General features: G+C 66.1%; 53 protein-coding genes and 1 pseudogene (1 of these 54 cut by a window edge). 23 read left to right on the top strand and 31 right to left on the bottom strand.

From position 1 onward, the window contains the following. The 3 genes in view from AR323_RS12255 to AR323_RS12265 are tightly spaced (at most 59 nt apart) and all read left to right on the top strand, a layout consistent with a single transcriptional unit that may run on beyond the window. Positions 1 to 1,156: the 3' portion of a lipopolysaccharide biosynthesis protein gene (locus AR323_RS12255; RefSeq protein ID WP_057884268.1), read on the top strand. The gene continues 338 nt to the left of window position 1, outside the view; only the last 1,156 of its 1,494 coding nucleotides appear in the window; its start codon lies off the left edge, out of view; the stop codon is at positions 1,154 to 1,156. A 59-nt stretch (positions 1,157 to 1,215) separates the two neighbouring features. Continuing rightward, positions 1,216 to 2,226: a retropepsin-like aspartic protease gene (locus AR323_RS12260; protein WP_235510617.1), complete on the top strand. Its 1,011-nt coding sequence runs from the start codon at positions 1,216 to 1,218 to the stop codon at positions 2,224 to 2,226. 50 nt (positions 2,227 to 2,276) lie between these two features. After that, positions 2,277 to 4,106, top strand: a complete 1,830-nt coding sequence (locus tag AR323_RS12265) for an ABCB family ABC transporter ATP-binding protein/permease (protein ID WP_057884326.1) — start codon at positions 2,277 to 2,279, stop codon at positions 4,104 to 4,106. A 9-nt stretch (positions 4,107 to 4,115) separates the two neighbouring features. Here the strand turns inward: AR323_RS12265 and AR323_RS12270 are convergent, their stop codons facing one another. The 5 genes from AR323_RS12270 to AR323_RS12290 form a co-directional block, all read right to left on the bottom strand. Next, positions 4,116 to 4,514, bottom strand: coding sequence for a GFA family protein (locus AR323_RS12270; protein WP_057884270.1), 399 nt, complete (start codon positions 4,512 to 4,514; stop codon positions 4,116 to 4,118). A gap of 70 nt (positions 4,515 to 4,584) precedes the next feature. Continuing rightward, positions 4,585 to 7,419 carry a M16 family metallopeptidase gene (locus tag AR323_RS12275; RefSeq protein ID WP_057884271.1) on the bottom strand — a complete coding sequence of 945 codons (2,835 nt, stop codon included), beginning with the start codon at positions 7,417 to 7,419 and terminating at the stop codon, positions 4,585 to 4,587. A gap of 113 nt (positions 7,420 to 7,532) precedes the next feature. Further along, complete coding sequence (hslU, locus tag AR323_RS12280; protein WP_057884272.1) at positions 7,533 to 8,834, bottom strand: ATP-dependent protease ATPase subunit HslU; 1,302 nt, start codon at positions 8,832 to 8,834, stop codon at positions 7,533 to 7,535. 2 nt (positions 8,835 to 8,836) lie between these two features. Then, the gene (hslV, locus tag AR323_RS12285; RefSeq protein ID WP_057884273.1) at positions 8,837 to 9,397 is read right to left on the bottom strand and encodes an ATP-dependent protease subunit HslV; all 561 of its coding nucleotides are present in this window, start codon (positions 9,395 to 9,397) and stop codon (positions 8,837 to 8,839) included. A 57-nt stretch (positions 9,398 to 9,454) separates the two neighbouring features. Continuing rightward, positions 9,455 to 9,940 carry an outer membrane protein assembly factor BamE gene (locus AR323_RS12290; protein ID WP_057884274.1) on the bottom strand — a complete coding sequence of 162 codons (486 nt, stop codon included), beginning with the start codon at positions 9,938 to 9,940 and terminating at the stop codon, positions 9,455 to 9,457. A gap of 127 nt (positions 9,941 to 10,067) precedes the next feature. On the opposite strand from AR323_RS12290, the gene AR323_RS12295 reads away from it, so the two are divergent. Both AR323_RS12295 and AR323_RS12300 read left to right on the top strand, forming a co-directional pair. After that, positions 10,068 to 10,583: a ubiquinol-cytochrome C chaperone family protein gene (locus AR323_RS12295; RefSeq protein ID WP_057884275.1), complete on the top strand. Its 516-nt coding sequence runs from the start codon at positions 10,068 to 10,070 to the stop codon at positions 10,581 to 10,583. After that, complete coding sequence (locus AR323_RS12300; RefSeq protein WP_057884276.1) at positions 10,580 to 11,101, top strand: YceD family protein; 522 nt, start codon at positions 10,580 to 10,582, stop codon at positions 11,099 to 11,101. The genes AR323_RS12295 and AR323_RS12300 overlap by 4 nt, the downstream gene beginning before the upstream one ends. Here the strand turns inward: AR323_RS12300 and AR323_RS12305 are convergent. The 6 genes from AR323_RS12305 to AR323_RS12330 form a co-directional block, all read right to left on the bottom strand. Beyond that, positions 11,098 to 11,541, bottom strand: coding sequence for a hypothetical protein (locus AR323_RS12305; RefSeq protein WP_152980355.1), 444 nt, complete (start codon positions 11,539 to 11,541; stop codon positions 11,098 to 11,100). The genes AR323_RS12300 and AR323_RS12305 overlap by 4 nt on opposite strands. A 47-nt stretch (positions 11,542 to 11,588) precedes the next feature. After that, positions 11,589 to 12,113 carry a single-stranded DNA-binding protein gene (gene ssb / locus AR323_RS12310; protein ID WP_057884278.1) on the bottom strand — a complete coding sequence of 175 codons (525 nt, stop codon included), beginning with the start codon at positions 12,111 to 12,113 and terminating at the stop codon, positions 11,589 to 11,591. A 91-nt stretch (positions 12,114 to 12,204) separates the two neighbouring features. Further along, positions 12,205 to 14,055, bottom strand: coding sequence for a ferrous iron transporter B (gene feoB, locus AR323_RS12315; protein WP_057884279.1), 1,851 nt, complete (start codon positions 14,053 to 14,055; stop codon positions 12,205 to 12,207). A 10-nt stretch (positions 14,056 to 14,065) separates the two neighbouring features. Beyond that, positions 14,066 to 14,305 carry a FeoA family protein gene (locus AR323_RS12320; protein WP_057884280.1) on the bottom strand — a complete coding sequence of 80 codons (240 nt, stop codon included), beginning with the start codon at positions 14,303 to 14,305 and terminating at the stop codon, positions 14,066 to 14,068. 54 nt (positions 14,306 to 14,359) lie between these two features. Then, a complete protein-coding gene (locus tag AR323_RS12325; protein WP_057884281.1) occupies positions 14,360 to 15,001 on the bottom strand; it encodes a COQ9 family protein in 642 nt (213 codons plus the stop codon). A 23-nt stretch (positions 15,002 to 15,024) separates the two neighbouring features. Then, complete coding sequence (locus AR323_RS12330; protein WP_057884282.1) at positions 15,025 to 15,645, bottom strand: ankyrin repeat domain-containing protein; 621 nt, start codon at positions 15,643 to 15,645, stop codon at positions 15,025 to 15,027. A gap of 70 nt (positions 15,646 to 15,715) precedes the next feature. On the opposite strand from AR323_RS12330, the gene AR323_RS12335 reads away from it, so the two are divergent. The 6 genes from AR323_RS12335 to AR323_RS12360 are packed head-to-tail and all read left to right on the top strand — an operon-like array spanning position 15,716 to position 19,672. Next, positions 15,716 to 16,306, top strand: a complete 591-nt coding sequence (locus AR323_RS12335) for an SCO family protein (protein ID WP_057884283.1) — start codon at positions 15,716 to 15,718, stop codon at positions 16,304 to 16,306. Then, the gene (locus AR323_RS12340) at positions 16,294 to 16,752 is read left to right on the top strand and encodes a YcgN family cysteine cluster protein (protein WP_057884284.1); all 459 of its coding nucleotides are present in this window, start codon (positions 16,294 to 16,296) and stop codon (positions 16,750 to 16,752) included. Before AR323_RS12335 ends, AR323_RS12340 begins: the two co-directional genes overlap by 13 nt. After that, entirely contained in the window at positions 16,749 to 17,471 is a 723-nt protein-coding gene (locus tag AR323_RS12345) for a M48 family metallopeptidase (protein WP_057884285.1), read from the top strand. The genes AR323_RS12340 and AR323_RS12345 overlap by 4 nt, the downstream gene beginning before the upstream one ends. Positions 17,472 to 17,504: 33 nt before the next feature. After that, entirely contained in the window at positions 17,505 to 18,083 is a 579-nt protein-coding gene (locus tag AR323_RS12350; protein ID WP_057884286.1) for a hypothetical protein, read from the top strand. Between the two features lie 10 nt (positions 18,084 to 18,093). Then, positions 18,094 to 19,050, top strand: coding sequence for a bifunctional diaminohydroxyphosphoribosylaminopyrimidine deaminase/5-amino-6-(5-phosphoribosylamino)uracil reductase RibD (gene ribD, locus AR323_RS12355; protein ID WP_235510624.1), 957 nt, complete (start codon positions 18,094 to 18,096; stop codon positions 19,048 to 19,050). Between the two features lie 4 nt (positions 19,051 to 19,054). After that, positions 19,055 to 19,672, top strand: a complete 618-nt coding sequence (locus AR323_RS12360; RefSeq protein ID WP_057884288.1) for a riboflavin synthase — start codon at positions 19,055 to 19,057, stop codon at positions 19,670 to 19,672. On the opposite strand, the gene dut is transcribed toward AR323_RS12360, so the two are convergent. Next, on the bottom strand, positions 19,669 to 20,130 hold the full coding sequence (gene dut, locus AR323_RS12365; protein ID WP_057884289.1) for a dUTP diphosphatase: 462 nt from the start codon (positions 20,128 to 20,130) through the stop codon (positions 19,669 to 19,671). The two genes, AR323_RS12360 and dut, sit on opposite strands and share 4 nt — an antisense overlap. Next, complete coding sequence (locus AR323_RS12370) at positions 20,123 to 21,799, bottom strand: bifunctional phosphopantothenoylcysteine decarboxylase/phosphopantothenate synthase (protein WP_057884290.1); 1,677 nt, start codon at positions 21,797 to 21,799, stop codon at positions 20,123 to 20,125. The genes dut and AR323_RS12370 overlap by 8 nt, the downstream gene beginning before the upstream one ends. Positions 21,800 to 21,948: 149 nt before the next feature. On the opposite strand from AR323_RS12370, the gene AR323_RS12375 reads away from it, so the two are divergent. After that, on the top strand, positions 21,949 to 22,332 hold the full coding sequence (locus tag AR323_RS12375; RefSeq protein ID WP_057884291.1) for a DUF4345 family protein: 384 nt from the start codon (positions 21,949 to 21,951) through the stop codon (positions 22,330 to 22,332). Here the strand turns inward: AR323_RS12375 and ubiB are convergent. Continuing rightward, positions 22,329 to 23,879, bottom strand: a complete 1,551-nt coding sequence (gene ubiB / locus AR323_RS12380; protein WP_057884292.1) for a 2-polyprenylphenol 6-hydroxylase — start codon at positions 23,877 to 23,879, stop codon at positions 22,329 to 22,331. The genes AR323_RS12375 and ubiB overlap by 4 nt on opposite strands. 3 nt (positions 23,880 to 23,882) lie before the next feature. Beyond that, positions 23,883 to 24,626 (bottom strand): class I SAM-dependent methyltransferase, encoded by a 744-nt coding sequence (locus AR323_RS12385; RefSeq protein ID WP_057884293.1) that lies wholly within the window; start codon positions 24,624 to 24,626, stop codon positions 23,883 to 23,885. A 58-nt stretch (positions 24,627 to 24,684) separates the two neighbouring features. Between AR323_RS12385 and mutM the strand changes: the two genes are divergently transcribed. The 4 genes from mutM to AR323_RS12405 all read left to right on the top strand — a co-directional run bounded on the left by mutM (position 24,685) and on the right by AR323_RS12405 (position 28,669). Beyond that, on the top strand, positions 24,685 to 25,500 hold the full coding sequence (gene mutM / locus AR323_RS12390) for a bifunctional DNA-formamidopyrimidine glycosylase/DNA-(apurinic or apyrimidinic site) lyase (protein WP_057884294.1): 816 nt from the start codon (positions 24,685 to 24,687) through the stop codon (positions 25,498 to 25,500). Positions 25,501 to 25,656: 156 nt separating this feature from the next. Beyond that, positions 25,657 to 25,917 carry a 30S ribosomal protein S20 gene (rpsT, locus tag AR323_RS12395; RefSeq protein WP_057884295.1) on the top strand — a complete coding sequence of 87 codons (261 nt, stop codon included), beginning with the start codon at positions 25,657 to 25,659 and terminating at the stop codon, positions 25,915 to 25,917. Positions 25,918 to 26,393: 476 nt separating this feature from the next. Then, entirely contained in the window at positions 26,394 to 27,803 is a 1,410-nt protein-coding gene (dnaA, locus tag AR323_RS12400; RefSeq protein ID WP_235510619.1) for a chromosomal replication initiator protein DnaA, read from the top strand. 86 nt (positions 27,804 to 27,889) lie between these two features. Further along, positions 27,890 to 28,669: a HesA/MoeB/ThiF family protein gene (locus AR323_RS12405; RefSeq protein ID WP_057884296.1), complete on the top strand. Its 780-nt coding sequence runs from the start codon at positions 27,890 to 27,892 to the stop codon at positions 28,667 to 28,669. Here the strand turns inward: AR323_RS12405 and AR323_RS12410 are convergent. Continuing rightward, the gene (locus AR323_RS12410) at positions 28,666 to 29,373 is read right to left on the bottom strand and encodes an NAD-dependent deacylase (RefSeq protein ID WP_057884297.1); all 708 of its coding nucleotides are present in this window, start codon (positions 29,371 to 29,373) and stop codon (positions 28,666 to 28,668) included. The two genes, AR323_RS12405 and AR323_RS12410, sit on opposite strands and share 4 nt — an antisense overlap. 76 nt (positions 29,374 to 29,449) lie before the next feature. Here AR323_RS12410 and dapB point away from each other — a divergent pair, with 76 nt between their 5' ends. Both dapB and nth read left to right on the top strand, forming a co-directional pair. Further along, positions 29,450 to 30,178, top strand: a complete 729-nt coding sequence (gene dapB, locus AR323_RS12415; RefSeq protein WP_057884298.1) for a 4-hydroxy-tetrahydrodipicolinate reductase — start codon at positions 29,450 to 29,452, stop codon at positions 30,176 to 30,178. Further along, on the top strand, positions 30,175 to 30,831 hold the full coding sequence (nth, locus tag AR323_RS12420) for an endonuclease III (protein ID WP_057884299.1): 657 nt from the start codon (positions 30,175 to 30,177) through the stop codon (positions 30,829 to 30,831). Before dapB ends, nth begins: the two co-directional genes overlap by 4 nt. Here the strand turns inward: nth and AR323_RS12425 are convergent. The 4 genes from AR323_RS12425 to AR323_RS12440 all read right to left on the bottom strand — a co-directional run bounded on the left by AR323_RS12425 (position 30,788) and on the right by AR323_RS12440 (position 34,965). After that, on the bottom strand, positions 30,788 to 32,143 hold the full coding sequence (locus AR323_RS12425; protein ID WP_057884300.1) for a dicarboxylate/amino acid:cation symporter: 1,356 nt from the start codon (positions 32,141 to 32,143) through the stop codon (positions 30,788 to 30,790). The genes nth and AR323_RS12425 overlap by 44 nt on opposite strands. Before the next feature lie 127 nt (positions 32,144 to 32,270). Continuing rightward, complete coding sequence (gene dapE, locus AR323_RS12430) at positions 32,271 to 33,422, bottom strand: succinyl-diaminopimelate desuccinylase (protein ID WP_057884301.1); 1,152 nt, start codon at positions 33,420 to 33,422, stop codon at positions 32,271 to 32,273. Then, on the bottom strand, positions 33,419 to 34,321 hold the full coding sequence (locus tag AR323_RS12435; RefSeq protein ID WP_057884302.1) for a S1/P1 nuclease: 903 nt from the start codon (positions 34,319 to 34,321) through the stop codon (positions 33,419 to 33,421). Before AR323_RS12435 ends, dapE begins: the two co-directional genes overlap by 4 nt. Then, the gene (locus tag AR323_RS12440; protein ID WP_057884303.1) at positions 34,294 to 34,965 is read right to left on the bottom strand and encodes a glutathione S-transferase family protein; all 672 of its coding nucleotides are present in this window, start codon (positions 34,963 to 34,965) and stop codon (positions 34,294 to 34,296) included. The genes AR323_RS12435 and AR323_RS12440 overlap by 28 nt, the downstream gene beginning before the upstream one ends. 103 nt (positions 34,966 to 35,068) lie before the next feature. Between AR323_RS12440 and AR323_RS12445 the strand changes: the two genes are divergently transcribed. After that, positions 35,069 to 35,488, top strand: coding sequence for a VOC family protein (locus AR323_RS12445; protein ID WP_057884304.1), 420 nt, complete (start codon positions 35,069 to 35,071; stop codon positions 35,486 to 35,488). A gap of 99 nt (positions 35,489 to 35,587) precedes the next feature. Beyond that, on the top strand, positions 35,588 to 35,995 hold the full coding sequence (locus AR323_RS12450) for a PilZ domain-containing protein (RefSeq protein WP_057884305.1): 408 nt from the start codon (positions 35,588 to 35,590) through the stop codon (positions 35,993 to 35,995). Between the two features lie 269 nt (positions 35,996 to 36,264). Here the strand turns inward: AR323_RS12450 and yihA are convergent, their stop codons facing one another. The 5 genes from yihA to rpmH form a co-directional block, all read right to left on the bottom strand. Further along, the gene (gene yihA / locus AR323_RS12455; RefSeq protein ID WP_057884306.1) at positions 36,265 to 36,918 is read right to left on the bottom strand and encodes a ribosome biogenesis GTP-binding protein YihA/YsxC; all 654 of its coding nucleotides are present in this window, start codon (positions 36,916 to 36,918) and stop codon (positions 36,265 to 36,267) included. A gap of 7 nt (positions 36,919 to 36,925) precedes the next feature. Beyond that, positions 36,926 to 38,698 (bottom strand): membrane protein insertase YidC, encoded by a 1,773-nt coding sequence (gene yidC / locus AR323_RS12460; protein ID WP_057884307.1) that lies wholly within the window; start codon positions 38,696 to 38,698, stop codon positions 36,926 to 36,928. A gap of 44 nt (positions 38,699 to 38,742) precedes the next feature. Further along, positions 38,743 to 38,952 carry a membrane protein insertion efficiency factor YidD gene (gene yidD / locus AR323_RS14540; RefSeq protein ID WP_083495417.1) on the bottom strand — a complete coding sequence of 70 codons (210 nt, stop codon included), beginning with the start codon at positions 38,950 to 38,952 and terminating at the stop codon, positions 38,743 to 38,745. Then, positions 38,949 to 39,323: a ribonuclease P protein component gene (rnpA, locus tag AR323_RS12465; RefSeq protein ID WP_057884308.1), complete on the bottom strand. Its 375-nt coding sequence runs from the start codon at positions 39,321 to 39,323 to the stop codon at positions 38,949 to 38,951. The genes yidD and rnpA overlap by 4 nt, the downstream gene beginning before the upstream one ends. A 155-nt stretch (positions 39,324 to 39,478) precedes the next feature. After that, positions 39,479 to 39,613 carry a 50S ribosomal protein L34 gene (gene rpmH, locus AR323_RS12470; protein ID WP_057884309.1) on the bottom strand — a complete coding sequence of 45 codons (135 nt, stop codon included), beginning with the start codon at positions 39,611 to 39,613 and terminating at the stop codon, positions 39,479 to 39,481. A 192-nt stretch (positions 39,614 to 39,805) separates the two neighbouring features. Between rpmH and AR323_RS12475 the strand changes: the two are divergent. Together AR323_RS12475 and AR323_RS12480 are read left to right on the top strand one after the other, a co-directional pair. Beyond that, positions 39,806 to 41,314: pseudogene (locus tag AR323_RS12475) on the top strand (YifB family Mg chelatase-like AAA ATPase). 46 nt (positions 41,315 to 41,360) lie between these two features. Beyond that, on the top strand, positions 41,361 to 42,182 hold the full coding sequence (locus AR323_RS12480) for a hypothetical protein (RefSeq protein WP_235510620.1): 822 nt from the start codon (positions 41,361 to 41,363) through the stop codon (positions 42,180 to 42,182). Here AR323_RS12480 and AR323_RS14545 read toward each other — a convergent pair. Next, entirely contained in the window at positions 42,169 to 42,369 is a 201-nt protein-coding gene (locus AR323_RS14545) for a hypothetical protein (protein ID WP_057884328.1), read from the bottom strand. The two genes, AR323_RS12480 and AR323_RS14545, sit on opposite strands and share 14 nt — an antisense overlap. 125 nt (positions 42,370 to 42,494) lie before the next feature. Beyond that, positions 42,495 to 43,046: a winged helix-turn-helix transcriptional regulator gene (locus AR323_RS12490; protein ID WP_057884329.1), complete on the bottom strand. Its 552-nt coding sequence runs from the start codon at positions 43,044 to 43,046 to the stop codon at positions 42,495 to 42,497. 170 nt (positions 43,047 to 43,216) lie between these two features. On the opposite strand from AR323_RS12490, the gene AR323_RS12495 reads away from it, so the two are divergent. Next, positions 43,217 to 43,561: a CC_3452 family protein gene (locus tag AR323_RS12495; protein ID WP_057884311.1), complete on the top strand. Its 345-nt coding sequence runs from the start codon at positions 43,217 to 43,219 to the stop codon at positions 43,559 to 43,561. 82 nt (positions 43,562 to 43,643) lie between these two features. On the opposite strand, the gene AR323_RS12500 is transcribed toward AR323_RS12495, so the two are convergent. The 4 genes from AR323_RS12500 to galE form a co-directional block, all read right to left on the bottom strand. Continuing rightward, positions 43,644 to 45,374, bottom strand: coding sequence for an alpha/beta hydrolase (locus tag AR323_RS12500; RefSeq protein WP_083495425.1), 1,731 nt, complete (start codon positions 45,372 to 45,374; stop codon positions 43,644 to 43,646). A 177-nt stretch (positions 45,375 to 45,551) separates the two neighbouring features. Further along, a complete protein-coding gene (locus AR323_RS12510; protein ID WP_057884313.1) occupies positions 45,552 to 46,160 on the bottom strand; it encodes an HAD family hydrolase in 609 nt (202 codons plus the stop codon). An 87-nt stretch (positions 46,161 to 46,247) separates the two neighbouring features. Further along, positions 46,248 to 46,373 carry a type B 50S ribosomal protein L36 gene (ykgO, locus tag AR323_RS12515; RefSeq protein ID WP_029941846.1) on the bottom strand — a complete coding sequence of 42 codons (126 nt, stop codon included), beginning with the start codon at positions 46,371 to 46,373 and terminating at the stop codon, positions 46,248 to 46,250. A 107-nt stretch (positions 46,374 to 46,480) separates the two neighbouring features. Beyond that, positions 46,481 to 47,479, bottom strand: a 999-nt coding sequence (gene galE / locus AR323_RS12520) for a UDP-glucose 4-epimerase GalE (RefSeq protein ID WP_083495426.1), incomplete at its 5' end; no start/stop codon positions are given.

A 47,479-nucleotide genomic window follows, 5' to 3' on the forward strand; every position in this document is an offset into this window, starting at 1 on the left:
CGCACCTTTTGCCGCTCGTTATTTCGGAGAGCCGCTGATTGCCGACATGTTGCGAGTGCAGGCGGCGATCTTTCTGACCATCCCGTTCGCCGCATTGCCGCAGGAACTACTCGCCCGCCGGATCGAATTCCGCCTGCAGGGGATCGTCAACCTCGTCTGCGCCTTGGTCGGAGCATCGACTGCGCTGATATTGGCATGGCGGGGTTTCGGGGTTTGGGCGCTCGTCTATGCCCCAGTCGTCATGTTCGCCACGCGCGCCATCGGGATGACGATCGCGGCACGGGTGCTTGTCCGCCCGGTGTTCGACTTTCGAGGCGCGGGCGATCTCGTCACGTTTGGCGGGGCGCTGACGATCTGCCAGTTTCTGTGGATCGTTCAGAGCCAGAGCGACATCGTGATCGCGGGCCGCTCGTTCGAACCGCATGACTTGGGCCTCTATTCCGAAGCACTGTTCCTGACCCTCATCATCACCGGGCGCTTCCTGCCTCCGATCAACGACGTCGCGTTCCCCACCTACGCAGAGTTGCACAAGGCTGGCCGGCCGCTGGGTCCATTCTTCTTGCGTATCCAGCGCATGGTGGCGCTGGTAGTCGTTCCCGCATATCTCGGGCTTGCACTGGTAGCGGAACCGGCAGTGCTGACTCTTTTCGGCGACAAGTGGGCCGAGATGGCGCCGATCGCAGCAGGTCTGGCGCTCGCAATGCCGGCCTTCGCTCTCCAGATCGTGTGCAGCCCGGCGACCAACGGAATGGGCCGACCCAAGACTTACATGAGCACCAACGCGATCGGCGCCCTGCTCTTCCCGCTGCTGTTCTACGTCGGCGTCGAGGCGGGACCCGCAGGCTTGGTCACAGCGTGGTGGATCGGCGCGCCGGCCCTGCTCGCTTTCACTTATATGCTTACGCTGCCGCAGATCGGCGTGCGCTGGAGCGAGTTGGCCCACGCCCTGACACCCGCATTGCTGTGTGGCGCGGTGATGGTCGCGGCCGTGCTTGGTGTGCGCAGCGCACTGCCGGTCATGCCCGCTCCGCTGACATTGGCCGTACTCGTCGGCGTGGGAGCTGCGGCGTACTTCGCGGCGCTACTCGTTCTCGCCCGCGAAACCGTCAGCGAGATCGTCGCGCTAGTCACCAGACGCGAAATCGCCCCAGCTTGATCGCGCTTGGTGCATGCCGGGCGAGCGTGGTATTCTCTGCGCCCCGAGAGGAAACAGTCATGGCCCAAGGGTCGGCCGCCCCTGCATTCATTCGAGCCGCCTTGGTGGCATCGATCTGGTCGCCGCTGGCGGCCGTATCCGGGCCCGACGATCAGGACATTCCGTACACTGTTGCCGAGGGGGCTGCATCCATCGATCCCACCGGAGACGTCATCGCGGGGAGCGCGGACCGTTTCAGCCGCATGACCGTGCCGGTCACGATTGAGGGCAAAGGCCCTTTCCGTTTCATGATCGACACCGGATCTCAGGCGACAGCGATCAGCCGCCGATTGAGCGAGCAGTTGGGGTTGCCGTCACTGGGTCATGCCACCGTCGTCGGGATGGCTTCGCGCAAACGGGTGCAACTTGTTCGGCTCGACGGGTTGGAACTGGCGTCACGCATGTTCGACAACCTGCACGCTCCGCTGCTCGAAGCCGAGCACATGGGGGCCGACGGAATCATCGGCCTCGACAGTCTCCAAGGCTTGCGGGTGATGATCGACTTTCGGGCGGACAGCATCTCGGTCGATGACGCGCGCGCTTTAGGCGGTAATCGCGGATACGAGATCGTCGTTCGCGCGCGGAAACGGCTTGGCCGCCTGATTATCGCCGATGCGCAAATCGACGGCGTGCGGACGGCGCTGGTGATCGACACCGGGTCGCAAGGTTCGATCGGCAACCTCGCACTACAACGCAAGCTAAGAGCGGCCAAAGGTGTCGAGGTCACATCTACCGACGTCACCGGAAGCGAGATCGTCGGCAGACTGGATGTGCCGCGAACGCTGCAGATCGGCAGGACATCCGGCCGGAACCTCATGCTGAAGGGCTTGGCGATCAGCTACGCCGATGCCCCTGCGTTTGCCGCATTGAGCCTCAACGATACCCCGGCGATGGTGCTGGGCGTCGAAGATCTGCGATTGTTCGATAGGGTCGCGATAGATTTCGCCAAACGCACCGTGCTTTTCGACCTGCCAAAGGACGCACGAACCGGCTTCGCGGATGTGAGCGCCCGGGTATCAAGGCGACTCTGAACCCGGGCGATCAGCTTGCGTAAGTTCGCGGCTCCGCCCACATGACCGCGATGCCGCCCGACCATACTCCGCCGGTGCCGCCCGACTACGACGGCTGGGCCACGCTCAAGCGGTTCTTGCCATACCTGTGGCCGAAGGACCGCGCCGACCTGCGGATGCGGATCGTGGCTGCAATGCTTCTGGTGCTGCTCGCCAAGGCGGTTGTCCTCGCCACCCCGCTGGCGATGAAGCGCGTGGTCGACACGATGGCGGCACAGGGCGACCCGGCCATGTGGGTGGCGATGACCTTCGTGATCGCCTTCGTCGCCGGACGCCTGCTCGGCGGCCTGTTCGACAATGTCCGCAACATCGTGTTCGAGCGCGTCGGACAAGAGGCGACCCGGGTGCTGGCGGAAGACACGTTCTCGCGCCTGCATCAGCTATCGCTGCGGTTCCATCTCTCGCGCCGGACCGGCGAGGTCACCAAGACGATCGAGCGCGGCACCAAGAGCATCGATTCGATGCTCTATTTCCTGCTGTTCAATGTCGCCCCGACCATCGTCGAACTGGTGGCTGTCGGGATCATCTTCTATCTGATGTTCGGGGTGCCGCTGGTCGTCGCCACCGCCATCACCGTGGTGGTCTATATCGCGGCGACGCGCTGGATCACCGAATGGCGCACGCACCTTCGCAAGAAGATGAACGACCTCGACGGCAACGCCCTGGCGCGCGCAGTCGATTCGCTGCTGAACTACGAAACGGTGAAGTTCTTCGGTGCCGAGGTTCGCGAGCGCGAAAGATACGGGCAAGCCGCGGGCGACTACGCCAAAGCGGCGATCAAGTCGGAAAACTCTCTTGGCGTACTGAACATAGTCCAGGCGCTGATCATGAACGCACTTATGCTGTTCGCGCTGGCGTTCAGCGTCTGGCAGTGGAGCAAGGGCGTGCTCTCGGTGGGCGACCTGGTGGCCGTGCAGACCTACCTGACCCAGCTGTTCCGCCCGCTCGACATGCTCGGCTTCGTCTACCGCACGATCCGCCAAGGGCTGATCGACATGGCGGCGATGTTCAAACTGATCGACACCGAGGTCGAGGTGGCCGATGCCCCCGGCGCCCCGGCCCTCGTCATACGCCGGCCGACCGTCACGTTCGAGGATGTCGTATTCGGCTACGAGCCGGACCGCACCATCCTGCACGGGCTATCGTTCGAAGTGCCCGCAGGAGGGCAATACGCGATCGTCGGGCCGTCGGGCGCAGGCAAGAGCACGATCGCCCGGCTGTTGTTCCGGTTCTACGACCCGTGGGCGGGCAGAATCTGCATCGACGGGCAGGATATTGCGGGGGTGACGCAGGATTCACTTCGGGCCGCAATCGGCATCGTCCCGCAGGACAGCGTGCTGTTCAACGACACGATCGGTTACAACATCGCTTACGGTCGGCCCCACGGCCTCGGCCCCGCGACGTCAGAAGACATCGAACGTGCGGCGCGCGGTGCTGCAATCCTGCCTTTCATCGCTAGCTTGCCGCAAGGGTTCGAGACCGAGGTAGGTGAACGCGGGCTGAAACTTTCAGGCGGGGAAAAGCAGCGGGTCGCGATCGCCCGAACGCTGGTGAAGGATCCCCCGATTCTTTTGCTCGACGAAGCGACCAGCGCGCTCGATTCGCGCACCGAGCAGGATATCCTCGCCACGCTGCACCGGGTGAGCGAACACCGGACCTCGCTCAGCATTGCCCACCGCCTGTCGACGGTTGCCGATGCGGATCGAATCTTGGTGCTCGACGGAGGGCGCCTTGCCGAAAGCGGTCGGCACGGCGAATTGCTGCGCCGAGGCGGTCTCTATGCGGAGATGTGGGCCCGCCAGCAGTCGGAGAGCGAGGACCTTGGCGAAGCTGCCGAATAGACGGGGACGTCAGGGACCGGGATAGCGGTCGAAGCGCGGCATCGAATCGAGCGCGCCTTCCCAGGGCAGGCTGTCGGCGACCTGGACATGGATTTGCGGCGCTCGCTCGGCGATATCGTCGAGCGTCGCGGACTGTATGTCGACAATCCCGGGCAGGGTCGTCTCGTTGTAATAGAACAGGCCGGTTCCGCAGGTTGCGCAAAAATGGCGCTCGCCGTTTTCGGACGATCGATAGACCGTGGGCGCGCCGCTCTGCACTTTCAGCGCATCCTTGGGAAACGCCATCCACGGTACCATCAGCGCACCGGCGCTCCGGCGGCAATCCTCGCAGTGGCAAACCGCGTGGTACACCATCTCGCCTTCGATGGCGTAGCGCACCGCGCCACAATGACATCCGCCGTTCGCCATGATCGTCTCTCCAGAATTCTCGATCCGTAATCGGCGCCGGGGTCTATACGACACCCGGCGCCTACCACTATCACGAAGCGCCCAGATCTGCCTGATCGAGGTTCAGGTCGCTCGCCTTGATCACGGTCACGTCGGGCCGGATTTTGCGCAGGTCTTCAAGGAACGCAGACGCGTTGCCGACAATCACGAGCGACGCGTTCTGTGGCGTCGCGATGCGTCCGGCAACTTCGGCGGCCGCCTCGGGCGACACCGCAGACAGACGCTCGGCATACCGCGCCGCCTCGCCGGGATCGATTCCCTGCAGGACCAATCCGGCGACGATCGAGTTGAAACCCGAGCTTGTCTCGAGCGCACGGGTATAGGACCCGCCGAGGAACAGACGGCGCTTCTCGATCGCATCGGCATCTGCCGGTACCGTCGCGATCTTCCCCATCTCGTCGAGGATGATTTGCGCAACCTCGTCCGCCGATTCGTTCTTCGTCTGGGCACTGGCCGTCAGGATCGAATCGTCGGCTCGGCTTCCATACGAGCTGTACGATCCGTAACTGAGCCCTCGCTTGGTCCGCACCTCCGTAAAGAGGCGACCGTTGGAACCTGCACCCAGGACCGAATTGGCCAAGACCAGAGGGTAGTAATCCGCGCTGCTGCGGGCCGGGGCGCGGACGCCCGCCAGCACGGCTGCCTGTCCTGCTTCAGGCATATCGACCACGATGGTGCGTGGTGCGCGCGCCGTTCCCGCCGGGTCGGTTGGTGCGACGCCCGCCGGCGTGGCGGACGTCCAAGTGCCGAAGAGGCTATCCGCGACAGTGCGCGCGGTCGCCGAATCGATGCCGCCGCTCACGATTACCTTCGCAGTCGACGGGTGCCACCAGGTCGAGCGCCAGTTCACCAGTTGCTCGCGCGTAATGCGGGGCAGCGAGTTGACCGTCGCAACCCCGCCATAGGCCGAATCGCCATAGAATACGCGATCGGCCACCATTCCGGCGACCGAACCTGGGTCTTTCATAGCGATCTGGAGTCCGTCGATCGTGCGCTTGCGCTCCCGATCCAGTTCGTCCTGCGGATAGCTGGCATTGCGGATCACGTCGGAGAGAATCTCGCCTGCCGAAGCGAGATTGGCGACAGGCGCCGTCAGGCTGACGAACGATCCGTCCGCGCCAGCATTGGCGCTGAGCGCGGCCCCGAGGCTTTCGAGCGCCGCGGCGATCTGCGTGGCGGTCCGGGTGGGCGTGCCCTTGTCGGCGATGGTCGAGGCAAGCGCCGCCACACCGGCGGTGCCCGCCGGGTCTGTCGAATTGCCGCCCGGAAGGACGACGGTAATCGTCGCGATCGGGACCGTGCCCGTCTGCGCCGAAACGAGCGGGATGCCGTTCGAAAGCCGCGCTTCGACGAGTTGCGCCCGCTCGATCTGCGGGGCCGCCGATGGCGCTGGCGGCGGCGTGCGCTCTCCTTCCGGCTTCAGCACCGCGGGCGCACCGGTAGCGGGAGGGACCGTCGCGAAAGTCGGCATCGGTGCCGGGTTGGCATAGGAAGCCGGGTTGTCTTCGCCCGCCTCGTAGCGCCAGTTCACGACGCTTTCGGGCGTCAGATAGGTGCGGGCCACGCGCTGCACGTCGGCGGCGGTCACCGCGCCGATCCGCTCGAGCCGGACGTCCGCGCCGCGCGGATCCCCGGTCGATACCAGCGCCTCGCCCAGTTCGAATGCACGGCCAGTCGCCGTCTCACGCCGACGCAGCGCCGATGCGAACAACTCGTTCTTTGCCTCGGCCAGCTCGGCTTCGCTCACCGGGGCGCTGCGAAGCCGTTCGTATTCAGCGTTCATGGTCGCCGCCACGTCGGTCTTGTCGGCTGCGGGATTGAGGATTGCGAAGCTTGCATAATAGCCCGCCTCCTCGCTCGAATTGAGCAAGCCGCTGTAATCGACCGCCTTCCCAGAACGGATTAGCGCCTCGTCCATGCGGGCGTTGTTGCCACCGCCGAGGATCGCGCTCAGCACTTCGAGCGCCGCAGTATCGGGATGCGCCTGGCCGGGCGCCTTCCACAGTTGACCGGTCACGGGCAGCGGAACGTTGGGCGCGGTCGCGACGACATCGCGCGGCGCCGTCCGCTTGGGCTCGGTACCCGTGATTGCGAGCGGGATCTTGTTTGCGCGTTGCGGAATCGCGGCGAAGTACTGATCGACCAGCGCCCTAAGCCGCGCGACATCGAAATTGCCCGCAACGATCAGCGTCGCGGTGTCCGGCCCGTAATAGGCCTGGTGGAACGCGCGCGCATCGTCGAGTGTCGTCGAATCGAGTTGCTCGAGGCTCCCGATTCCCGGACGTCGCTGGGGCAGAACGTCGTAGCCATTCTCTGCGAGGACCATGCGGATGCGGCCATAGGGCGGCGCGAGGATGCGCTGACGCAGTTCCTCTTTCACCACCGAACGCTCGTTCTCGAACACCTCGCTATCGACGACCGGGCGGGCCATCCGCTCGGCATGGGTCCACAGCAGCGTTTCGAGATACTGCGCCGGGACCGTCTCGTAGTAGTTCGTCCGGTCGTCGCTGTTGGAAGCGTTGCGCGTTCCCCCCACGTCCTCGGTCAGCTTGTTGACCAGGCCGTAAGGCATGTTCTCGGTCTTGCGGCTGAGGATATGCTCGAACAGGTGCGAGAAACCGCTGCGCCCTTGGGGATCGTGCTTCGACCCGACTTCGTACCACATCGACGTGGTGACGGATGCGGTGGTCGTATCGGGCAGCGCGATGACCCGCAGGCCGTTCGGAAGGGTCCACTGCGTGAATTCGATTTCGGGCGCGCTGATCGCGGTTTGCGCGGTTTGCGCGTTGCCAGTTTGCGCATGGGCGGGTGCTGCGATGGCAAGCGCAGAGAGCGCAGCGCCGGCGGCGAGAATCGATCGAAGCATCTGGAAGCGTCCCCTGCATTCCTATGGAGGGCGGCAGGCTAGACGCGGATGCACCCGGGGCACAACCCCCGTGCCGGACGAACGACTTGTCAGGTCTGCGAACGACCGCCCGACTAGAGGATATACTTCGACAGGTCGGTGTCACCGGCCAAGTCGGCCAGCCGGTCGCGCACGTATGGGGCGTCGATCGTTATCGTCTCGCCTACATGGTCTTCGGCCTCGAAGCTCAATTGTTCGAGCAGCTTTTCCATAACCGTCTGCAAGCGCCGAGCGCCGATGTTCTCGACGCTTTCGTTCACTTGCGCGGCGATTCGCGCGATCTCGGCGATCGCATCGTCACCGATTTCGACTGTAAGTTTCTCGGTAGCGAGCAGTGCCTTGTATTGTGTCACAAGGTTCGCGCGCGTCTCGCTGAGGATGCGGACGAAGTCCGCCTCACTCAGCGCGCGCAGCTCGACGCGGATCGGCAGCCGCCCTTGCAGCTCTGGGAGCATGTCGCTCGGCTTGGCGATGTGGAAGGCGCCCGATGCGATGAAGAGAACGTGGTCGGTCTTCATCGGGCCGTATTTGGTTGAGACGGTCGTCCCTTCGATCAGCGGCAGCAGGTCGCGCTGAACGCCCTCGCGGCTGACCGATCCGCCGCGCACGTCGGACACCGCGATCTTGTCGATCTCGTCGAGGAACACAATGCCGTTCGTCTCCGCATTGGCCAGAGCGACGCGGGCGACGTCATCCTGATCCATGCGCTTTTCGGCTTCTTCGTCGACCAGCTTGTCCCAGGCGTCGGGAACCTTGAGCTTGCGGCGCTTGAGCGGCGACTTGCCCATCGCCTTGCTCATCATGTCGGACAGGTTGATCATGCCGACGTTGCCGCCCATCCCGCCCAGATCGAACGGCATGGCGGGCGCCTCCTCGACATCGATCTCGACCTCGACGTCGTTCATCGCATTCTGGACGATGCGCTCGCGAAAGCTCTCGCGGGTCGCTTCGCTGGCGTTCTCGCCAACGAGCGCCTTGAGCAGGCGGTCCATCGCGGCCTTGCTCGCCGCCTCGCGCACGGCCTCGCGGCGGCGCTCCTTCTCGAGGCGGATGGCCTCTTCGACCAGGTCGCGCGCGATCTGTTCGACGTCGCGGCCGACATAGCCGACCTCGGTGAACTTGGTCGCCTCGACCTTGACGAACGGAGCCTCGGCCAGCTTGGCCAGTCGGCGGCTGATCTCGGTCTTGCCGCAGCCGGTGGGCCCGATCATCAGGATGTTCTTGGGCGTCACCTCGTCGCGCAATTCGGGCGAAAGGCGCTGGCGGCGCCACCGGTTCCGAAGCGCGACAGCCACGGCCCGCTTGGCGTCCTGCTGGCCGATGATGTGCTCGTCGAGCGCGGCGACGATCGCCTTGGGAGTCAGGTTGTCCATAATCCTCAGACGGTTTCCAGCGTGATCTGGTCGTTGGTGAAGACGCAGACCTCGGCCGCTACGGCCATCGCGCGACGGGCGATCTTCTCGGCGTCGGTTTCGTAGTCTGACAGCGCGCGCGCGGCGGCGAGTGCGTAGTTGCCGCCCGAGCCGATCGCGGCGATCCCGCCCTCCGGCTCCAGCACGTCGCCGTTTCCGGTGAGCACCAGCAGCACGTCCTTGTCGGCGACGATCATGAGCGCCTCCAAGTTGCGCAGATACTTGTCGGTTCGCCAGTCCTTGGCCAGTTCGACCGCGGCGCGCATCAATTGACCGTTATACTGCTCGAGCTTCTTCTCGAGACGTTCGAACAGGGTGAAGGCATCGGCGGTCGCGCCGGCGAACCCGGCAACGACCGTGCCGTCCTTCCCGATGCGGCGAACCTTCTTCGCGTTGGGCTTCATCACGGTGTTGCCCATCGACACCTGGCCATCGCCCGCGACGACAGTCTTGTCGCCGCGTTTCACGCCGATGATGGTGGTGCCGTGCCAGGGCGTCAGCCCGTGGGCGGAATGTCTCTCGTCCATGACCCGCGATATGGGGCGCGGGTAGCAGGCTTCAAGCCGCCAGCCCGCCGGAGAGGATCACGGGCCGCCGGGGCCGCCCGGTGCGCCAGAGCCCGGAGCGCCGACCGCGCCGATGTTGCCAAACAGGTCTTCGAAGAAACTGCGGTCGCGGCCCAGTGTCGGGGTCCGATCGGAATCGGGCGAGATGTAGGCGACCTTGTCGATACCCGATCGCTCGACCGAAGATACGTTACCCGCGGCATCGAACTGGACGGCCAGCACCGAATGCGTCCCGATCCGCGCCCGGGCGAACGGCTTGCGCTCGTTGACGCTCGATACGTAGTACCAGGTCGGTTCGCCGAACTGGCTTTCGAAGCTCGGCTGGCCGAGCGCCGCTTGGACCGACTGCTTGTTGTCGATGCCCGGCTGGACCGACTGGGTCAGCGTCGGGTCCGCGATGAAGCCGCGGCTGTCCCTGATCGACGAGCATCCACCCGCCGCCAGCGCCGCCGCTGCCAACAGGCCCGTGCCCATGATCCGGCCCATGCTGCGGAATGCCGTCATCGTATCGCCTCTTAGTTCGTTTCGACCCGCGCCTTAGGCAAGCGCAGCCGCGCTGGCAATCGCGCGCGCCGCTTCGCCTGTGCGCGCACGCTTGAATTGCCGCTGAATGCACGCGACATGAGCGCGCATGAGCCTGCTGTCCCGCCTGTTCGCTTCTCGTCCCGATCCGCGCGAGGCTCTGCGCCCCCTTTGGAACGCTGTCATAACCGAAGCCCGACGCCCCGCATGGTATGCCGATCATGGGGTAAACGATACCGTTGCCGGGCGTTTCGACATGGTCTGCGCAGTCCTTGCGGCCGTGCTCGTGCGGATGGAGACCATCGGAACCATGACCAACGAATCGGTGCTGCTGACCGAGCTGTTCGTGCACGACATGGATGGTCAGCTGCGCGAATTCGGCGTCGGCGACGTGGTGGTGGGCAAGCACGTCACGAAATTGATGGGCGCCATGGGAGGCCGGCTCACCGCATATCGCGACGGACTTTCGGGCGACGATGCCGCGCTGTTTGCTGCGGTTGCCCGCAACGTCAGCCTGCGTGAAGGCGCGGATCCGGCGGCGGTGGCTTCAGAGCTGCGCGCGTTTGCCGCGCGGCTTTCGATCACCCCGGACACCGCTCTGCTTGCGGGGGAGATAGCGCCGTGAGCGCACCCGAACTCATCCGCATCGTCAAGGTTCGGCCCCAAGCGCCGGAGCGCATTGCGATAGAGGCCGACGATGCCGAACGTTCCGCCCTCGCTGAGCGGTTCGCCATTCCCGAGGTGCGCTCGCTCGTCGCGGACCTTGCTTTCGACGGAAACGGCCCGTCGATCGAGGCCAAGGGCAGGATGGTCGCCGATCTAATACAGACCTGTGCGGTATCGGGCGAAGAATTTCCCGTCCGCATCGATGAAGCGCTCCACTTGCGCTTCGTGCCCGTCGGCACGCTCGCGGTTGCGGACGAGGACGAGATTGAACTCGATTCCGCCGGTCCCGACGAGATCGAGTATGACGGCGAGAGCTTCGACGTGGGCGAGGCGATAGCGCAAAGCCTGGGCCTCGCGATCGATCCCTTCGTCGAGGGACCGAATGCCGACGCGGCGCGGCGCAAAGCGGGTATCATCGACGAGGCAGCGGCGAGTGGCCCGATGGCCGAGGCGCTGCGCGTGCTCAGGCCCGACTAGAGCGGGTCCGGCGGTCGGGTCATTATGTCGATCCGCTCGAACTCGCCCGAGGTGTTCACCCAGATCCTCACTTCGTTGACCAGGTGGTCGTACCCGTCGGGCAAGATGTCCAGCCGATAAGCCTTGCTGTAGTTGCCCTTGGCCGTTGTGCAAATCCACAGCGCCTTTTTCCAGTCCAGCGCCAGGAACGCGTCGCGCGGAGAGGTCTTTGACGCGTCATAGTACGACGGCGCACCGGCGTAGAGATAGAACGACGGTTTCTCGCCTGCACGAAGCGCGGCTTGCGAACGTTCGAGTTGCGTGACCAGTGCTGCGGCTTCGCCTTCGGTCACGCCCGTCAGTTGCGGCTTCGCTGGCAAAGCAGTCGTGGAATGATCGGCAGACGCAGCGATCGGGTTGGAGGACAGGGCAAGAGTCAGAGCCGATAATCTGACGAGCATTGTGCGATCTCTCAAAACCCCGGCCCTAGCGACGGTTTCCCGTTTTATTAGAACGGGATATCGTCGTCGAGATCGTCGTAGTTGGAACCGCCACCGGTTGCTCCGGCGCCGGCACCGGCCGCGCCGCCGCCCTGGTTCCAGCCACCGCCGCCACCACCGCCACCCGAGCGTCCGTAGTCGCCGCCGCTGCCGCCACCACGCTGCCCGCCGCCGGCACCCGGGGCGCCGTCGAGCATCGTCATCACCGCACCAGGGCCCTGCAGAACGACTTCGGTCGAATACCGGTCAGCGCCCGATTGGTCCTGCCACTTGCGGGTCTGCAGCTTGCCTTCGATGTATACCTTGCTGCCCTTGCGCAGGTACTGCTCGGCCACTCCGACCAGCCCTTCGGAAAAGATCGCGACGGTGTGCCACTCGGTCTTTTCCTTGCGCTCCCCGCTCTGGCGGTCCTTCCATGTTTCCGAGGTCGCGATCCGCAGATTGCAGACCTTGCCGCCATTCTGGAAGCTGCGCACTTCGGGGTCCGCCCCGAGGTTGCCGATCAGCATGACTTTGTTGAGTGACCCGGCCATTGAATCGATTTCCTCTCTAGATCGCAGGATCGCTTAACCAACTGGTTCGAGAGTCGCCACCCCGCGCAAGGGCGGCTTTGCGGATAATTTGCTAGAGCCCGAGCGCGGTCGCGATCCAGAACGTCAGGCCGGCAAAGATGTAAGCGAGCCCGAAGAGGTAGGCCATCATGAAGATCGGCCACTTCCATCCGTTCGTTTCGCGCCGGGTCACCGCGATCGTCGACAGGCATTGCGGCGCGAACACGAACCAGGCGAGGAATGCGAGCGCGGTCGGCAGGCTCCACTTAGAGGCTAGCTGGCTGGCAAGTCCGGCAGCCGCAGCCTCCTCGTCCGGCGCATCGACAGCATAGGTGGTCGCAAGGCTGGCGACCGCGACCTCGCGGGCGGCCATCGCGGGGATAAGGGCCAGAGCGATCTCGCGGTTGAAGCCGATCGGCTCGACGAGCACGGCAAGACCCTTGCTGATGTGTCCGGCGGCCGAAGCCTCGACTTGGCTCTCACCCGGCGCCGCCTTGGGAAACGTGAGAAGCAACCAGAGAATGATCGTCACGGTAAAGATGATCGTGCCCGCCCGGCGGAGGAAGACCCATGCCCGCTGCCACAGGCCGATCGCCAGGTCCTTGAGCAGCGGCATCTGATAGCGCGGCAGCTCCATGATGAAACCGCTCGCCCCGCCCTTGGCCACCGAACGCCGCAGCACGAGCGCGGCGAGCATCGCGCCGACGATTCCGGCGACATAGAGCGCAAACAGGACCAGCCCCTGCAGCCCGATCCCAGGGCCAACGGTGGTAGCCGGAATGAAGGCCGCGATGATTACCGCATAGACCGGTAAGCGGGCGGAACAGGTCATCAACGGCGCGATGAGGATCGTCGTCAGCCGGTCCTTCGGATCGGCGATGGAGCGGGTCGCCATGATACCGGGGATCGCGCAGGCGAAACTAGACAGCAGAGGGATGAAGCTGCGTCCCGACAGGCCGACGCCCTGCATCATGCGGTCCATGAGATAGGCCGCGCGGGCCATGTAGCCCGACGCCTCCATCGCAAGAATGAATGCGAACAAGATCACGATCTGAGGCAGGAACACGACGACAGAGCCGACGCCTGCAAGAATGCCTTCGGTAATCAGGTCGCGGAAGAATCCGGCGGGCATGGTGTCGGTGACAATTGTCGAGATACCACCGATCAGCCCCTCGATTCCGTCCGCAAACGGCGTGGCCCATGCGAAGACCGCCTGGAAAACCACGAACAGCAGGGCGAACAGGATCAGCGGGCCGAGCCACGGGTGCAGCAACACCTTGTCGAGTCCCGCGTGGAGGCGGTGCTGGGCGGTTTCCGAAAGGATCGCACCCTTGGCCATGTTTGCTGCCGCGAGTCGGCGTTCGGGCTGCGTCAGGTGCGGCTGCGGATGGTCATCGCCTGTTTCGGCACGTATCTCGGCCGTTTCGATTGCCGCCGTCAGTTCGGCAAGCCCCCGGCGGCGCACTGCAACCGTTGGGATCACAGGTACGCCGAGCGCCTGCGAAAGCGCGGCGGCATCGAGCACCAATCCGTCACGTTCGGCCAGGTCGATCATGTTGAGCGCCACCACGGTGGGGCGGCCCAATGCGATGACTTCCTGCGCGAACACGAGATGTTGCTCGAGGTTGGCGGCGTCGAGCACGAGAACCAGCACTTCAGGTGTCGCCTCGCCCGCCAGTTCGCCATGGACGACCTTGCGGGTAACCTCCTCGTCGGGGCTCGAAGGTTCGAACGAATAGGCGCCTGGCAGGTCGATCAGTTCGACCGGCTCGCCGTTCGGCAGAACGAGCCGACCTGCTTTGCGTTCGACGGTGACGCCCGGATAGTTGGCGATCTTCTGACGCGCGCCGGTCAATGCGTTGAACAGCGCGCTCTTGCCCGCATTGGGATTGCCCACGAGGGCGGCGGTGCGAATTCGGGTCATCGGCGGCTGCTCACAGCAGTTCGATCTCCATGGCGGCGGCATGTCCGCGGCGCAGGGCGACAGTCATCCGTCCAATGATGACCGCAAGCGGATCCCTGCCCCCGAAGACCCCGCGATGCGCGATGGCCACTCGGGCGCCCTCGTCGAGTCCCAGCGCGCGCAATCGAACGCCGTCTTCCGGCGCCACGCGGCTCCAGTCGACCGAAACGATCCGCGCGCGCTTGCCGGGTTCGAGGGCTTCGAGTTTCATGGGAAGGCGGTTAGGAAATGCCCGCGCTAATTGCAAACGATTATCAATAGAGAGTCAGCGCGCGGGATAGCGAAGCCGGCCCAGGAATCGCGTAACGCTGAATCTCTCCGCGTCGGGCCGAAGGAATTGCGCCTTGGCCTTCTCGAACCGCATGACTCCGTCGATCCTTCGATCGAGGAAGGCCCGCGTATCGGCCTTACCTTCGCTCTCGTCGTTCACGAACACGGCCAGCGTCGCCGTATAGATCGACGCTAGAATCGCACGCTTAGTGTAGTGATTGTAATCCGTCGCGACATCGCCCGCGAGGCGCCACATCGCATCGGCGCTGGCCCAGCCAAGCCTTCCCGCCCGCGCGACATTCTGCGGCATTGCCATAATAGCCAAGGCACGGCGCAACGCTTCTTCGCGGCCCTCGATGGCATCGAGACGAGCTTGGACGAGACTGCGGATACGCTCGCGTACCTTCATCACGGCGAGCCGCTCGGCAGGCAGCGCGGCAAACATCGCCACGTCCACACTGGCGATCCATGCAGCGATCATGTCCATCGCTCCGCCGGGATAGGCGAGCCGTGCCACGTCCGGATCGACACCTTCGGCCTCGCTGGCAGAGACCAGTGCCGCATCGGTCCACCCGTCGAACACCGCCGCGTCGGCGATGGCAGGCGCAAGCGCGAGCTTGAGTTCCTCGAGGGTCATGTCGGAAACGGCAATCGACACGATCAGGCGCCGGGTCCGTAAGTGCCCTGGTCCGCGCCTTTGCTCTTGCGCTCGCTCTCGGCGCGCTCGATCTCCTGGATAACGCCGGCAGACGGGCCCATCAGCGCTGCGTAATCGCGCGCCGTGCGTCCCGAATTGTCGGCCCGATCCAAGCTGGCGCCATGCTTCAGCAGCAGGCGGATGACAGCCATATCACGCCGGTGCACTGCAGCGATCAACGGCGTCTCGCCCGCAGCATTGGTCGTATCGATCCGCCCACCGGCCTTGACCAGCCGCTCGACGCCCTCGACGAAACCGAGGCTGGCGGCGATCGTCAGCGGGGTAATCCCGCGCTTGTCGGCAAGGTTGGGGTTGGCGCCGCGCTCGAGGAGGAAATTGGTCCACAGTTCGTCGCGCCGCTGGACGACGTAATGCAGCGCCGTCTCACCGCTGGCGAGGTCGCGCGCGTTGACGATCGTCGAACCGGGCTCATTGAGGAATTTCGTCGCTTCTGCGCCGTCGCGCTCCTTGACCGCCTTCAGGAAGTTGTACGCATCGGAATATTGGGCCGTCGCGGGCGCACTCAAACCGGAGGCAACCAATGCCAGTGCCAGACCTGCCTTGCGGATAACGCCCCCGTACATCTTTCCAGTCTCCGTAAGAACCCTATCTTCGGGCCATGCATCGCCCTTGCCGCCTGCCGGTTAGCAGACCATGAACCGCCGCACCATGCCCCGCTTGACCGCTCTTTTCATGCCCCTCGCCCTTCTCGCCTGCCAGCCCGCGGCGGAGGAACCACCACTCGCGGGTGCCACGATCGGGGGCGAATTCACCTTGGTCGACCAAGCCGGCAAATCGCGGACATGGGCGGATTTTCGCGGGCGCTATGCCATGGTCTATTTCGGGTACACCTATTGCCCAGACATCTGCCCCACCGACATGCAGCGCGCCGCGCAGGGGCTGCGCCAGTTCGCGAGCGAGGATCCCGAGCGCGCGGCGAAGGTGCAGCACATATTCGTGACGGTCGACCCGGAACGCGACACGCAGGCGGTCGTCGGCGAGTTCGCGTCCGCCTTCGGCAAGGACATCGTCGCCCTGACCGGGACCCGCGAACAGGTGGATGCCGCAGCCAAGGCGTTCCGCATCTACCACGGCAAGGGCACCGTAGAGGAAGGCGGCGCGTATCTCGTCGACCATTCCAACATCGTCTACCTTTTCGGGCCTGACGGAGCGCCGATCGCCACCCTTCCCGCCGATCAGGGTGCCGAGGCCGTGGCGCGCGAGCTAGACCGATGGGTGCGCTGAGAGAGCGCTTCTGGGACCGGCCCTTGGCCGACTTGACCCGGGACGAATGGGAAGCGCTGTGCGACGGCTGCGGCCGCTGTTGTCTGCACAAGCTGGAGGACGAGGACACCGGCGAGATCGCGCACACGAACGTATCCTGCAAGTTGCTCGATATCCCCACCGCACGCTGCAGCGACTATCGCCACCGCAAGGCGTTCGTGCCGGATTGCCTGCGCCTTACGCCCCGGCTCGTGGACCAGGTGACCTGGCTGCCCGACAGTTGCGCCTATCGGCTGCGAGCGGCAGGTCGTACGCTGGCGGAATGGCACTATCTCGAATGCGGCGATCGGGCCGCCGTCCACAAGCGGGGTCCGGGCGTGGCGGGACGGGCCATCAGCGAGATCGATGCAGGCCCGCTCGAGCAGCACGTGATCGATTGGCCCGAGACCAAAGGCAACGCGGCATGATCGATTGGCTGCGACGCGAAGCGCTGGCGCCCGAAGTGGAGATTGCAGGCCGCACCCTTCCCGTCGCGATCCGGCGCAACGCACGGGCGCGCCGACTCACGCTTCGCCTGGCGCCGGACGGCAGCGAAGTGCGCGTGACCCTGCCCAAATGGTGCGCCAGCCGCGAGGCGCTGGCCTTCGTGCATGCGCGAACGGGCTGGCTGGAACAGCAGTTGGACAAGGTGCCCGCGAGGCAACCACCCCTACCTGGCGGCACGCTACTCTATCGGGGTGAAGGCCTGCCGATCGACTGGTCTGAACGGGGCCGGCGCACTCCCGCGATCGAGCAAGGTCGTCTCGCGGTCGGCGGACCGCTCGAAAATCTGAATTCCCGCCTCAGGCGCTGGCTCGAGCGTGAGGCCACGCGACTGATGGCCGACGACCTTGCGTTTTTCTCCGAACGGGCGCGAATTCCTACGCCGACACTTCGCATGACCAGCGCCCAACGGCGCTGGGGCAGTTGCTCGACCAGTGGAACGGTTCGGATCAATTGGCGGCTCGTGCAAGCGCCCGACTACGTCCGTCGATCCGTCGTGGCTCACGAAGTGGCGCACTGCCTTCATTTCGATCACAGTCCGGCGTTCCACGCTGCGCTGGATCGCCTGTTCGACGGGGACATCGATTCCGCCGACGCGTGGATCAAGACACACGGTCGCAGCCTTTACGCCGCGTTCGGCTAGCGTCGGAAGCAATTGCGCCCTATCTACAGGGTCATGCGAAGACTGCAGCGCCTCAATCCGGGACCGGGGATCGTCGATTTCTGGACGGAGTTCAAACGGCCCAACCCTTATCGCTGGCCCATTCTGGCAGCATCGATGGTGCTGACAGGTTCGCTCCTGTTTCTGCTGACCGACCGGGCGGTGAGTCTGAACTGGCTGGTCGGCGCAGTACTCGCGGTAATCGGCGGGGTCGCGATTGCGGCGATGATCGCCGAGCGCGTGCGCATTCGCTTCGGGATCCTGCTTCTCGCCGCCGTAGTGCCCGCAGCGATTTTCTGGCAATTCGGCAAGGAGCGCTGGCGCATCCCTCCCGCTCCCCCGAAAGTCGAGTACATTTCCACGTTCGAAGAAGGCCGGACCGACGCCGAAATAGCCGAGTCGAACCGCGCCAACCAAGAGATGCAGGACCAGTTGCTCGCCGAGCAGCGTCGACGCGAGGAGGAGGCGAAGGACGCCTATCGCGCGCTCGGCCGGGCCTCCGGGATCGATGTGGAGGCGATGGAGCGACGCATCGCAGAGCAGGAAGCGCAGGAATCTGCATCGGAACAACCGGTTGCCGAACCCACCGAGTGACGGGGAATGGCTGGCCGCGGCCGCGCGGCTTGCCGCGCGCGGTCGACCGCTGTCTCGGCCCAATCCGGCGGTGGGTTGCATTATCGTTAAGAATGGCCGGATGATCGGCCGCGGATGGACCCGCGAGGGAGGACGACCTCACGCCGAAGCGACCGCGCTTCTCGAAGCCGGAGACCAAGCCGGAGGTGCCGACCTTTACGTGACGCTTGAGCCTTGCGCACATCGATCGGAGCGCGGTCCCGCTTGCGCCGACCTGATCGTCGCCGCGATGCCTTCCAGAGTGGTCGTCGGAGTGAGCGACCCCGATGCGCGAACCGCCGGTACGGGTATCGAGCGGCTCCGCTCGGCGGGAATCGACGTCAAGCTCCACTCCAGCACGGCCGCCGACGAGAGCTTGGCAGGGTATCTCATGCGCGCCCGCAAAGGCCGCCCGCACGTCACGCTCAAGCTGGCGATGTCGCTCGACGGCTGCATTGCGCTAGCTGACGGTACGAGCCAGTGGATCACCGGGCGTGAAGCCCGGGCGCATGTCCATGCGCGGCGCGCGCGAGCCGATGCCATCCTCGTCGGAGGCAGCACCTGGCGCAAAGACGCTCCCAAGCTCGACGTGCGCTTGCCTGGACTTATGGACCGCAGCCCTCAACGAGTCCTTCTTTCGCGGGGTCCTGCTCCCGAAGGCGTAACCGGCATTCGTGAACCCGAAGACATCCGTCACTTACAGGACGTGCAATACCTGTACATCGAAGGTGGGGCACAAACTGCAGCCGCGTTTCTCGCCATGGATCTGGTCGATGCGCTTGAAATTTATCGAGCCCCGATCGTCATCGGCGACGGCATGCGCGCACTCGGCTCGCTTGACTTGCGCGAACTCGCGAGCGCCCATGGGCGCTGGAAAATCGTCGAAGAAGCACGGCTTGGCAGCGACCAGTTCGTTGCCTATCGCCGCACCCGAACGGGGGAATTTTAAAGTCATGTTCACCGGCATCGTCACCGCCATCGGCACCATCGAAAGCGCGGAGCAGCGCGGCGACATGCGCGTGCGGATCGCCTGCCCGTGGGATCCCGCGAAGATCGCGATAGGCGCCTCCATCGCCTGTGCAGGCGTGTGCCTGACCGTGATCGAGAAAGGCGGCTCTGCGGGCGCCGCGTGGTTCGCCGTCGACGTTTCGGCCGAAACTGTCAGCCGAACCGCGAATGGCATGTGGTCCCAAGGCGCGCGGATCAACCTGGAGCCGTCGCTGAAGGTCGGCGACGAACTCGGCGGCCACATCGTCTCGGGTCACGTCGATGCGGTGGGCAAGGTGGCCGATTGGGAGCCCGAGGGCGATTCGATGCGGGTTACCATCGTGGCGCCCAAGGCGCTCGCTCCTTTCATCGCGGCCAAGGGATCGATCACGGTCGACGGCGTATCGCTGACGGTAAACTCGATCAGGGACTATCCCGACGGTTCGGTTCACTTCGGACTTAACGTAATACCGCACACCGCGGAGGTCACGACGCTCGGCGAACTGGCGCAAGGGTCGGAAGTGAATCTCGAAATCGATACCGTTGCCCGGTACCTGCAACGGCTCGAAAGCCTGCGGGCCTAGCCCAGCCGGGCGTGCCCGCCTGTCGAGCCGAAGCCGCCCGTGCCGCGGTCGGTATCGTCCAGTTCGCTCACCTCGTTCCACGCCGCCTGCACGACCGGGGCCAGCACTAGCTGCGCCACACGATCCCCGCGTGCGATGGAAAATGGCTCACTTCCGTGGTTGATGAGGATCACCTTCAACTCGCCGCGATAGTCCGAATCGATCGTGCCGGGCGTGTTGGGAACGGTGATGCCGTGCTTCAGCGCCAGACCCGATCGAGGCCGGACCTGGATTTCGAATCCTTCGGGAATCGCCAGCGAAAGTCCGGTCGCAACCGCGTGGCGCGCGCCCGGTTCGAGCGTAACGTCTTCTGCCGAAACCGCGTCCATGCCTGCAGCGCCCGCCGTTGCGTAATTCGGCAGAGGAAGGTCCAGGCCATGCGGTAGCCGCTTTACGGCAACCGATACTGGGTCACGCATCGCGGGGATCGATCTCGTCCAGCGCCAAGGCCATCTTCTCCGCGATCGCGAGCGCGACCTGCTCCTTGGGCATTTCGGGCAGGTCCTCGACGCCTTCGCCGGTTACGATGTGCACCGCATTGGCATCGCCGCCCATCACGCCCTTACCGTCCACCGCCGTCACATCGTTCGCGATGATCCAGTCGGCCGCCTTGCGCTTGCGCTTGATCTTGGCGTTCTCGATCACATCCTCGGTTTCGGCGGCAAAGCCGATCAGGAGCTTGGGCCGCTGTTTGCCCGATGCGACTTGGGCCAGGATATCGGGGTTCTCGGTGAGAAGCAGCGCGGGCGGCGCCGAGCCGCGCTTCTTCATTTTCTCCGAAGCGTATTCCTTGCTGCGCCAGTCGGCGACGGCCGCGACCATGACCGCGGCATCGACCGGAAGCGCCTTCTTCACGGCGTCGGCCATTTCGCGAGCGGAGATCACGTCGATCCGGTCTACTCCCGGCGGCGTGGCCAGGGTCACCGGCCCTGCCACCAGCGTTACCCGCGCGCCGAGCGCGGCGGCAGCGGCGGCGATGGCGAAGCCCTGTTTTCCGCTCGAACGGTTGGCGATGTAGCGCACCGGATCGATCGGTTCGTGCGTCGGGCCTGCGGTGACGAGAACGTGCCGGCCGAACAGCGGGCGGTGTTCGGGATCGACGTCGAAGTCGGGCTGATAGGCCAGCGGGTCGGCGGCAAGCTCGCCGATGATCTCGGGAAGCTGGTCGCCCGCGCCGGTTACGACGGTGTGGTTCAACGCTTCCGCATCGGTCGGAGGGGCGGCCTTCGCCTTGCCCTTCTTCGCCATGATCGGCGCGTCGAGATCGGGTTCTGGTAGAATCTCTACGTCGGAATCGGTGATGAATTCGTCGTCAACGAAGGCCTCTTCCGCAACTTCCTCCTCCTCTTCGACGAACTCGACCGGTTCGCGCTTGGGAGTCTTGCGAGGGATGAGCGAGGACAGCAGGCTGCCGAGCGACGAACCACTCTTGGCTTCGACCTCGACCTCAGCTTCGGGTTCGAGCGCCTGGAGCAGATCCGGCTCGGGCTCGCAGTCGGCGGCGATGCCGAAGCGCGCGGCGATTTCCGCCCAGACGACTTCGGGTTCGGGCAAGCGGCCGGGGCCGAACTCGCCGCAAGCCATCGGTCCCTCGTCGGGCTCCATGACCTCGACGCCCGCTTCGCGCAGCCAGGCGACGTTGCGGCGCGTGGCATCGTGCAGCCACATCTTCACGTTCATAGCGGGCACGGCCATGACAGGCTTGTCGGTGGCGAGGATCAGCGTCGTCGCCAGATCGTCGGCGATGCCCGCCGCCATTTTGGCCAGGAGATCGGCAGTCGCCGGACAGACGACCACCAGGTCGGCCTGGCGGCTGAGCTGGATGTGCCCCATCTCGACCTCGTCCTTGAGGTCGAAGAGATTGGTATAGACCTTATTCTCCGATAGGGCGCTCAGCGCCATCGGGGTGACGAACTGGCTGCCGCCTTCGGTCAGCACGCAGGTCACGTCGCCCCCGCCGCGGCGGATCAGGCGGACGAGCTCGCACGACTTGTAGGCGGCGATTCCGCCGCCCACGACGAGCAGGACTTTCGGCCCGCTCACGCGGTGCTCCTCAAGCTGCGGCCATTCGCCGACCTGCTCGTACATGGACCCCCTCGAAACATCGCCCGGGTCCTAGCGCCCGCGCACAATCCGCGCCAGTCCTAGGGCGTCGTTGGTTAAGATTGCGCTAGCGGCTTTCGCCCGTTCGGCTAGGCTCGTGCCCAAGCCGAGGGAACGGGAGGGAACGAGTACCCATGCGCCTGATACTGACTGCACTGATCTTCGCGCAGGGACTGATGTTCCTGGTTCTCGGACTGAATTTCCTGATCATGCCGGCAAGTGCCGCGACGGGATTCAACCTTGCGCCGGACGGACCCGGAGGCCTTGCCGTGCTCCGCGCCGATTTCCCGGCCCTGTTCTTCGTGGGCGGCGGAGCGATGATCTGGGGCGCGTGGAAGCGCAACGGAGACCTGCTGCTGGTGCCCGCGGCGATCTTCGGGATCGCGCTGTTCGGTCGCCTCGTCAGCGTGTTCGCCGACGGTACCGCGCCCGGTTTCTGGTTTCCGATGATGGTCGAGGCGGCGGCGGTCGTGCTGACGCTGATCGCCAGCCGCGTGCTGCCGCACCGCGTGGGCTAGACGAGGCCCGCCAGGAACGCGGCGCCGACCGCGGCACCACCCGCGCCGGCCGCCAGCAGGTAGCCCGGCCAGCGAGGGCGCTCGCCCCGGCGTTCCCACATCAGCGGGATATTGGGGAGCGGCGGCGGTTCCGGTGCGCCGCCCCGGGCAGGAAAGCGATCCTCGATCCGGCGAACCAGTTCGGGCACCCGCAGCAACGTCTCGACATCGGTCTTCACCCGGTCGGCCAGCGCCGCCTCGGGGCCCAGCTCGTCGCGGATCCAGGCTCGTACGAACGGCGCCGAAACGTCCCACATGTTGATCGTCGGATCGAGGCTGGTCGCCAGGCCTTCGACCATGACCATCGTCTTCTGCAACAGAAGCAGGTGCGGCTGGGTCGCCATGTCGAAGTCGCGGGTGATCGCGAACAGCCCGTCGAGCATCTGCCCGACCGACAGCTCGCTCACCGGCTTCCCGCGCATCGGCTCGCCCACCGCACGCAGCGCGGTCGCGAACTCGTCGACCGAGTGGTAGCTCGGCACGTACTGCGCTTCGAAGTGGATTTCGGCGACCCGGCGATAGTTGCCGGTCGTCAGGCCATAGAGGATTTCGGCGAGCCACTGGCGCGCTCGCCGATCGATCCGCCCCATGATGCCGAAATCGATCGCTACGATCGTCCCGTCGCCACGCACGAACAGGTTCCCCTGGTGCATGTCGGCGTGGAAGAAGCCCGCGCTGATCGCCTGGGTGAGGAACGCGAGAACCAGCCGACGCGCGAGAGCGGGCAGGTCGTGCCCGGCGGCGATCAGCGCCTCCCGGTCCGAGATCTTGATGCCGTCGATCCATTCGATGGTCATCACCCGGCCGTTGGTGCGATCCCAGTCGACCGAGGGGATGCAGTATCCCTCGAACCCCTTCATCGCGTCCGCCAGCTCGCTGGCCGAAGCGGCCTCGCGACGCAGGTCGAGCTCGCGGTTGGTCCAGCGCTTGAAATTGGCGATGGTCAGTCGCGGCCGGAGCCGGGAGGCCTCTCCGCCCATCGCTTCCAGGTGCGCCGCGGCCCATTCGTAGGTCGCGATGTCCCGCGCCAGCTTCTCGCGGATGCCGGGACGCTGGACCTTGATCGCCACGGTGCGGCCCTCGGTCGTGACCGCGCGGTGCACCTGCGCGATCGACGCGGAACCGACCGGGACCGGATCGATCGATTCGAACAGGGCCGAAGCCGGCGAGCCGAAACTGCGCGCGATCTCCGCCTCGATCGCCGCGAACGGCACCGGGGGCAGGTCGTCCTGCAGGCTCAGCAGATTGTGCGCCGCTTCCTCGCCGACCAGATCGGGCCGGGTCGCCAGCGACTGGCCCAGCTTGATCGCCGCCGGACCGATTTCCTGGAACGCGGCGGCATAATCGGGGACGCGCGGCTGGGTCGTCCCGAGCCGTGCGATCCGCGCGAGGCGCACGACCGGGCCGGGCGTGTTCGGGTCTTGCTCGATCCCGCGCAGCGCGCCGTGGCGGGCCAGGCTGCGACCCCACTTAAGGAGCCGCAAGATGTGCGTAGCGGGGCGGGTCACGGCCTAGGTCTTCCACCCCGAATGGATCGCCACGAGCCCGCCCATGATCGGTTCGACCCTGGTATGGGCAAAGCCCGCCGCGCGGATCATCCGCTCGAACTCGGGCATCGGGGGGAAGCGGCGGATCGATTCGATCAGGTAGCGATACGAATCCGCATCGCCCGCGATCGCTTCGCCGATCCGGGGCACCAGCTTGTGCGAATAGAGGTCGTAGGCCTGCTTGAAGCCCGGCCATTCGTTGGTCGAAAATTCGAGGCAGAAGAACCGCCCGCCGTACCCCAGCACCCGGTGCGCTTCGGCCAGCGCGCGGTCGATATGGGTCACGTTCCGGATGCCGAATGCGATCGTGTAGGCATCGAAGCTGGCCGCGGGATAGGCGAGGCTCTCGGCGTTCTGGCGGCTCCACACAAGCCCGTCGATGCCGCGCTCCATCGCCCGCTCCACGCCCACGTCGAGCATTTCCTGATTGATGTCGGCGACCGTCACGCTCGCGCCGCGCGCGGCAAGCCGGAAGGCGATGTCGCCGGTGCCGCCCGCCATGTCGATGATCGCCTCGCCCGGGCGGGGCTTCACGCGGCGGACGAACTGGTCCTTCCACAGGCGGTGCATCCCGCCCGACATGGCATCGTTCATCACGTCGTACTTGGCCGCCACGCCCGAGAAGACCGCGCCGACGCGGCGCTCCTTCTCCTCTGCGGGGACCTCTTCGTAGCCGAAGGATACCGTCTCGCGTTCCGTCTCGCTCATGGGAGCGCGCCTTAGGGGCAATTGCCCGCACGGCAAAGGGTGTTAGAGCGCCCCCGCCATGCCCGAGCTTCCCGAAGTCGAAACGACCGTACGCGGACTAGCCGCCTTCATGGACGGCGCGCGAATCGAGCGCGTGTGCGTGAACCGGCCGGACATGCGGCGCCCCTTCCCGCCCGAACTCGTCCAGTCGCTCACCGGCGCCCGGATCACCGGACTGTCGCGCCGGGCGAAGTACGGGCTCATCCATACAGATCGCGACACGACGCTCGTCTTCCATCTGGGAATGAGCGGTCGCTGGCGCATCGATCCCGCAGAGATCGAAAAGCACGACCATCTCGTGATCGAAACCGGCGATCATCGCTTCGCCCTGAACGATGCCCGGCGCTTCGGCTCGGTCGATCTGGTCGACACGCCGGTGCTGGACGCCTGGCCGGCCTTCGCCGCGCTCGGACCCGAGCCGCTCGGAGCCGCATTGACCCCGCGCCATCTCAGGCAGGCCTTCGCCGGCCGCAAGCAGGCGATCAAGCTCCTGCTGCTCGACCAGCGAATCGTGGCGGGCCTTGGCAACATATATGTCTGCGAGGCCCTGTGGCGATCGGGGATCGACCCTCGCAAGGCAGCGGGCAAAGTGTCGCAGGAAAGGCTGGCGCGTCTCGTCCCCGCGATACGCGAGGTGCTCGAGCAATCGATCGGCGACGGCGGGTCGAGCTTGCGGGACTATGCCCGGCCCGACGGTCAGCTCGGCTATTTCGCCACGCGATTCGCGGTCTATGGGCGCGAGGGCGCGCCGTGCCACCACGACGACGGCGGAACCGTGCGCCGAATCGTGCAAGGCGGGCGCAGCACTTGGTATTGCCCCCGTTGCCAGCGATAGGACCAGCGCCAGGACCAGCGCCAAGACCAGCGATCGCTTGACGGAATCGGGCAGCGTCGCTAGGGGCGCGCCTTTCCCGGCGGGTCCGCTCGCCGCGGTGACCCACGCACGCAAAGATTTCAGAGCCGCCCAGGCGCGGCCGAACCGAGGACAGACATGGCCAATACGCCGCAAGCCAAGAAGCGCATCCGTCGCAACACCAACCGTGCCGAAGTGAACGGTGCGCGCATGAGCCGCATCCGCAGCTTCCTCAAGAAGGTCGAGACCGCGATCGCCGGCGGCAACAAGACCGCGGCCGCGGACGCCCTCAAGGCTGCCCAGCCCGAGCTGGCCCGCGGCGTTGCCCGCGGCGTGCTCCACAAGAACACCGCCAGCCGCAAGATGAGCCGCCTTTCGAAGCGAGTCGGCGCGCTCTGATTCGCGCATCCGGACCGGTCGGTTCGGGTCTGCTACGGAACAAAAAACAAACGACGCCTGTGCCGCAAGGCGCCGGCGTTGTCGTATGCGCAGTCAAGCCTTGGGCAAAAGCACGCAAATCCCGCGATTCGCAGAACAGTAACATGATTAATCACGTATTTTCAGCAGCTTGAACGCACAGCTGCGGCTTTCCGCGAGTCAACTGGCAATATTTCAGTTTTTTTTATCCCCCGCCCTTGCAAGCCGCCCGTGCCTGTTGAAAAGAAGGGCTCGCAAGGCGTTTGGACCGCCTCGCAAATACAGCACTGGAACGGCTCTGGAGACCCGCGTCGGCATGACTGCGGAACGTGAGTTGCCGTGTCCGGTGCAGGTCGGAACGGGTCGTTCTGGTCGCTTGGGGGTATGGGGTCAAAATGTCGATGAACGGTAGCATAAGCGGCCGAGGTGCCGCGCAGTGCAGGGGTGTAGAGGACGGCATGGAAGATCTCGAAGCGGTAAACCTGGCGGCCGATTGGGCGGATATCAGCCAGGGACTGCGCAAGGATCTGGGTCACCAGCTTCACAGCCAGTGGATCAAGCCGATCCAGGTCGGCGGTTTCACCGACGATACCGGCACGCTCGAGCTATACCTCCCCACCGATTTCAGTGCGAACTGGGTCAAGGACCGCTTTCACGACCGGCTGAGCCTGGCGTGGAAGATCGCGCGCAGCGAAGTCCGCAACGTCGAGATCAAGGTGCATCCGGGACGCCGCAAGCTGCCCGAACTGTCGTTCGGGGACGGACGCCGCCCGGCGAACGACGGCCACGACGCCAGCATGATCGCCGTCGCGGCGGGCACCATCGGCGACCGCGGCTTCACCTCGTCGATCGGCCTCGACCCCTCGCTGACCTTCGCCGCCTTCGTGACCGGCGAGGCCAACGTGCTGGCGTGCAACGCCGCCCAGCGCATGGCCGCGACCGAGCAGCCGCAGTTCTCGCCGCTTTACCTCAAGGCCGCGACCGGACAGGGCAAGACGCACCTGCTCCATGCGATCGGGCACTCCTATCTCGGAGCGCATCCGCGGGCGCGCATCTTCTACTGCAGCGCCGAGCGCTTCATGGTCGAGTTCGTCCAGGCGCTGAAGTCGAACCAGACGATCGAGTTCAAGGCGCGGCTGCGCTCGTTCGACCTGCTGCTGGTCGACGACATCCAGTTCATCATCGGCAAGGCGTCCGCACAGGAGGAACTGCTCTACACGATCGACGCGCTGCTCGCCGAGGGCAAGCGCCTGGTCTTCGCCGCCGACCGCGCGCCGCAGGCGCTCGACGGGGTGGAGCCGCGCCTGCTCAGCCGACTGTCGATGGGTCTCGTCGCCGACATCCAGGCCGCAGACATCGAGCTGCGCCGCACGATCCTCGAATCGAAGCTGACCCGGTTCGCCCCGCTCGAAGTGCCGGCCGACGTCGTCGACTTCCTCGCGCGGACCATCACACGGAACATCCGCGAGCTCGTGGGCGGGCTGAACAAGCTTATCGCCTATGCGCAGCTGACGGGGCAAACGGTCTCGCTCCAGCTCGCCGAAGAGCAGCTGACCGACATTCTCTCGGCCAACCGCCGCCGGATCACGATCGACGAGATCCAGCGCACCGTTTGCCAGTTCTATCGCATCGACCGTTCCGAAATGGCCAGCAAGCGCCGCGCGCGCGCGGTGGTCCGCCCGCGGCAGGTGGCGATGTACCTGTCGAAGGTGCTGACCCCGCGCAGCTATCCCGAGATCGGCCGCAAGTTCGGCGGCCGCGATCATTCGACCGTGATCCACGCGGTGCGCCTGATCGAGGATCTGCGCCAGCGCGACGCCGACATGGACGGCGACGTGCGCAGCCTGCTCCGCCAGCTCGAGAGCTGATCGCTCCACAATTCGCCAACGGCTGATCGACAGGGTTCGACACAGCCCTGTCGACAGCGTGCCAACAGGCTGCCAACAGCTTGTCCATGGTCTTTTCCCCCGAACGGCTGGACCGCTTCGCGCGCCATATCGTGCTGCCGCAAGTGGGCGGCGCCGGACAATTCGCGCTGGCCGAAGCCCACGTTGCGCTGGTCGGCCTGGGCGGCATCGGCAGCCCGGCGCTGCAATACCTGGCCGGCGCCGGCATCGGGCACCTGACCCTGATCGACGACGGCAAGGTCGAAACCTCCAACCTCCAGCGCCAGACGATCTATTCCGAGCGCGACGTGGGCCACGGCAAGGCGGTGTCCGCGCGGCGCTGGCTGGCCAATTTCGATCACAAGCTGGCGGTGTCGCTGCACGACCGCCGGATCGAGAAGGACAATGCCGCCGGCGCGATCGCGGGGGCCGACCTCGTGCTCGACGGAACCGACAACTTCGCAACCCGCCTGGCCGTGGCCGACGCCTGTGTCGATAGCGCAATCCCGCTGCTCAGCGCCGCGGTGGGCCGGTTCCAGGGCCAGGTGGGCGCGTTTGCCGGTCACCTGCCGGACCACAGCTGCTACCGCTGCTTCGTGGGCGACGCGTTCGACGCGGAGGATTGCGACACCTGCGCCGATGACGGGATGCTGGGCGCGATGGCCGGCTGGACGGGCGCCTTCGCCGCGATGCAGGCGATCAGGGTCCTGCTCGCGTCCATCGGCGGTCTTGGCGAAGTGCAGTGGGGCACGCTCCACACGCTCGACGGACTGGCCCCCGGCATGCGCTCGTTCCGCATCGCCAAGGACCCTGCCTGCACGACCTGCGGCGAATCAGGCCCAGACTAGCGGGCCGGGGCTAAAACCTCGTCCACCCATTCGGGCACGACTTCGCTTGCGCGGCCCAGCCGGGTCTCGTGAAACCAGGCGGAGCCTTCGCTGCGCTCGAGGTTGAGCTCCAGCGTCCGGACGCCGAGTTGCCGCGCATCGCGCACGAACCCCGCCGCTGGATAGACCGCGCCCGAAGTGCCAATGCTGACGAACAGGTCGGCGGTGCGTATCGCGGAATAGATTCGGTCCATTTCGTAGGGCATCTCGCCGAACCAGACGACGTCAGGGCGCAGCGCCTTCTGCCCGCAGGCGGGACAGGCGGGACGGTCGATCATCGGCTCGGTCCAGCGCGTGCGCGCATCGCAAGCGGTGCACCAGGCGTTGAGATGCTCGCCGTGCATGTGGAGCACCCGCCGGGCCCCGGCGCGTTCGTGCAGGTCGTCGACGTTCTGGGTGACGATCAGCAAATCGCCGTCCCAGGCCGCATCCAGCCGTGCCAGCGCCTCGTGCGCCGGATTGGGCAGCTTGGTCTGAATGGCTTCGCGGCGCATGTCGTAGAAGCGCAGGACCAGGTCCGGATCGCGCTCGAACGCTTCGGGCGTCGCGACGTCTTCGACCCGGTGCTGCTCCCACAGGCCGCCGCCCCCGCGGAAGGTGTCGATGCCGCTCTCGGCGCTGATCCCCGCGCCGGTGAGGATGACGATGTTGCGGATATCTGGCATTGCTCTCAAGTAGCGAAGAGGTAGGGCGACGGGAACCGCCCTCGAGTAGCGAAGCGATAGGGGAACAGGCAACCGAATGGCGCGCATCGGGATCATCGGCAGCGAAGGACGCATGGGGCATGCGCTGGCGCGGGCAATCGCGGACGCGGGGCACGATCTCGCCGGCGGCGTCGACCAGGGCGGCAACACCGCGAACCTCGCCGAAGCGAGCGACGTCCTCGTCGATTTCACCGCGCCGGCGGCGCTGGAGGGCAACCTGCACGCCGCGGTCGGGGCGGGCATCCCGATCCTCGTCGGCACCACCGGGCTTGAGGAGCGGCACCATGCAGCGCTCGATTCGGCCGCGTTCGCAATTCCTGTGCTCCAGACCGGCAACACCTCGCTCGGCGTCACGCTACTCGCCCACCTGGTGCGCGAGGCGGCGGCGCGCCTCGGTCCGCAATGGGACATCGAGGTGCTCGAGCTGCACCACCGGATGAAGGTCGATGCACCGAGCGGCACCGCGCTGCTACTGGGAGAGGCCGCCGCCGAGGGGCGCGGGATCGACCTGGCCGCTCATTCCGAACGCGGCCGCGACGGCCACACCGGACGCCGCGCGGAAGGCGCGATCGGATTCGCGAGCCTGCGCGGCGGAACCGTGGCGGGCGAACACAGCGTGATCCTGGCCGGGGAGCAGGAACGCCTGACCCTGAGCCACGTCGCCGAAGACCGGGCGATCTTCGCCCGCGGCGCGATAGCCGGGGCCGCCTGGCTGATCGGCCGGGACGCGGGTCGCTACACGATGCCGCAGGTCCTCGGCCTTTGAAGAAGGACGCGATTTTCGAGTTCTTCCGCCGACTTGCCGAGGACAATCCCGCACCCGAAACCGAGCTCGAATACGGGAATGCCTTTCAGCTCGTCGTCGCGGTCGCGCTTTCGGCGCAGGCGACCGACGTGGGGGTGAACAAGGCGACCAAGGCGCTGTTCAAGGCCGTGCGGACGCCGCAGCAGATGGTCGAGCTGGGCGAGGACGGCCTCAAGCACCACATCAAGACGATCGGCCTGTTCAATTCGAAGGCCAAGAACGTAATCGCCCTGTCGCAGCTATTGATCGACGAGTTCGGCGGGGAGGTTCCGGCGACCCGCGAGGAATTGGTCCGGCTGCCGGGTGTCGGGCGCAAGACTGCCAACGTCGTGCTCAACTGCTGGTTCGGGCAGGAGACCTTCGCGGTCGATACGCACATCTTCCGCGTCGGCAACCGCACCGGCCTGGCCCCCGGCAAGACGCCCGAAGCGGTCGAGGCGAAGCTGGAGAAGCGCGTGCCCGCCCCCTTCCGGCTGGGCGCCCACCACTGGCTGATCCTGCACGGCCGCTATGTCTGCAAGGCGCGCCAGCCGGAATGCTGGCGCTGCCCCGTGGTCGACCTGTGCGGCTTCAGGAAGAAAGTTCTGGAGCCGCCAGCGTCTCGTCGCCCGTAACCTCTGCGCCCGTAACGTCGGTCGAGTGGGCGCTGATGACCGTTGCCGCCACCAGATCGCCGATGACGTTCAGCACGGTGCGGCACATGTCGAGGAAACGATCGACACCCAGGATCAGCCCGATCCCCTCCGGAGGGACGCCCACCCCGCCCAATATGAGGGCGATCACCGGCAGCGAGCCGCCCGGTACCCCGGCCGTGCCGATCCCGGCCAGAATGCAGATGAGCATGACGAAGATCTGATCGCCGAGCGTCAGGTCCACCCCGAAGAACTGGGCGAGGAACAGCACGGTCACGCCTTCGAACATCGCCGTGCCGTTCTGGTTGGCGGTCGCGCCGATGGTCAGGACAAAACGCGAAATGCGCGGGGGCAGCTTGAGCCGGGTTTCCGCCACTCGCAACGCCGTCGGCAGCGAGGCGTTCGAGCTGGAGGTTGAGAACGCCATGACGCTCGCCTCGCGCGTTTCCTTGAAGAACGTGATCGGGTTCTTCTTGGCCAGGAAGGCGAGCAGGAGCGGGAACACTCCGAACATCTGCAGGCCAAGCGCCAGCAGTACCACCGCCACGAAGGCGGCGAGCTTTATCAGGAGTTCCCAGCCGAACTGCGCGGACAGGTTGAACATGAAGCAGAACACCGCGATCGGTGCGAGCTGGATGACCAGTCCGATCAGCTTCATCGACACTTCGAAGACACCCTCGAAGGCTTGCTTCAGCGTCTCGGTTCGCGGGCCACTCGTCAGCAACAGTCCGATGCCGAAGAACAGGGCGAAGAACATCACCGCCAGGATGTCGTTGTCGCTCATCGCCGAGATGATGTTCGACGGGATCAGCCCGATGACGGCATCGACGCCCACCTTGGCCTCGCTCGAACGCTCGAGAATGCCCTGCGCGCCCTCGCTCCCATCGGCAAGCATTGCGCGCGCCTCGACGGGATCGACCCCCGCTCCCGGTTGAATCAGATTCGTCACCGCGATGCTGATGGCGACCGCGATCGAGGACACGATCACGGTGTAGACAAGCGTGCGGATGCCCACTTTCTTAAGCGCGCGGATTTCGCCCATGTCGGCGATACCCACGACAAGGGCACTGACGATCAGGGGTATCACGAGCATGAACAGGAGCCGCAGGAACACTTGCCCCAACGGGTTGGTGACGTAGGTGACCACCGGTTCCACCCAGGCCGCGTCGCGGGCGAAGGTATAGACGAGGATGCCGCCGAGTAGACCGAGCACGAATCCGATCAGGATACGCCATTGCAGGCGGCCGTAATCGGGACCCTTTTCCTCTTCGATTGCGACCACTTCGCCTGTCATGCTGCCTCCCCTTGGTTGCGGGCGGGGTTATCAGCGGGTTGCCGCAAGGGCAATCGGCGCGCGCCGCTCCGCCTCAGTTGCCGACAGGCGTCTCGTTTTCCATGCGAATCCGGTTTGCTCCCGGACTTCATGTTCCCGCCAGCGCGGCCCGGGCGATCCGGGCGTAGATCCGCGTGAGCACTTCCAGATCGGCGACCGCCACCGCTTCGTCGCGCTTGTGCATGGTCGCGTTGCAGAGGCCGAACTCGATAACCGGGGCGACATCCTTCAGGAAGCGCGCGTCGCTGGTTCCGCCCGTGGTCGACAGCTCGGGAACGAGGCCGGTCTCCGCCTCGACCGCCTTGCTCACCAGCGCCGAGAAGTCTCCGGGCGGGGTCAGGAACGCTTCGCCGCTGATCATGGCGCGGGCGGTGCCCCCGTGCCTGGCGGCGACCGCGGCAACCCGCTCGACAAGCTCGGCTCCGGTATGGAGCGCGTTGAACCGGATCGAGATTCGCGCGGTGGCGCGGGCGGGGATGACGTTGGTCGCAGGATTGCCGACCGCCAGGTCGGTCGCCTCGAGGTTCGATGGCTGGAACCATTCGGTCCCGTCGTCGAGGTGCATCGCTTTCAGTTCGGCCAGGATCGCCACCAGCCGGGTGATCGGGTTGTCGGCAAGGTGGGGATAGGCGACGTGCCCCTGCACGCCTTCGACCGTCAGCCAAATGTTGACCGATCCGCGACGACCGATCTTGGCCATATCGCCCAGTCGGTTCACGCTGGTGGGCTCTCCCACCAGGATCAGGTCGGGACGGATCCCGCGCGCGCGCATCCGATCGATCAGCGCGCGGGTGCCGTGGATTGCGGGCCCTTCCTCGTCGCCGGTGATGATGAAGCTCAAGGTCCCGGCATCGCCCGGCACGTCGGCGCAAGCGGCGACCATCGCCGCGATCGAGCCTTTCATGTCCACCGCGCCGCGGCCGTAGAGCAGTTCGCCGCCCGGCGCGCCGCGCCGCTCCGGTGCGAAGGGGCCAGTGGTCCAGCCCTCGCCCGGCGGAACCACGTCGACGTGACCGGCGAACGCGAAGTGGCGGCTGCCTGCCGGGCCTGCACGGACCGCGAGCAGGTTCTCCACCGGCCCGCCCTCTTCCTCGGGCGCGCCTTCGCCCGCCACGAACCGTTCGACCGCAAAGCCCAGCGGGACCAGCATCGCCTCGAGCGTATCGAACACCATGCCGCGCGCCGGCGTGACGCTGGGGCAGGCGATCAGCTGCTCGGCAAGGGTAGCCGCGTCGGTCATCGGCGGCCCTCCGGTTGCGGCAGCGGTCCCGGCGCGAAGGCCGCGTCGAGCAGGTCGGCGATGCGCAAGCCGGCTTGCGTTACCCTGCGCTCGGCGACCGGCACTGCGGCGACGATCGCATCCTGGGTCAGCGTCGTCTCCGCTTCGGCTTGTCCCGGCGTGGCGGGCCGGCCGAGCGCGTTGGGGTAGACGAACTCTCCTGCAAGCTGCCAGCTTTCGCGGCCCCAGTCGGCAGGCCCTCCACCAGCCAGCGAGGCGCGTTCCTCGGGCGAGTATCGCCGCACCAGCGGCGGATCGGCGGCGGTGATCGCGCGCTCGGCCAGCGCGCTGTCCCATATCGAATGCAGGTTGAGGCCGGGCACGATCCCGTAGGTCGTTTCGATGCTGTTGCCCCCGCGATCTTCGTTGTCGCCCGAATGGAGCGGCATGTGAATGTCGCCCGCGAAGTGGACCATGAACGCCAGCGCTTCGAGCCGGACGTTGGCCGGCAGGCTCTCGTCGGCAAGGATGCGCTGGTTGCGTTCGATCTGCGCGAGTACGCAATTGCCGCCGGAGCAGTTCTTGCGCGGATCGTATTGCTCGCCGATCGGCTGCGTCTGGTAATGCCAGGCGGCGGTATAGCCCCAGCGCCAGCCTTCGCGGCGCACGCAGTCGGGCCACGTCGCCGCCTCGGGAAGCGAGCGTATGCGGCATTGCGGCGTGCCCAGCTCCCGCTCGTCCGCGATCAGCCGCGCGATGCCGGCGCGCGTATCCGGGCGGACGTTGGCGAGCGCGATCCGCGCGGTGGTCTCGTGTCCGAAGAAGCCCCAGGCGGCGGCCAGCGTGGGCTGCAAAAGACCAACGGCGACGAGCAGCGCGGCGAAGGACCGCCCTAGGTTGCGGAGGGCACGTGATCCCATTGTTCGATCACCCATTGTTCGTCTTCCGCCGCCTTGATCCATGCCTGCATCCATTCGTGTTCCCACACCGCCTCCATGTACGCCTGCGCGAAGCCGGGCACGGGCACGCCGTAGGTGATGAACCGGCTGACGACGGGTGCGTAGAAGATGTCGGCCGCGCCGAAGGTGCCGAACAGGAACGGGCCGCCGCGCCCGAACCGCGCCCGCGCCTCGGCCCATAGCTGGAGGATGCGGACGATGTCGTGCGTCGCCTCTTCGGAGATCGCCAGTCCTTCGTGGCGCATCCGCACGTTCATCGGGCACTGCCGACGGAGCGGCAGGTAGCTCGAATGCATTTCGGCGACCATCGCGCGGGCCATGCCGCGCGGCGTGTCGTCTTTGGGCCAGAACCGGTCGCGTCCGACCTTGTCGGCCAGGTATTCGAGGATCGCGAGGCTGTCCCAGATCACCGCGTCGCCGTCCCACAGGACCGGCACCTTGCCGCTCGACGGCTGGACTTCGCCCATCTCGCGCTTGGCGGCCTCCCATTCCTCGCCGGCGATGTTGACCGTCAGTTCCTCGAACGCGAGGCCCGATTGCTTTGCGGCCAGCCACCCGCGCAGCGACCAGCTCGAATAGTTCTTGTTGCCGACGATCAGCTTCATCGGTCTGCCTCGTGTCCCACCATGCTGCGGCCCTAGGCATTCATCGCAGGAGTGTCGAGGCTGAACGGCTTGCGAAATCGGAAGGGTGCGCTAGCGCGAGCGCATGGACCTGCGCCCCTTTCACCTCGCCTTTCCCGTTCACGATCTCGATCGGGCCCGTGCCTTTTACGGCGGCGTGCTCGGCTGCAGCGAAGGGCGCAGCAGCGACCGCTGGATCGACTTCGATTTCTTCGGCCACCAGATCGTCACGCACCTCGCGCCGGAGAAGAGCGGCGATGCCGCGGTCAACCCGGTGGACGGTCACGGCGTGCCCGTCCCCCACTTCGGCGTGGTGCTGACGCTGGAAGCTTTCGATGCCCTTGCGGCCAAGATGCGGGCGGCCGGAACGATGTTCGACATCGAACCCTACACGCGCTTCGCTGGCGAGCCGGGCGAGCAGCGCACGATGTTCTTCCGCGATCCGAGCGGCAACGCGATCGAGATGAAGGCCTTCGCCAGCCTCGATTCGCTCTTCGCCACCTGAACCGCACCCGTTTACCGGACATTTACCAACAAAATCCGTGAGTTGCGGAACGGTTGAAGCTGCCCTCGGTATTACTCCCAGGTCGCAGGAGATTACACCGTGGTGCCTCAAGCACGCGCGCAGGATTGTCGCCACCCGGCGAATGCCTTCGAGGAACTGATCGGCCGGCGGTCGAGCAGCCGGCATGCGATCGACCTGTGCGCCCGCTACGTCACGCCCGAGGCCAGCGTGCGGGTCAAGCTCGAGGATATATCGGCCAGCGGCGCGGCATTCCGCATGATGGTGCCGCGCCCGCTCCGGTCCGGCCGGCTGAACTGGCTGGGATTCGAAATCTTCGGCGAGATCGCCTGGCAGTGCGATACCCGCTGCGGCCTGCGCTTCGGCGATCGGTTGTCTGCGGAGTGCCTGCGACGCACGCTCGATTTCGGCGAGCGGGCAGCGGCGGGGGACGGGGATCGGTTCGCGCGGCTCGCATCGGCTTGGGCCTATGGACCGGGCGACTGGTAGCACTACGCTCGCCGCACCCTTCATTGGCCCATTTCGTGATTTTTTCACGCTTTTGGAGCGCTATTTTCACGCAAAAATCGCGCAGGGCGAAGTAATCGCGCTCGCAAGCACCGGATTGCCGGCCTCTCCGCCCGCAGTCCGACAGTGCAACGATATTGGCGACCCTTCGGGGTTCGCCTGCCCGAGCGACCCGAAGGGCCGGTTATTGCGATCGGTTCCTCTACTTGGCCCGGCCACTCCCCACCGGAGCGGCTGGGCCTTTTTTCGATTCAGGTTTCGGAATCGAACAGGATCGCGGCGCGCAGTTCGGAAATGCCCAAGCCCTTTTCCGCGCTCGTCGCATGAACGGTCGGGTAGGCGGCGACGTGCTTGCTGGCCTCGGCCTCGGTCGCGGCCTGGACCGCGGCCAGTTCGCTGGCCTTGATCTTGTCCGCTTTGGTCAGGATCAGGCGATAGCCGACCGCCGCCTCGTCGAGCAGCTTCATCATGTCGCGGTCGACATCCTTCACGCCGTGGCGGCTGTCGATGAGTACGAGCGTGCGCTTGAGCACCTGCCGACCGCGCAGGAAATCACGCACCAGCATCTTCCAACGCTCGACCACCTTCAGCGGCGCCTTGGCAAAGCCGTAGCCGGGCATGTCGACCAGCCGCATCGCCAGCGGTTCGCCGACCTCGAAGAAGTTGAGCTCCTGCGTCCGCCCCGGAGTGACCGAGGCGCGGGCGAGGCTTTTGCGATTGGTGAGCGCGTTGAGCAGCGAGCTCTTGCCCACGTTCGACCGGCCGGCAAACGCGATCTCGGGCACCACCGGTTCGGGCAGGAACTTGAGCTGCGGCGCCGACAGGAGGAACTCCACGCGGCCCGTCAACAGCTTGCGGGCGCGTTCCTCGAGCTCGGCGGCGGCAACGGCTTCCTCTTCGGTCACGGGCAGATCAACCCTTGGCCTTGGCGTCGCGCGCCTTGGCCCGGTCGGTGTCCGTCTTGTCCTTGTCCGCCTGCGCACGCAGCTGCGGGTGCTTCGAGTAGAGATAGCTCTGCTGGGCGAGCGTCAGCACGTTATTGGTGATCCAGTAGATCAGCAGGCCCGCCGCGAACGGCGCCATGACGAACATCAACACCCAGGGCATGAACTTGAACATCTGCGCCTGGATGGGATCGGTCGCCGGCGGATTGAGACGGAAAGTCGCCCACATTGAAATGCCGAGCAGGATCGCGAGTACGCCGATCGCCAGGAAGCTGGGCGGCGTGAACGGCAGCAAGCCGAACAGGTTGAGGATATGCGCCGGGTCCGGAGCGGAGAGATCCTGGATCCACAGCGCGAACGGCTTGTGCCGCATCTCGATGCCGACCATCAGCACCTTGTAGAGGCCGTAGAAGATCGGGATCTGCAACAGGACCGGCAGGCAGCCGGCAAGCGGGTTCACGCCCTCGTTCTTGTAGAGGGCCATGATCTCCTGCTGCTGCTTGGGCTTGTCGTCCTTGTAGCGATCCTGGATCGCCTTCATCTTGGGCTGGATGGCGCGCATCGCGGCCATGCTGGCGAATTGCTTCTGCGCGATCGGGAACATCAGCGCGCGCACGATCACGGTCAGCAGGATGATCGCCACGCCGAAATTACCCGCCCAGCTGTAGAGCCAGCTGAGCAGCCACAGGATCGGCTTCTCGATCACGCCGAACCAGCCCCAGTCGATCGCATTGTCGAAGCCGGTCGCGCCCGCGCTTTCGTAAGCCGAGAGGACGTCGCTTTCCTTCGCCCCGGCAAACAAGCGGGTCGAACGCGAAATCTGGCGGCCCGCCGGCACGGTGACCGGCTGGTATATCGCATCGGCACGGTACACGCCGCCGCCGAGCGAACGGAAGTCGGCATCCACGTCGGCATTCGACTGCGGGACGATCGCGGACATCCAATAGATGTCGGTAAAGCCGATCCAGCGCGCCGCGCCTTCGGGCCGCAGGGTGCCGGCCGCGGCGATGTCGTCGTAGTCGGTGCCGAAGTCGACCCCGTCGTCGAAGAAGCCGATCGGGCCCGAATGAATGGTCCACTGATCGAGGCTGGCGGTGGCCGACGTCCGGCTGACGGTGGCGAACGGGCGCACCACGATCGGCCCGGCGCCGGCATTGCCGACGGTCTGCTTGGCGGTGATGAGGTAGTTCTCGTCGATCGCGAACTCGATGCGGAAGACCTGGCCCGAGCCGTTGTTCCAGCTCAGCGTGACCGGCCGGTTCGGCGCCAGCGGGCCGCCCTCGGCGGTCCACACCGTCTTGGCATCCGGCACGCGTACGCCTTCGCCGACCCAGCCGAACTGGGCGAAATGCTGTGCGGGAGTGCCCGAGGGGCTGAACAAGCGGACCGGATCGGAATCGTCCTTCTCGGTCTCGCGATGGGTCTTGAGCGTCAGGTCGTCGATCCGCGCGCCGACGAGGTCGATCGAACCGGCAACCTTGGGTGCGTCGATCCGCACGCGCTGCGGCGAGCGGAGCGCGGTCGCGAGATCGCGCTTTTCCAGCGCGACGGCGGCCGGATCGGTCAGTCCGCCTTCGCGGGTCGCCGGTGCAGCGGCGCCAGGCGTGGCTGCAGTCGTCGCGGCTTCGGTGGGCGTGGGCCGGTCGGGCTGCGGATAGAACTGCTGCATCATCGCGTCCCACCCGAAAAGGAGCAGGCCGCACAGCACCACGGCGAGGAGAAGGTTGCGCTGGTTATCCAAGAAATTCGATCCCGAAATCTGTCACAGTGGTTGTCGCGTCGCGCCTAGGGCACCGGGTCGTAACCGTGCCCGCCCCACGGGTGGCAGCGCATTATACGCTTCGTCGCAATCCATCCACCCTTCAATGCGCCGTGCTTCGTGAGCGCCTCGATGGCGTATTGCGAGCACGAAGGGGCATAGCGGCAAGTGGGCGGCAATATCCGGCTCGGGCCCAATTGCCATGCGCGGGCTATCAGGATCAGAACCTGTTTCACTTCGGGCGCCGTGCGCGATTGCGATCGCGGGGCGGGTCGCCCTTCCCCTCGGCAGCGCGCGATAGAGCGGCGGACAGTTCTACGCCCATCCGCGCGAAATCGCGCTCGACCCCGCCTTCGCGGCCGATCAGCACGTGATCGTGGTCGTCCAGCCCTTCGGATGGCAGTGCGGCACGCAGCAGCTCGCGGAAGCGGCGCTTCATCCGGTTGCGCACCACGGCGTTGCCGATCTTCTTGGTGACGGTGACCCCGAATCGCTTGCCGCGCCCTTCGTTCGAGAGCGTCAGCAGCACGAACCCCGGACGCGCGACCCGCAGCCCGCGATTCGCCGCCACGAAATCGGCGCGCTTGCGGATGGTGGAAAGCGTCATTTCCGGCGATATAGTCAGCTAACACACCGAATCAAAGGGCCGGAACGACAACGGGCTCCCCGACAGGGAGCCCGCGAGGCCGAACGGCCGTCGGCCGGTTAGGCCGGTAGCCAAGGCTGCGGATGCAGCCGCCGGCGCCTGAGGCGCCGACTAGATTACGCGCAGAGCTTCTTGCGACCACGGGCGCGACGGGCGCGCAGGACCTTGCGGCCACCGGGAGTCGCCTTGCGGGCGAAAAAGCCGTGGCGGCGGGCGCGCACGAGATTGCTGGGCTGGAACGTCCGCTTCATCGGATCCTCGGGTCTGTCTAAATGCAAAGGGGGCGGCCCCGAAGCCGGGCACCGCCGTCAGGGGCGCGCCACTATGGGAAGCAGCCCGGCAAGTCAAGGTATGCGATGGACGCGCGGGGATCCGGGCGGCAAACCCCGCTCGACTTGCCCCGCACAAATCGCCACAAGCCCTTCAATACGTGAGGGGTTCTTGTGGTCGCACTGGTTCGGACGGTTGCCTATCTGGGGCTGGAGGCGCGCGCCGTCGAGGTGCAGTGCCAGGTCGCGGCGGGGATGCCGCGTTTCAATCTCGTCGGTTTGCCGGACAAGGCAGTGGGCGAAAGCCGCGAACGGGTGCAGGCCGCGCTGGCGGCGATGGGCCTGTCGCTCCCGCCCAAGCGCATCACGATCAACCTGTCGCCCGCCGATCTCCCGAAGGAAGGCAGCCACTACGACCTGCCGATCGCGCTCGCGCTGCTGGCGGCGATGGGCGTGACCGATGCCGAGCAGCTTGGCGACTGGATCGCGGTCGGAGAGCTTGCGCTCGACGGGCGAATCGCGCCCTCGCCCGGCGTGCTGCTGGCGGCAATCCACGCCAGCTAGACCGAGGCCGGCCTGATCTGTCCCGCGGTCCAGGGGTCGGAGGCGCGCTGGGCCAGCGGCGTGCCGGTGATCGCCGCACCCGACCTCGTCAGCCTGCTCAACCACCTCAAGGGTACCCAGCGCCTGCCCGATCCGCCACCCGGCGAAGTCGAAGAACCCGGATACGGGCCCGACCTTCGCCAAGTAAATGGCCAGGAAACCGCCAAGCGCGCGCTCCAGATTGCCGCGGCGGGCGGTCATAACCTTTTGATGATCGGCCCGCCGGGCGCGGGTAAATCGCTGATGGCAAGCTGCCTTCCCGGAATCCTGCCGCCGCTGACGCCGGGAGAGGCCCTGGAGACGAGCATGGTCGCCTCGGTCGCCGGAACGCTCGAAAGCGGGCGGATCAGCCGGGTCCGCCCGTTCCGCGCGCCGCATCATTCGGCGAGCATGGCAGCGCTCACCGGCGGCGGCCTGCGCGTGCGTCCGGGCGAGGTCAGCCTGGCGCACCTGGGCGTGCTGTTCCTCGACGAATTGCCCGAATTCCAGCGCGCGGTGCTCGATTCGCTGCGCCAGCCGCTCGAGACCGGCAAGGTCGACGTCGCCCGCGCCAACGCGCACGTCAGCTTTCCGGCGCGGGTGCAACTCGTCGCGGCGATGAACCCGTGCCGGTGCGGGCACCTGGGCGATCCGGCGCTGGCATGCAGCCGCGCGCCGCGCTGTGCGGCGGATTACCAGGCACGGGTATCGGGCCCGATGCTCGACCGGATCGACCTGCATGTCGAGGTCGACCCGGTGAGCGCCGCCGACCTGGCCCTTCCCCCACCGACGGAAGGGAGCGCCGAAGTCGCCGCGCGGGTCGCCGCGGCGCGGGCGATCCAGACGGCGCGGGCGGCCGATACGGGCGCGCGGACCAACGCCGAACTCGAAGGAGACGCGCTGGAACGGTTCGCGACGCCGGACGACGCGGGCCGCAAGCTGCTGATGCAGGCTGCCGAGGCCATGCGACTGTCGGCGCGCGGCTATACCCGGATGCTGCGCGTCGCGCGCACGATCGCGGACTTGGCGGGCGCCGACACGATCGGGCGCATCCACGTTGCCGAGGCGCTCAGCTATCGCCGCACCGCACCGCGCGCCTGACGCGGTGGCAATCGCGGCGCGGGCGCGGTAGGGAGCCGCTCCGCCCGTGTCTGGTCCAGAGACCGCCTTTCCCATGCAACACAGCCAGCGCGCCGCTGCCGATTCGCCGGACACCGGCCCGTGGCTGGCCGCGTTCGACGAGCGGTGGCCCGGCCTCAGGCGACGGGCGGCGGGAATCGCGCTCGCGCTGCTGCTCGAAGTGGGGCTCCTGCTCCTGTTGCTCACCTTGGGCCGGTCGGCGATGGGCGATCGCGAGGCAGCGGATTCGCTGACGACGGTCGACTTCGCGCCCGAACCTCCGGCTCCTGACGCGCCGCCCGAGCCCGACGAAGCCGCCGCGCCCAGCGCACTGCCGCGTCCGCAGCCCCAGCCGCAACCCGACGTGCCCACTCCGCCCGTGCCGCCGCCGCCGCCTCCGGCCGCGGTGATCGCGCCGCAGACGCAGCCCGTGCCGCCCCCCGCTGCCGAAGCGCCCCGGATCATGGCCGTGGTTCGCGGCGACCAGAGCGGCCCGGCGGGTCCGCCGAACCGGCCGCGCTCGGGCGATTCGGAGCGGGTCGGCACCGCGTCGAACGGCGAGCCGCTCTATGCCGCGCGCTGGTACCGCGAGCCCTATCCCGAGGAGCTTCGCGGATACCTCTCGACTGCGGGCGGCCCAGGCTGGGCGCTGATCAACTGCCGGACGGTGGCTAGTTTCCGGGTCGAGGATTGCGAGCTGGTCGACGAATACCCCAGCGGTTCGCAGATGGGCCGCGCGGTGCTCGCCGCCGCATGGCAGTTCAGGGTCCGCCCACCGCAGGTCGGCGGGAGGGTGATGGTGGGTTCGTGGGTCCGGATCCGCATCACTTACGATCTCAAGCGCGGCTGATCTCGTCCCACCACTGCGCGTAAGGCGTATTCTTAGCCAGATGCCGGTTGAAGTCGGGTGCGCCGTCGCTCCACCACACCGGGCCTCGTTCGCCGAGCGCGACTTTGGCAGCCTGTACCCGGTCGCGCGCCGCGCGGATCTTGCCTTCGTCGCCGCGGGCATCGCGCACGGCCCGTCTGGCCGACATCAGTTCACCCACGAGTGCGGTTCGAGCCTCGGGAGCGAGGTGGGGATTGGCGGTCCGCCATAGGCGACCGCGAACGACGATGTAGCGCCCGTCGGGTGTAATCGGCGGCGCCGGCCGCGGATCGCTCAGCGGACCGCGGCGATCGGTGGACGGCCCAGTCCCTCGCCATGCGCACGGTCGAAACCGGCGGCGGGTCGCGCGCGGGTGCCGTCTTCGCGCAGGCCCAGGTTCTCGGGCACCACGAAACGCAGATCCTTCGGTCCGAGCACGCGTCCGTCGTGCGACAGGATCGACGTCGGGCCGATCGGCAAGCGATCGAGTTCGTCGCAGAGCACGGGATTTTCGACGACTTCGCTGCCGTACTTCTGCCCCCACTGGCGCAGGGCGACCATCGCGGGCAGCAGGTCGAAGCCCTTGGCCGTGAGGCGGTATTCGATCCGGCGGCGGTCGTCGGCGCAGGGCTGACGGTCGAGAATGCCGTGCTCGACCAGCTTCGCCAGGCGATTCGACAGGATGTTGCGCGCGATGCCGAGTTCCGAGAGGAACTCCTCGAAGTGATGCAGCCCGTTGAAGCTGGCGCGTAGGATCATGAAGCTCCACCGCTCGCCCATGACCTCGAGCGCCTCGGGCAAGCCGCATGCGGTCAGTTCGTTCAGCGGTTCGCGTAAGTCGCCCATGGTCATCCTCTTATATGCGGCCCTTCTAGCCGTAACGGAAAACGGCACAAACGGCAAAACTGCGTTTTAGGTTGCAACCTGCAATCTATTTTATTAGGTAGTGATTCGCAACGGGTATATGATTCGCAACTGACTACCCGCTGAACCGCTCGATGAAAAGGATTGCGACCATGAGACTTTCCCTCCCCCTGCCGACAAGGTCCGCGGCCATCGTTGCCGCGCTCGCCTATACCACGCTTTCGTTCGGCGCGGCGCTGACGCCCAGCCCCGCACAGGCCGCCAGCGGACCGTTCTACCGCGCCGAGGTGGCCGCCCCCGCCAAGCTCGACCCTCGCCCCATCGCCAGCGGCATGGCCTGGAAGTGCGCCGATAACGTCTGCACCGCAGGCGAGGCGCCCAGCCGGCCGGCGATCGTCTGCGCGCGCCTGGCCAAGAAGGTCGGCCCGCTCGCTTCGTTCACCGCCAACGGCAAGGCGTTCGAGAGCGAAGACCTCGCCCGCTGCAACGGCAACTGATTGGATCCCGACCACCCAGTCCTCTCCGACCCCCAGGGTGGCACTTCACGGGCCCTCGGCGCAAAGCGCCGGGGGCCTTTTTTCATGACCCCGGATCGGCATACTTTTCCGCCACCGTCTCGCGCAGCTTCGTGATGGCCGGCTCGCTCCATCCGGGCGCGTCGGTGACCGCCACCCATCCGTCGAGGTAATGCTCTGCCGCATAGACGTGCCCGGTCCCGGTCGGCGTTACCGCCGCCGTCATCAGGTCGACAGCGGTCTGCATGAACGTGACGCCCGGAACCCAGCGCAAAGACGACAGCACGTCCGGTGCGCGTGGATCCGTCAGCCATTCCGGCCGCCGATAGAAAGAATCGGGCCGGAAGAAGGTAATCGGATCACTGCCGTACTGCAGGTAGACGATCCGGATGGGCCCCCATCGATCCCCGGCCCGGTTCAGATTGTTCCTCTGACTGGTGAACCGGACGATCGAGCTGTCCTTAAACCGCGGGAGCCAGACCGGCGTGCCCGGTTCGCGGTTGGTGGTTGCCGAATTCCACAGAGGGCTGGGAAATGGAGGCCCCGCCCATAGCGCGCCCTGGATCGGATCCTCGATGACATCGAACAGGTCCATCGACTGCTCCGAACTCAACGCGCCAAGGCTCAAGCCGAACAGATAGAGCCGTGGGCGGCTGTCCCGGGGCAGCTGCGTCCAGTAGGCATAGACCTCGCGAAACAGCGCCTTGGCGCTTTCGACCCCGTAATCGGGTTCCACCGTCAGCGAGAGCCAGCTTGCGAGATAGGAATACTGCACGGCGACGCTCGCCACGTCACCGCCTTGGAGGAACTCCAGCGTGTCGATGGCATTGGGATCGACCCAGCCCGTTCCGGTAGGCGCGACGATCACGAGAACCGATCGATCGAAGCCGCCTACCCGCTTGAGTTCGGCCAGCGCGAGCCGAGCGCGATCGGTCGCGGTCTCCGCCGAATTCAGACCGGCATAGACTCGCACCGGTCGGGCATCGGCCCCGACCGCGACTGCTTCGATGTCGGCGGTGGTGGGGCCTGTCGAAATGTACTGGCGGCCCATCCTGCCCAGGCTATCCCACTCGATCAGGGAGGCGGGGCTGCCGGTCTGAAAAGGGTCGCCGGGCGCAATGACGTCCGGCTCGACGAGGGCATCGACTTCTCGAAACGAGGAATCGAACAGCCGCAGTCCGAACCGGAAGAGGACGCCCGACAGCAGCGCCCAGACGACCAGTCCGGAAACCGCAACGCCCAGCACGATGGCGACGCGACGCGGCACGCGCTTGTCGAACCAGGCAGACGTGATCCGGTACAGCGCCCGGCAACCCACTCCGATGAGGAACAACAAGCCGAAGGTCGCGATCGCCACGGCAACCACCACGAACACGCTCCCTCGGCCGAGCGGAGGAAGATCGAACAGGGTGCGCAGCTGGTTCTGCCAATCGATCGAGAGCCAGAAGAAAGCAGCCGCGAATCCGGCGCAAGCTGTCACGATCAACCGGGTGAGACCGCCCCGCACCTGAGGGAGAGCAAAACCGAGGAAGGAATATGCCGCCCTGACAGCGATCCCAGCGAGATAACCCATCGCAAGGCAGATCCCGGCAAGCACGCCCATCAGCTCCGGGGGCCGAGGCGTCAGGCTGGGTGTAAGTGAAGCGCCGAGCAACACGGTTCCGGCAACGAGGCCAAGCAGCGAACGCTCGTGAAGCGCCTGCCGCAACGCGGATCGCCATCCCAGCGGGTTGCCCGCGCGGCTTTCAGCCTGTTCTGCGCTTCGAGAAATCGCCTGCAATCGGTGCGGTCCCATGGCCATGCTGCCGCATCACCGGCAACGCAGTTCGAAGATTCGCGACCGCTATCGGGGTGCGCCTTCTTCGTGCGCATCGAGCTTTGTATCTGCCCGCAAGCTGTCAGCGCGGGCGGGCAATTACAAGGCGGGCACCGTGCATTTGCGCGCCCGGCTTTCGCGCTCCCCGTCGCAGCTCTAGATCAACCCCCGCTCGGTCAGGTCCGCTTCCAGTAGGTCGGCGTCGAGGAAATGATGGACCTGCCAGCCGAGATCGCGGGCGGCGGCGATGTTCGCGGCGTTGTCGTCCACGAACAGCATCGCTGCCGGCTGATGTCCGAAGCGACTTGCGGCAAGGCGATAGATGGCCGGATCGGGTTTCGCGATGCGCTCGACGCCGGAAACCACGATGTCGCGCATGTGATCGAGCGGCGGGAAAGTCGGGCGAAACTGCGCCCAGAATTCCACGCCGAAGTTCGTGATCGCATAGAGCGGCACGCTGCGCTTCGCGAGCCGCTCCACGAGCGCCGCGGTGCCGGGGATCGGCCCCGGTATCGTTTCGAGAAATCGGTCAGCGTAGGCATCGATCAGGGGCGCATGATCGGGAAACTGCGCCTTGCGCTCGGGCACCATGTCGGACAGCGGGCGACCGGCATCGTGCTGGTAATGCCATTCCTCGGTCACGACGTTGGCCAGGAACCAGTAGAGTTCGTCGCGATCGGAGATCAGCTTGCCGAACAGGGCGCGCAGTTCCCAGCGGATGAGCACCCGGCCGACATCGAAGACGACCGCCTCGACCTTGGGCATGTCCCCTTCAGACACGCAAAAAACCCCCGCTTTCGCGAGGGTCTCTGCCGTGCGACCGTCCGCGGGCGAACCGCGGCGCGCGAATCATCAGCCCTGGCGGGCCTTGAACCGGCGGTTGGTCTTGTTGATCACGTAGGTGCGGCCGCGACGACGGATCACGCGGCAATCCCGGTGACGGTCCTTGAGCGACTTGAGGCTGTTGCGGATCTTCATGACTGGGCCTTGAAAAAGTTACGGCACCGGAAACAAGCCCGATGCCGGTAAAAGCAAGCCGCGCCCCTAGTCGGAGGCGCGATTCGCGTCAAGTGCGTGCGCCGGGATCAGGCAGCGCGCGCGGCATTGGCGCGGATTGCGGTCAACTTGGTTTCCCACGCGAGCGCGTGGCGCACGATCGTATCGAGATCCGCGAACTGTGGCACCCAGGGCAGGGCATTCAATATCCTGGCGTTGTCCGCGACGAGGCAACCGGGATCGCCGGCGCGGCGCGGCTCGATCACGCGCGAGATATTGCCGCCGCTCACCCGGTCGACCGCATCGAGAACCTCCAGCACCGAGAAGCCCCGCCCGTATCCGCAATTCATCTGTAGAGAATGGGACGGCTGCGCGACCAGCGCCTCGAGCGCGTGAACGTGGGCTGCGGCAAGGTCCGACACATGGATGTAGTCGCGCACGCCCGTGCCGTCGGGTGTTTCGTAATCGGTGCCGAACACCGCCACGCCGTCTCGCTTGCCGAGCGCGGCCTCGACCGCGACCTTGATCAGATGCGTCGCCCCAGCGGTCGACTGTCCGCTGCGACCCAGCGGATCGGCTCCGGCGACGTTGAAATAGCGCAGCGCGCAATAGTTCATCGCGTGCGCCGCTGCCGTATCGGCGAGCATCCGCTCGGTCATCAGCTTGGACCAGCCATAGGGGTTGATCGGCACCTGAGGACAGTCTTCCGGAACGCGTTCGATACCGGGCACGCCATAGGTTGCGGCCGTGCTCGAGAAGATGAAGTGGGGCACGCCTGCCTCCACCGTCGCCTCGATCAGGGCGCGGCTCTTTGAGGTGTTGTTGTGATAATAGCTCAGCGGCTTCGCCACCGATTCCGGCACGACGACCGAACCGGCGAAGTGCATGACCGCGCGCGTGCCTTGCGACTTGAATATCCGCGCAAGCAGTTCCGCGTCCTCGATGTCGCCGTGAAAGAAAGGAACGTCGTCAGGCACGGCGAAACGGAATCCCGTCGCCAGGTTGTCGATCACCGCGACCGGATATCCTGCATCCCGCAGGGCCAGCACCGCGTGACTGCCGATGTAACCGGCGCCCCCGGTCACGAG

This window comes from Tsuneonella troitsensis (assembly GCF_001441535.1).
GTDB classification, from domain to species: domain Bacteria; phylum Pseudomonadota; class Alphaproteobacteria; order Sphingomonadales; family Sphingomonadaceae; genus Tsuneonella; species Tsuneonella troitsensis.

What these genes read in the sequence shown, in the direction of transcription:
- AR323_RS12260 (WP_235510617.1), top strand. Translation starts at nt 1,216, where the DNA reads ATGGCCCAAGGGTCGGCCGCCCCTGCATTCATTCGAGCCGCCTTGGTG.
- AR323_RS12265 (WP_057884326.1), top strand. Translation starts at nt 2,277, where the DNA reads ATGCCGCCCGACCATACTCCGCCGGTGCCGCCCGACTACGACGGCTGG.
- AR323_RS12270 (WP_057884270.1), bottom strand. Translation starts at nt 4,514, where the DNA reads ATGGCGAACGGCGGATGTCATTGTGGCGCGGTGCGCTACGCCATCGAA.
- AR323_RS12275 (WP_057884271.1), bottom strand. Translation starts at nt 7,419, where the DNA reads ATGCTTCGATCGATTCTCGCCGCCGGCGCTGCGCTCTCTGCGCTTGCC.
- hslV (WP_057884273.1), bottom strand. Translation starts at nt 9,397, where the DNA reads ATGGACGAGAGACATTCCGCCCACGGGCTGACGCCCTGGCACGGCACC.
- AR323_RS12290 (WP_057884274.1), bottom strand. Translation starts at nt 9,940, where the DNA reads ATGACGGCATTCCGCAGCATGGGCCGGATCATGGGCACGGGCCTGTTG.
- AR323_RS12295 (WP_057884275.1), top strand. Translation starts at nt 10,068, where the DNA reads ATGAGCCTGCTGTCCCGCCTGTTCGCTTCTCGTCCCGATCCGCGCGAG.
- AR323_RS12305 (WP_152980355.1), bottom strand. Translation starts at nt 11,541, where the DNA reads ATGCTCGTCAGATTATCGGCTCTGACTCTTGCCCTGTCCTCCAACCCG.
- ssb (WP_057884278.1), bottom strand. Translation starts at nt 12,113, where the DNA reads ATGGCCGGGTCACTCAACAAAGTCATGCTGATCGGCAACCTCGGGGCG.
- feoB (WP_057884279.1), bottom strand. Translation starts at nt 14,055, where the DNA reads ATGACCCGAATTCGCACCGCCGCCCTCGTGGGCAATCCCAATGCGGGC.
- AR323_RS12320 (WP_057884280.1), bottom strand. Translation starts at nt 14,305, where the DNA reads ATGAAACTCGAAGCCCTCGAACCCGGCAAGCGCGCGCGGATCGTTTCG.
- AR323_RS12325 (WP_057884281.1), bottom strand. Translation starts at nt 15,001, where the DNA reads ATGACCCTCGAGGAACTCAAGCTCGCGCTTGCGCCTGCCATCGCCGAC.
- AR323_RS12330 (WP_057884282.1), bottom strand. Translation starts at nt 15,645, where the DNA reads ATGTACGGGGGCGTTATCCGCAAGGCAGGTCTGGCACTGGCATTGGTT.
- AR323_RS12335 (WP_057884283.1), top strand. Translation starts at nt 15,716, where the DNA reads ATGAACCGCCGCACCATGCCCCGCTTGACCGCTCTTTTCATGCCCCTC.
- AR323_RS12340 (WP_057884284.1), top strand. Translation starts at nt 16,294, where the DNA reads ATGGGTGCGCTGAGAGAGCGCTTCTGGGACCGGCCCTTGGCCGACTTG.
- AR323_RS12345 (WP_057884285.1), top strand. Translation starts at nt 16,749, where the DNA reads ATGATCGATTGGCTGCGACGCGAAGCGCTGGCGCCCGAAGTGGAGATT.
- AR323_RS12350 (WP_057884286.1), top strand. Translation starts at nt 17,505, where the DNA reads ATGCGAAGACTGCAGCGCCTCAATCCGGGACCGGGGATCGTCGATTTC.
- AR323_RS12360 (WP_057884288.1), top strand. Translation starts at nt 19,055, where the DNA reads ATGTTCACCGGCATCGTCACCGCCATCGGCACCATCGAAAGCGCGGAG.
- dut (WP_057884289.1), bottom strand. Translation starts at nt 20,130, where the DNA reads ATGCGTGACCCAGTATCGGTTGCCGTAAAGCGGCTACCGCATGGCCTG.
- AR323_RS12370 (WP_057884290.1), bottom strand. Translation starts at nt 21,799, where the DNA reads ATGTACGAGCAGGTCGGCGAATGGCCGCAGCTTGAGGAGCACCGCGTG.
- AR323_RS12375 (WP_057884291.1), top strand. Translation starts at nt 21,949, where the DNA reads ATGCGCCTGATACTGACTGCACTGATCTTCGCGCAGGGACTGATGTTC.
- AR323_RS12385 (WP_057884293.1), bottom strand. Translation starts at nt 24,626, where the DNA reads ATGAGCGAGACGGAACGCGAGACGGTATCCTTCGGCTACGAAGAGGTC.
- mutM (WP_057884294.1), top strand. Translation starts at nt 24,685, where the DNA reads ATGCCCGAGCTTCCCGAAGTCGAAACGACCGTACGCGGACTAGCCGCC.
- rpsT (WP_057884295.1), top strand. Translation starts at nt 25,657, where the DNA reads ATGGCCAATACGCCGCAAGCCAAGAAGCGCATCCGTCGCAACACCAAC.
- dnaA (WP_235510619.1), top strand. Translation starts at nt 26,394, where the DNA reads ATGGAAGATCTCGAAGCGGTAAACCTGGCGGCCGATTGGGCGGATATC.
- AR323_RS12405 (WP_057884296.1), top strand. Translation starts at nt 27,890, where the DNA reads ATGGTCTTTTCCCCCGAACGGCTGGACCGCTTCGCGCGCCATATCGTG.
- AR323_RS12410 (WP_057884297.1), bottom strand. Translation starts at nt 29,373, where the DNA reads ATGCCAGATATCCGCAACATCGTCATCCTCACCGGCGCGGGGATCAGC.
- dapB (WP_057884298.1), top strand. Translation starts at nt 29,450, where the DNA reads ATGGCGCGCATCGGGATCATCGGCAGCGAAGGACGCATGGGGCATGCG.
- AR323_RS12425 (WP_057884300.1), bottom strand. Translation starts at nt 32,143, where the DNA reads ATGACAGGCGAAGTGGTCGCAATCGAAGAGGAAAAGGGTCCCGATTAC.
- dapE (WP_057884301.1), bottom strand. Translation starts at nt 33,422, where the DNA reads ATGACCGACGCGGCTACCCTTGCCGAGCAGCTGATCGCCTGCCCCAGC.
- AR323_RS12435 (WP_057884302.1), bottom strand. Translation starts at nt 34,321, where the DNA reads ATGGGATCACGTGCCCTCCGCAACCTAGGGCGGTCCTTCGCCGCGCTG.
- AR323_RS12440 (WP_057884303.1), bottom strand. Translation starts at nt 34,965, where the DNA reads ATGAAGCTGATCGTCGGCAACAAGAACTATTCGAGCTGGTCGCTGCGC.
- AR323_RS12445 (WP_057884304.1), top strand. Translation starts at nt 35,069, where the DNA reads ATGGACCTGCGCCCCTTTCACCTCGCCTTTCCCGTTCACGATCTCGAT.
- rnpA (WP_057884308.1), bottom strand. Translation starts at nt 39,323, where the DNA reads ATGACGCTTTCCACCATCCGCAAGCGCGCCGATTTCGTGGCGGCGAAT.
- rpmH (WP_057884309.1), bottom strand. Translation starts at nt 39,613, where the DNA reads ATGAAGCGGACGTTCCAGCCCAGCAATCTCGTGCGCGCCCGCCGCCAC.
- AR323_RS14545 (WP_057884328.1), bottom strand. Translation starts at nt 42,369, where the DNA reads ATGTCGGCCAGACGGGCCGTGCGCGATGCCCGCGGCGACGAAGGCAAG.
- AR323_RS12490 (WP_057884329.1), bottom strand. Translation starts at nt 43,046, where the DNA reads ATGGGCGACTTACGCGAACCGCTGAACGAACTGACCGCATGCGGCTTG.
- AR323_RS12495 (WP_057884311.1), top strand. Translation starts at nt 43,217, where the DNA reads ATGAGACTTTCCCTCCCCCTGCCGACAAGGTCCGCGGCCATCGTTGCC.
- AR323_RS12500 (WP_083495425.1), bottom strand. Translation starts at nt 45,374, where the DNA reads ATGGGACCGCACCGATTGCAGGCGATTTCTCGAAGCGCAGAACAGGCT.
- AR323_RS12510 (WP_057884313.1), bottom strand. Translation starts at nt 46,160, where the DNA reads ATGCCCAAGGTCGAGGCGGTCGTCTTCGATGTCGGCCGGGTGCTCATC.
- ykgO (WP_029941846.1), bottom strand. Translation starts at nt 46,373, where the DNA reads ATGAAGATCCGCAACAGCCTCAAGTCGCTCAAGGACCGTCACCGGGAT.